54 protein-coding genes (1 of these 54 running past the window's edge) are annotated in these 57,671 nt (G+C 51.2%); 17 read left to right on the forward strand and 37 right to left on the reverse strand.

The genetic code is table 11. From position 1 onward, the window contains the following. Window positions 1-208: 208 nt before the first annotated feature. Entirely contained in the window at window positions 209-1,039 is an 831-nt protein-coding gene (locus KNP00_RS11835) for a DegV family protein (protein ID WP_215145514.1), read from the reverse strand. Between the two features lie 161 nt (window positions 1,040-1,200). Between KNP00_RS11835 and KNP00_RS11840 the strand changes: the two genes are divergently transcribed. The 3 genes from KNP00_RS11840 to KNP00_RS11850 all read left to right on the forward strand — a co-directional run bounded on the left by KNP00_RS11840 (window position 1,201) and on the right by KNP00_RS11850 (window position 5,042). Beyond that, a complete protein-coding gene (locus tag KNP00_RS11840) occupies window positions 1,201-1,899 on the forward strand; it encodes an ABC transporter ATP-binding protein (protein ID WP_215145516.1) in 699 nt (232 codons plus the stop codon). An 11-nt stretch (window positions 1,900-1,910) separates the two neighbouring features. Then, the gene (locus tag KNP00_RS11845) at window positions 1,911-4,232 is read left to right on the forward strand and encodes an ABC transporter permease (RefSeq protein ID WP_215145518.1); all 2,322 of its coding nucleotides are present in this window, start codon (window positions 1,911-1,913) and stop codon (window positions 4,230-4,232) included. 84 nt (window positions 4,233-4,316) lie between these two features. Beyond that, on the forward strand, window positions 4,317-5,042 hold the full coding sequence (locus KNP00_RS11850) for a DUF4261 domain-containing protein (protein ID WP_215145520.1): 726 nt from the start codon (window positions 4,317-4,319) through the stop codon (window positions 5,040-5,042). 38 nt (window positions 5,043-5,080) lie between these two features. Here KNP00_RS11850 and KNP00_RS11855 read toward each other — a convergent pair whose 3' ends face one another. From KNP00_RS11855 to KNP00_RS11925, 15 genes are all read right to left on the reverse strand, one after another. Next, window positions 5,081-5,965, reverse strand: coding sequence for a DUF5996 family protein (locus KNP00_RS11855; protein ID WP_215145522.1), 885 nt, complete (start codon window positions 5,963-5,965; stop codon window positions 5,081-5,083). 162 nt (window positions 5,966-6,127) lie between these two features. Next, window positions 6,128-6,454 carry a thioredoxin family protein gene (locus KNP00_RS11860; RefSeq protein WP_215145524.1) on the reverse strand — a complete coding sequence of 109 codons (327 nt, stop codon included), beginning with the start codon at window positions 6,452-6,454 and terminating at the stop codon, window positions 6,128-6,130. Between the two features lie 19 nt (window positions 6,455-6,473). Next, a complete protein-coding gene (locus KNP00_RS11865) occupies window positions 6,474-7,325 on the reverse strand; it encodes a DegV family protein (protein WP_215145526.1) in 852 nt (283 codons plus the stop codon). 122 nt (window positions 7,326-7,447) lie between these two features. Continuing rightward, window positions 7,448-7,867, reverse strand: coding sequence for an RDD family protein (locus tag KNP00_RS11870; protein ID WP_215145528.1), 420 nt, complete (start codon window positions 7,865-7,867; stop codon window positions 7,448-7,450). Window positions 7,868-7,881: 14 nt separating this feature from the next. Beyond that, the gene (locus KNP00_RS11875) at window positions 7,882-8,958 is read right to left on the reverse strand and encodes a nitric oxide synthase oxygenase (RefSeq protein ID WP_215145530.1); all 1,077 of its coding nucleotides are present in this window, start codon (window positions 8,956-8,958) and stop codon (window positions 7,882-7,884) included. Window positions 8,959-9,163: 205 nt separating this feature from the next. After that, on the reverse strand, window positions 9,164-12,085 hold the full coding sequence (pulA, locus tag KNP00_RS11880; protein WP_215145532.1) for a type I pullulanase: 2,922 nt from the start codon (window positions 12,083-12,085) through the stop codon (window positions 9,164-9,166). Between the two features lie 215 nt (window positions 12,086-12,300). Beyond that, window positions 12,301-12,711, reverse strand: coding sequence for a hypothetical protein (locus tag KNP00_RS11885; RefSeq protein ID WP_215145534.1), 411 nt, complete (start codon window positions 12,709-12,711; stop codon window positions 12,301-12,303). Then, complete coding sequence (locus KNP00_RS11890) at window positions 12,712-13,056, reverse strand: hypothetical protein (RefSeq protein ID WP_215145536.1); 345 nt, start codon at window positions 13,054-13,056, stop codon at window positions 12,712-12,714. A 76-nt stretch (window positions 13,057-13,132) separates the two neighbouring features. After that, the gene (locus KNP00_RS11895; RefSeq protein WP_215145538.1) at window positions 13,133-13,303 is read right to left on the reverse strand and encodes a hypothetical protein; all 171 of its coding nucleotides are present in this window, start codon (window positions 13,301-13,303) and stop codon (window positions 13,133-13,135) included. A gap of 50 nt (window positions 13,304-13,353) precedes the next feature. Further along, complete coding sequence (locus KNP00_RS11900) at window positions 13,354-15,012, reverse strand: FAD-dependent oxidoreductase (RefSeq protein ID WP_215145540.1); 1,659 nt, start codon at window positions 15,010-15,012, stop codon at window positions 13,354-13,356. A gap of 12 nt (window positions 15,013-15,024) precedes the next feature. After that, the gene (locus KNP00_RS11905) at window positions 15,025-16,311 is read right to left on the reverse strand and encodes an arsenic transporter (protein WP_215145542.1); all 1,287 of its coding nucleotides are present in this window, start codon (window positions 16,309-16,311) and stop codon (window positions 15,025-15,027) included. Window positions 16,312-16,344: 33 nt separating this feature from the next. Then, window positions 16,345-16,623 carry an iron-sulfur cluster biosynthesis family protein gene (locus KNP00_RS11910; protein WP_215145544.1) on the reverse strand — a complete coding sequence of 93 codons (279 nt, stop codon included), beginning with the start codon at window positions 16,621-16,623 and terminating at the stop codon, window positions 16,345-16,347. Next, window positions 16,620-18,377, reverse strand: a complete 1,758-nt coding sequence (arsA, locus tag KNP00_RS11915; protein ID WP_215145546.1) for an arsenical pump-driving ATPase — start codon at window positions 18,375-18,377, stop codon at window positions 16,620-16,622. The genes KNP00_RS11910 and arsA overlap by 4 nt, the downstream gene beginning before the upstream one ends. A 13-nt stretch (window positions 18,378-18,390) precedes the next feature. Beyond that, a complete protein-coding gene (gene arsD, locus KNP00_RS11920; RefSeq protein WP_215145548.1) occupies window positions 18,391-18,750 on the reverse strand; it encodes an arsenite efflux transporter metallochaperone ArsD in 360 nt (119 codons plus the stop codon). A 12-nt stretch (window positions 18,751-18,762) separates the two neighbouring features. After that, window positions 18,763-19,080, reverse strand: a complete 318-nt coding sequence (locus tag KNP00_RS11925) for an ArsR/SmtB family transcription factor (protein WP_215145550.1) — start codon at window positions 19,078-19,080, stop codon at window positions 18,763-18,765. Window positions 19,081-19,262: 182 nt separating this feature from the next. Here KNP00_RS11925 and KNP00_RS11930 point away from each other — a divergent pair, with 182 nt between their 5' ends. The 7 genes from KNP00_RS11930 (at window position 19,263) to KNP00_RS11960 (ending at window position 26,025) form a co-directional block, all read left to right on the forward strand. Further along, window positions 19,263-20,762 (forward strand): SulP family inorganic anion transporter, encoded by a 1,500-nt coding sequence (locus KNP00_RS11930; protein ID WP_240542874.1) that lies wholly within the window; start codon window positions 19,263-19,265, stop codon window positions 20,760-20,762. A 69-nt stretch (window positions 20,763-20,831) separates the two neighbouring features. Beyond that, entirely contained in the window at window positions 20,832-21,245 is a 414-nt protein-coding gene (locus tag KNP00_RS11935) for a universal stress protein (protein WP_215145560.1), read from the forward strand. A gap of 115 nt (window positions 21,246-21,360) precedes the next feature. Next, a complete protein-coding gene (locus KNP00_RS11940; protein WP_215145562.1) occupies window positions 21,361-21,567 on the forward strand; it encodes a PLD nuclease N-terminal domain-containing protein in 207 nt (68 codons plus the stop codon). Further along, a complete protein-coding gene (locus KNP00_RS11945; protein WP_215145564.1) occupies window positions 21,564-22,412 on the forward strand; it encodes an ABC transporter ATP-binding protein in 849 nt (282 codons plus the stop codon). Before KNP00_RS11940 ends, KNP00_RS11945 begins: the two co-directional genes overlap by 4 nt. Beyond that, window positions 22,412-23,170, forward strand: coding sequence for an ABC transporter permease (locus tag KNP00_RS11950; protein WP_215145565.1), 759 nt, complete (start codon window positions 22,412-22,414; stop codon window positions 23,168-23,170). The genes KNP00_RS11945 and KNP00_RS11950 overlap by 1 nt, the downstream gene beginning before the upstream one ends. 92 nt (window positions 23,171-23,262) lie before the next feature. Further along, the gene (locus KNP00_RS11955) at window positions 23,263-25,020 is read left to right on the forward strand and encodes a C39 family peptidase (protein WP_215145567.1); all 1,758 of its coding nucleotides are present in this window, start codon (window positions 23,263-23,265) and stop codon (window positions 25,018-25,020) included. 105 nt (window positions 25,021-25,125) lie between these two features. Then, window positions 25,126-26,025, forward strand: a complete 900-nt coding sequence (locus tag KNP00_RS11960) for a CAP domain-containing protein (RefSeq protein WP_215145569.1) — start codon at window positions 25,126-25,128, stop codon at window positions 26,023-26,025. An 85-nt stretch (window positions 26,026-26,110) separates the two neighbouring features. On the opposite strand, the gene KNP00_RS11965 is transcribed toward KNP00_RS11960, so the two are convergent. After that, window positions 26,111-26,509 (reverse strand): hypothetical protein, encoded by a 399-nt coding sequence (locus tag KNP00_RS11965; protein WP_215145570.1) that lies wholly within the window; start codon window positions 26,507-26,509, stop codon window positions 26,111-26,113. A gap of 145 nt (window positions 26,510-26,654) precedes the next feature. Here KNP00_RS11965 and KNP00_RS11970 point away from each other — a divergent pair, with 145 nt between their 5' ends. Genes KNP00_RS11970 through KNP00_RS11980 form a run of 3 tightly spaced genes read left to right on the forward strand, consistent with a single transcriptional unit; the run spans window position 26,655 to window position 29,819 of the window. Next, on the forward strand, window positions 26,655-27,587 hold the full coding sequence (locus tag KNP00_RS11970; protein WP_215145573.1) for an ABC transporter ATP-binding protein: 933 nt from the start codon (window positions 26,655-26,657) through the stop codon (window positions 27,585-27,587). Between the two features lie 11 nt (window positions 27,588-27,598). After that, window positions 27,599-28,732, forward strand: a complete 1,134-nt coding sequence (locus KNP00_RS11975) for an ABC transporter permease (RefSeq protein ID WP_215145575.1) — start codon at window positions 27,599-27,601, stop codon at window positions 28,730-28,732. Then, window positions 28,719-29,819 (forward strand): ABC transporter permease, encoded by a 1,101-nt coding sequence (locus tag KNP00_RS11980; RefSeq protein WP_215145577.1) that lies wholly within the window; start codon window positions 28,719-28,721, stop codon window positions 29,817-29,819. Before KNP00_RS11975 ends, KNP00_RS11980 begins: the two co-directional genes overlap by 14 nt. A 38-nt stretch (window positions 29,820-29,857) precedes the next feature. Here KNP00_RS11980 and KNP00_RS11985 read toward each other — a convergent pair whose 3' ends face one another. Then, window positions 29,858-32,542 carry an HD domain-containing phosphohydrolase gene (locus KNP00_RS11985; protein ID WP_338082281.1) on the reverse strand — a complete coding sequence of 895 codons (2,685 nt, stop codon included), beginning with the start codon at window positions 32,540-32,542 and terminating at the stop codon, window positions 29,858-29,860. 200 nt (window positions 32,543-32,742) lie between these two features. On the opposite strand from KNP00_RS11985, the gene KNP00_RS11990 reads away from it, so the two are divergent. Beyond that, window positions 32,743-33,051 carry a PadR family transcriptional regulator gene (locus KNP00_RS11990; RefSeq protein WP_215145579.1) on the forward strand — a complete coding sequence of 103 codons (309 nt, stop codon included), beginning with the start codon at window positions 32,743-32,745 and terminating at the stop codon, window positions 33,049-33,051. A 4-nt stretch (window positions 33,052-33,055) separates the two neighbouring features. Further along, the gene (chrA, locus tag KNP00_RS11995) at window positions 33,056-34,240 is read left to right on the forward strand and encodes a chromate efflux transporter (protein ID WP_215145580.1); all 1,185 of its coding nucleotides are present in this window, start codon (window positions 33,056-33,058) and stop codon (window positions 34,238-34,240) included. Window positions 34,241-34,283: 43 nt separating this feature from the next. Here chrA and KNP00_RS12000 read toward each other — a convergent pair whose 3' ends face one another. From KNP00_RS12000 to KNP00_RS12035, 8 genes are all read right to left on the reverse strand, one after another. Beyond that, entirely contained in the window at window positions 34,284-35,207 is a 924-nt protein-coding gene (locus tag KNP00_RS12000; RefSeq protein WP_215145582.1) for a 1-phosphofructokinase family hexose kinase, read from the reverse strand. A 9-nt stretch (window positions 35,208-35,216) separates the two neighbouring features. Continuing rightward, window positions 35,217-36,086: a tagatose bisphosphate family class II aldolase gene (locus KNP00_RS12005; protein ID WP_215145590.1), complete on the reverse strand. Its 870-nt coding sequence runs from the start codon at window positions 36,084-36,086 to the stop codon at window positions 35,217-35,219. A 26-nt stretch (window positions 36,087-36,112) separates the two neighbouring features. Next, window positions 36,113-36,628, reverse strand: a complete 516-nt coding sequence (gene lacB / locus KNP00_RS12010; RefSeq protein ID WP_215145592.1) for a galactose-6-phosphate isomerase subunit LacB — start codon at window positions 36,626-36,628, stop codon at window positions 36,113-36,115. Between the two features lie 13 nt (window positions 36,629-36,641). After that, window positions 36,642-37,061 (reverse strand): RpiB/LacA/LacB family sugar-phosphate isomerase, encoded by a 420-nt coding sequence (locus KNP00_RS12015; RefSeq protein ID WP_215145599.1) that lies wholly within the window; start codon window positions 37,059-37,061, stop codon window positions 36,642-36,644. Between the two features lie 166 nt (window positions 37,062-37,227). Beyond that, the gene (locus tag KNP00_RS12020; RefSeq protein WP_338082282.1) at window positions 37,228-38,022 is read right to left on the reverse strand and encodes a DeoR/GlpR family DNA-binding transcription regulator; all 795 of its coding nucleotides are present in this window, start codon (window positions 38,020-38,022) and stop codon (window positions 37,228-37,230) included. 99 nt (window positions 38,023-38,121) lie between these two features. After that, complete coding sequence (lacG, locus tag KNP00_RS12025; protein ID WP_215145602.1) at window positions 38,122-39,546, reverse strand: 6-phospho-beta-galactosidase; 1,425 nt, start codon at window positions 39,544-39,546, stop codon at window positions 38,122-38,124. A gap of 65 nt (window positions 39,547-39,611) precedes the next feature. Next, window positions 39,612-41,282 (reverse strand): PTS transporter subunit EIIC, encoded by a 1,671-nt coding sequence (locus KNP00_RS12030; RefSeq protein WP_215145604.1) that lies wholly within the window; start codon window positions 41,280-41,282, stop codon window positions 39,612-39,614. A 58-nt stretch (window positions 41,283-41,340) separates the two neighbouring features. Then, entirely contained in the window at window positions 41,341-41,655 is a 315-nt protein-coding gene (locus KNP00_RS12035) for a PTS sugar transporter subunit IIA (RefSeq protein WP_215145606.1), read from the reverse strand. Window positions 41,656-41,961: 306 nt separating this feature from the next. On the opposite strand from KNP00_RS12035, the gene KNP00_RS12040 reads away from it, so the two are divergent. After that, window positions 41,962-43,785: an acyltransferase family protein gene (locus KNP00_RS12040; RefSeq protein WP_215145608.1), complete on the forward strand. Its 1,824-nt coding sequence runs from the start codon at window positions 41,962-41,964 to the stop codon at window positions 43,783-43,785. 20 nt (window positions 43,786-43,805) lie between these two features. Here the strand turns inward: KNP00_RS12040 and KNP00_RS12045 are convergent, their stop codons facing one another. Beyond that, window positions 43,806-44,294 (reverse strand): YdcF family protein, encoded by a 489-nt coding sequence (locus tag KNP00_RS12045; protein WP_215145610.1) that lies wholly within the window; start codon window positions 44,292-44,294, stop codon window positions 43,806-43,808. Between the two features lie 186 nt (window positions 44,295-44,480). Between KNP00_RS12045 and KNP00_RS12050 the strand changes: the two genes are divergently transcribed. Continuing rightward, window positions 44,481-44,774 (forward strand): hypothetical protein, encoded by a 294-nt coding sequence (locus tag KNP00_RS12050; protein ID WP_215145612.1) that lies wholly within the window; start codon window positions 44,481-44,483, stop codon window positions 44,772-44,774. 112 nt (window positions 44,775-44,886) lie between these two features. Here KNP00_RS12050 and KNP00_RS12055 read toward each other — a convergent pair whose 3' ends face one another. The 10 genes from KNP00_RS12055 to KNP00_RS12100 form a co-directional block, all read right to left on the reverse strand. Beyond that, the gene (locus KNP00_RS12055; RefSeq protein WP_215145614.1) at window positions 44,887-46,203 is read right to left on the reverse strand and encodes a glycosyltransferase family 4 protein; all 1,317 of its coding nucleotides are present in this window, start codon (window positions 46,201-46,203) and stop codon (window positions 44,887-44,889) included. Window positions 46,204-46,237: 34 nt separating this feature from the next. After that, on the reverse strand, window positions 46,238-47,458 hold the full coding sequence (locus KNP00_RS12060) for a DHHW family protein (RefSeq protein ID WP_215145616.1): 1,221 nt from the start codon (window positions 47,456-47,458) through the stop codon (window positions 46,238-46,240). A gap of 12 nt (window positions 47,459-47,470) precedes the next feature. Further along, complete coding sequence (locus KNP00_RS12065; RefSeq protein ID WP_215145618.1) at window positions 47,471-48,901, reverse strand: MBOAT family O-acyltransferase; 1,431 nt, start codon at window positions 48,899-48,901, stop codon at window positions 47,471-47,473. 36 nt (window positions 48,902-48,937) lie between these two features. Then, window positions 48,938-49,414, reverse strand: a complete 477-nt coding sequence (locus KNP00_RS12070; protein ID WP_215145620.1) for a hypothetical protein — start codon at window positions 49,412-49,414, stop codon at window positions 48,938-48,940. An 81-nt stretch (window positions 49,415-49,495) separates the two neighbouring features. Then, window positions 49,496-50,596 (reverse strand): non-hydrolyzing UDP-N-acetylglucosamine 2-epimerase, encoded by a 1,101-nt coding sequence (gene wecB / locus KNP00_RS12075; protein WP_215145628.1) that lies wholly within the window; start codon window positions 50,594-50,596, stop codon window positions 49,496-49,498. 49 nt (window positions 50,597-50,645) lie between these two features. Next, window positions 50,646-51,533, reverse strand: a complete 888-nt coding sequence (tagH, locus tag KNP00_RS12080) for a teichoic acids export ABC transporter ATP-binding subunit TagH (RefSeq protein WP_215145630.1) — start codon at window positions 51,531-51,533, stop codon at window positions 50,646-50,648. Between the two features lie 10 nt (window positions 51,534-51,543). Further along, a complete protein-coding gene (locus KNP00_RS12085) occupies window positions 51,544-52,341 on the reverse strand; it encodes an ABC transporter permease (RefSeq protein ID WP_240542875.1) in 798 nt (265 codons plus the stop codon). Window positions 52,342-52,356: 15 nt separating this feature from the next. Then, a complete protein-coding gene (locus KNP00_RS12090) occupies window positions 52,357-53,646 on the reverse strand; it encodes a nucleotide sugar dehydrogenase (RefSeq protein ID WP_215145640.1) in 1,290 nt (429 codons plus the stop codon). A gap of 127 nt (window positions 53,647-53,773) precedes the next feature. Then, a complete protein-coding gene (locus KNP00_RS12095) occupies window positions 53,774-55,957 on the reverse strand; it encodes a glycosyltransferase (RefSeq protein WP_215145642.1) in 2,184 nt (727 codons plus the stop codon). After that, on the reverse strand, window positions 55,954-57,671 hold the 3' portion of the coding sequence (locus KNP00_RS12100; protein ID WP_215145644.1) for a CgeB family protein. 1,345 nt of this gene lie beyond the right edge of the window; only the last 1,718 of its 3,063 coding nucleotides appear in the window; the start codon falls outside the window, past its right edge; its stop codon occupies window positions 55,954-55,956. The genes KNP00_RS12095 and KNP00_RS12100 overlap by 4 nt, the downstream gene beginning before the upstream one ends.

Here is a 57,671-nt window from a genome sequence, read left to right on the forward strand (position 1 = left end):
CAGGGCAGGGACTGCCCGACGAGCTTGGTCCATAACCGTGGCTGGTAAGAGCACGGTCTTCCCAAGAAGCTCCCCCTTCAATTTGCGAAACAAATAAGTGGTGAGTAGTTCACAAGTTAAGACAATAGGATAACGGGAAAATCATGACATCTCCATTTCCCATGCTAATCGTCAAAAGGCGGTCCTCACATGAGCACCGCCTTCCCCACTATTTCGTTTTGAGATATGAGATCCCGAGCGATCCGGAACCGGTATGGGCACCTAAAAGTGGCGCGAGCGTATCAATTCGAATCGGAACCGTGTCACCGAGCTTCGTTTTCCACTCTTCAGCAAGCTCTGGTACGTTCCCGTGGAAGATTGAGACGTCCTGACACTCTCCTGACTCAATCGCTGTCCGCAACACTTCAAACAGCTCGGCCTGTGCTTTTTTATACGTCCGAACAGTTTGATGAGGGACAATCAAACCGTCCTCAAATCGAAGTACCGGCTTCAATTGAAGCATATTCCCGATGAGCGCTTTCGATTTTGAGATTCGTCCTCCTTTTTGCATTTGCGTCAAATTTTGAAGGATCAAATCGATTCGGACGTCCTCGACCCGTTCCTTCATGTATGCTTCCACATCCTCAAGCGCATCCCCGCGCTCGATCCGCGCAATCATCTCCTCGAACAGTTTCCCCATCGTATAAATGCCTGCCCGTGAATCGATGGCGAGGAGCTTGAATTCGGCAATCTCAGCACCTTGTACGGATGCCGAATACGTCCCGCTCAACTCCGAGGACAGGTGAATCGCAATCCCCATGTCATACTCTTCTTTCAACTTCTCGTAAAGTTCAACGAAGTCCCCGATTGCCGGCTGGCTCGTCGATACGCGTTCCCCCGCGTCAATCCATTCATAAACCGTTTTCGCATCGACTTCGATTCCGTCTTTATAGGGCTGTTCTCCTTTGACGACATAGAGTGGCACGATGTGAATATCAGGGTGTCCGACCAAAGCATCTGGTAACACAATCGTGCTATCCGTAATATAGGCAATCTTCATAAAAATTTCTCCTTTAAAAAAGTTTTTTAGTACCTGGTTATATTATTTTATCACAGGTGCTCCGGTTTCACTATTTTTTCAAAACGTTTTGCCCACATTGTGTCGCATCATTCACTCGGCAGGGTACACTATACATAACGAATAAAGGAGGCATGAAACGTATGATTCAATTACAGAACGTCAATAAGATATACAAATCCGGCGATGTGGAGACGGCCGCTTTGAAAGACATCGACCTTACCATTCAGGATGGTGCGTTCGTCGTCATCCTCGGACCGAGCGGAAGTGGCAAAAGTACATTACTGAATGTCATCAGCGGGCTCGATACCGTCACCTCCGGCAAGATCACATTCAAGGACACGGTGCTCACCGACCTCTCCCCTGAACAAATGACGACTTTTCGACGAGATCATCTCGGCTTCATTTTCCAACAATACAACCTGCTCCAAAATTTGACCGTCTATGAAAACGTCCAAATCGGTTCCGACTTGACGAAAGACCCGCTGTCGATTGACGAACTACTCGAACAAGTAGGACTCGCGGCCGCACGTGACAAATATCCATATCAATTGTCTGGCGGGGAACAACAACGCGTCTCTGTCGCGAGAAGCCTTGCCAAAAATCCAGACATCGTCTTTTGTGACGAACCAACAGGATCGCTTGACGAGGAAAGTTCGAAGAAAGTGCTCGAGCTGTTGGAACGTTTGAGCGAGACGTATGAAAAGACGATTGTCGTCATCACGCATAACAATGGAATCAGTGAGATGGCGGATGATGTCATCAAGATGAACTCCGGTCGCATCACGGAAGTGACCCATCATGACACCCGGGTCGCGGCACGCGACATTCATTGGGGATAAGGAGGTGCGACATGCTGTTTAAAAACGTGTGGAAAACTCTCGGTAAGAAGTGGATGCAACTGCTTGCCATCGCCGTCATCATCGTCATGAGTTCACTCACGTACACGATGATGTTCTACGGCATCAGCGGAATCGAGGTCCCGACCGAGGAATATTTAGAAGGGGCGAATCAGGAAGACTTTGCGGTCGAGATGCTCAACCGGGTGACCGAAGAAGAAATGCGTGACCCCGATGTCGCCGCTTTAGCCGGTTCAGGAATATTCACCTTGGCCGACATCAAACCGGCCGATGAAAGTGTGTTTGACCGTTTGATTGCTTCGCGTATCGAAGCGGTCGAAGAAGAGATGCCAGACGCAACGATCGAACTCCGCGACCTGAAGGCTATCACCTATACATTAGGGGATGCCGAACATCGTGGACTGCTCGTCAAAGAATCGGACACGATCAATCGCTCCTACCTTGAAGCAGGAGCAAGACCGAGTACGGACGAAGAGGTCGCCCTCAACAAAACGTACGCTGAAGAAAACGGGATTGAAATCGGCGACACGATCGATCTCGGTCAACCGTTCACGGTGAGCGGGTTCGTTCTCTTCCCTGACTACACCTTGCCGCTCTTTGACGACAACTTGTTCAATCTCGATCCCGGTTCCCAAACTCTCATGCTCATGACGGACGAATCGTTCGAATCGACGATCGGACAGGAGTCGTTCCGCTTAGCCGGAACATCGGACTCAACGATTCAGACCGACCTCGATCTACCGTTTGTCGTATCGGTCATGGAAACCGAGAACATCATTCGCAGTGGCGCCGTCTATAGTGAAATTTCTTCTGGTAAGGCGATGGCACTCGGGCTTAGCCTCTTTATCGTCTCAATCGCCGTCATCATCGTCGGTATTTTGATTTCAAACATGCTCGAGGCAGAACGAGGACAAATCGGACTTTTAAAAGCGATCGGCTACAGTCGGCGTCAAATCGCTGCGCCCTATTTGGTGCTCATCTTAATTTTCGCTTTCTTCATGCTCATCGCCGGTTATTTCCTAGGACTTTATTTTGCCAATCCATTGAAAGAGTTATATCTTGAGTTTTATCTCTTGCCGTCCATCACGATCGCCCAAAGTCCGCTCGTCTTCTTGACCGCTGTGTTTGCCCCGCTTCTTTTCTTCGCTCTCGTCGCGGGTGCGGTCATCTATAAATTGATGGGTGAGAGTGCCCTCTCCCTCTTATCACCGCGGGACAACGTCTCATTGAATCGACTCAGTCGTCTCGTCAGCCGACTGTTGAAGCGGGCGAACGGCAAGACGAAATTCAAATACTTGTATGCCGTCAAGAGTACGGGAAGCTTCCTCATTTTCTTCTTCGGTATTTTGTTCTCGACGATTCTCATCGTTTTCGCTCTCATGATGAACGGCGCCGTCGACCGGATGACCGTGGGGGGATTGAACGACGCGGAGTATGAATACGAGGCGTATACGGACGGGGCACCACCTATTGAGGAAGGTCAAGAACCGTTCCTCACCTATCCGTTCGCCTTCATCGACGACCAACTCATCACCTTGAAAGGGTTGAGTGACGACAATACGCTATTCCGACTTCAAAACGAGTCAGGCGACGAGCTGGTCCCAGAAACCGACGGACTGATCATCTCCTCATCGCTCGCTCTAAAACTCGGAATCGAGGTCGGACAGGATGTCGATATCGAGCTCGATGAAGACACCTTGACGTATCCGATCATCGGGATCGCGGACGATTTTTCCGGGGACTTCGCCTATCTGCCTCGGGCAACATTAAGTGAATTGTTGAGCGACGGAACGACGGACGAATTGTTCAACGGCGTCTATGCGCTAGAGAGACCGAACGAATCGGACTACACGACCATCTTGTCTCGCCAAGGGTTGATTGAACAGTCACAGTCCATCAATCAATATATGAACTTGATGATGAACGTCTTGATCGGCGGCGCATCATTGATTGCGTTCAGCATCCTGTTCGTCTTGACGGCGCTGACGGTCGAGAAAAATTATTACGTGATTTCCTTACTCAAAGTAATGGGGTATCAGAAACGAGAGGTTCGTTCGATGATTTTGAACAGCTACTTCGTGTATGCGCTCGGCTCCGCTCTCGTAAGTATTCCGATCGCCCTATTGACGCTTCGAATGGTCGTCGTCGTTTTTGCAGAAGACTACGGGATCGTGCTCCCGCTCGAGTTCGAGTGGTTCTATATCGTCTTTACGCTCGGCGCGGTCGTTCTCATCTTCTTCCTAAGCACGTTCATCAGCCGAAGAAAAATCGATCACATCCCGCTTCAAGAAGTATTAAAAACATATCAAGAATAATTTATGCTGAAATAGGGCATAATAAGAGATAGACTAGGCCTCTCCCGGGGAGGGGCCTAACTTTTGCAGAAAAGGATGATTGACATGAATCGTACACAAGTTATGCTCGCCATTCCAGGGAATTGGTCTTCCGCAGAGAATGTCAGCGAACAAATCAGCTTACATAGTGAAGGCTACACGATGGCCGGTCTGTTGTTGCTCGAAGATGAAACGGGTAAAGCGTTCACCGTAGAGGCCGTGGAACGGGACCCTGCCCTTGCCGAGGCCATGATTCACGCCAGTTCTGGCGGATTTACACCAAAAGTCGCGAAAGGACTCGCACGCCACACGCACATCGTCTATTTAATTGTCGATGTCAACGATTTGACGGACGTCGCTGCCGCACGTCGCGCCGCGAACGCGGTATTGAACGCAGGCGGGCTCGGTGTCATGGTCGAATCGGCCGGCGTCGCCTATTCGAAAGAGGAATGGCAAGAGTCAAAAGAGGAAGACCTTGCGCTCGACTACTCGCTGTTGACGGCGATCACGGAAGAAGAGAACGCCTATATGTCTTGGGGGATGAAAGCGTTCGGGCATGCGGATGTGGCCGTACCGATGACACTCGACATCGAAGATGCCATCCACATCATCCACTCGTTCAACTTCCACCTCATTTCAGGGGGGACGATGTTCGGAGATGGTGACCGTTTCGCGTTCGAAGACGGGCGTGCCTTTACGGTCGAGATGGGCGAAGACGAACGGACGACCATCGACAATTTGCTTCACAACCCGTTCGGTTTAATCTACCTCGTGCCACAAGCAGCTGAATAAGTAAAAATGGAGCGCCGCTGAGCGCTCCATTTTTTTACTCATTCCTTTAGTTTTAGCGGGATGAAGAAATGGTCATGTGTCGCCCAGTCCATTTCTCCCATCAAAATCTCAAATGACGTGGACAAAAATTCTTGCACTTGTCCGCTCGTCTGTTCATGAAGCGGCAAGAAAAACTCACTCTTCTCCGCGTCATAGTAAGCGGTGCTCGGTTTCAGCGTCTCCGTCGGAATCGGTCTGAACAGGAACGGGTACGGTAACACGAAATAGCTCGGTCGCTCCGTCATCTCATCTCCAATCCAAAATCCGAATTCAACCAACTGCTCGTCGAAAGCGACGCGCTCGATCACCTTGTCTTCCGGGAACGGTTGTTCAATCGGGTAGATGACGAGCGACGACACGTCAAACGTGCCCCAAAAGAGTGCTGGTTTAATCTTCCGGCACCGTAGCTTGGATAAGTACGTCAGTTGTTCATGTGCCGCCCGTTGAAACAGTCTCAACCCTTGCCGAGCATAGGCCGCTTCATAGGCGAGCGGTGTCTCGTCCGTATCGAGAAGTCCTTGGAAGGTCATCTCCTGCGGCTTTGGATTGATGCGAACCTCTACCCCATGCATCCGCAATCGAGCAAACAGATCATCATGATACGACTTAATCGTTTTCCCTGCTTCAATCGGGATGGCGTCCGTCTGATCTTCGACATGGACGACCAGGCAAGACGTCAACAAGTCCACATCAATCTGGAGTGCCCGCTCCCCTTCAAACAACAGCCCTGTCGTAAACCCATGTACCGTGAGTGGCAATGAGACATGTCCCCATTGCGGCTCGGGCGGGGCCAATTGAAGCTTGATCTTTCCAAGTAACTGCGAAATCAAATGTAAGGTCAATTTCGTATCGTGCCATTCTGAATGCAGTGGAATGTGCATCATCCATCACCCTCTCATCCTTCTCTCAGCATGCGATGTCTGGGGTTATCGGGTCACGCTCTTGATCATATCGTTCCCCCGAGGCGACTCGCCCCTTCAGTCGGGTATTTACCCGATAATCCGTGGAAAAAACCCTTCATCCGATGAAAGGATGAAGGGCTACATTCAAATTTGTCTCATTTGTTGCATGCGTTCGAGTTGATGCGTCAACTCTCCGATCGGGACGAATCGTGCCCGGCGAAGCATCTCTTTCCCGTTGATGAAAAAGAGGACGACCGGGACGGTGAAGATGGAGAATGTCCCTGCAACTTCAGGGACTTCGTCCGAATCCACTGCGACCGCCTCGATTGTTGGAAATTGTTGAAGCATTTCTTCGATTTGAGGTTTCAGCGCATGACAGACACTGCATCCCGGATGTGACACGTATACAAGCAGTTGTTCCGTGCTCATAATCCGGTCATTCAATCCAGTCAAGGTTGTCATTGCTTCCATCTTGCATTCCTCCTAATGATTAAGCGTCAAGCCACAAGACACCGACCGTCTCAAATCCGGCATGTACCGCGATGGATGGGCAGAACCTTGTCCGTACCACTTCGAGGTCCGGCAGTTTCGACTCGATGAGCGCGACAAAGTCATCTTGCATCTTTGGTGCGCGTGCCGTCTGCACGAAGACACGATTGTCCTTCACACCATTTTCCGCATGACGGCGTTCGAGTTCACCGACCATCTCCGCATAGGCCTTCTTCAACGAACGGGCCTTTTTGAACGGGATGACTTTCCCCGTCTCATCGAGCGTGATAATCGGCTTGATGTTCAAGATGTTCGCGAGGAACAGCTCACCCGAAGAAACGCGGCCACCGCGGCGCATCGTCTCCATGTTTCCGATAATCATGAAGAAGTTTTTCTTGTCGCGCCACGCCTCGAGCAGTGCGACGATTTCCTCGACCGACTTTCCTTCTTGTTCAGCGGCCTTGCCGATTCGGACGAGCTCCTGTTGCGCTTCGAGGGCGGCGTGCGAGTCGATCGCATATACTTTGAAGTCAGCCGCCTCTGCCGCTGCTTTTGAGTTCTTCACCGTGCTGCTCAATCCGTTCGAGCAGTGGACGGCGATGGCGCAGTCATATCCTTCCTCTTTCAAGCGCTCATAGCGTGCGATAAAGTCCCCGAAAATCGGTTGTGACGTCTTCGCTTCTTTCTTTTGGTCAATCATATACCGATGCAAGTCTTCAAGCGAGAGATTTGTTTCATTATAGCCGTTGCCGTCCACAATCAACTGAATCGGAACGATGTCTACCCCGAGACGTTCTGCCTCTTCTTGAGAGAAGTTGGCCATACTGTCGGTAATCCATGCGATTTTTGTCATAACTAAAGATCCTCCAATGGTCGTTCATTTTTGTCCAATCCCATTATACCTTATTTCCTTCCGCGATTCCTACCCGACGAACGAGACGTAAAAACAGGACGACACCGTCGTCCTGCCTCTCCTCACTTCGTCGAAATCAACTTCGTCTGGGCGAACTCATCGTGCGGCAACTCGAGATCTTTGTTCGACTTCATCTGTTGAAGCGCTCGAATGAGCGGGATCCCGAGTGTCGCCGGGTACACGACATCCTTGTAGAGCGTCCGTTTCATCGCTTGTTCAAAGGAGAGTGGGCGACCGTCCGCACTCACGACTTTAATTCCGACGACCCGGTCACCCAACGTCTGACCGTTTTGATACAGCATACAGTAGACTTCTCCGGCCATCGTCACAACAGTGGGCAAGTAATATCGTTTCACTTCCTTGTCCGGCCAAACCTTTTTTCGAATTGCCTTTTCAATGAGTTTGGCCGGTGTCTGAAAGACGACTTGGTCGATTTGACCGGCGACGGCTCGTTTCCAAAGTGGGACTGCCACGGCAATCATCCTTTCTCTCGGTTCTAGCCTTTCAATTCCTCTTTTATCGGCTGATGAAACCCTGAGAACGGACACCCGCTTCTCGCGGATAACTTCGGCGTCTTGATGATGTCATTATAATGCTCATGGAAGACGTGCGTCGTCGCAGGCGATAATGGCGGGATGAGCCAACTCCATTGACCGGTGACGTCACGTCCCGCTTCCCGTTCGTTCTTCTCAAACCGTTTGAACTGTTTGGCGGCGGTATGATGGTCGACAATCGTGACGCCCGCCCGTTCGAACGATTGAAGGACAGCGATGTTCAACTCGACGAGGGCACGGTCACGCCAAAGCGAGCGTTCTCTCGTCGTATCGAGCCCGAGCGATTGACCGACGAGCGGCAATAAGTTATAGCGGTCGGAGTCTGCGAGGTTACGGGCACCGATCTCCGTCTCCATATACCATCCGTTGAACGGTACCGAGGTAAAGCGGAGGCCTCCGATCTCAAGCTCCATATCGGCAATCGCGGGAACCGCATGCCATTTGATCGCTCGGCCGTCGAACAAATCGACTTCTTCATGTTCGATGTCCACCTCGAGCACTGCCTCACTCGGCAATTCATAGAGACGGACGTCTCGTCCGTCCGTAATCATGAGTGGAAGGACATCGAACGGCGTGCCCGCCCCGACCCATCCGAGACGTGCTGCCTGTTTCGTCATCGTGACAGACAACGGGTCGCCGATGATTCCGTCCGGTGTCTCATAACCTGCGTATCGAATCAGCTGTGTATTGAGCAACTTGAACTCGTTTGGCAGGACCGTCATCGTCGAACGGATTTTCCCACCGTTCGTGGCGATCTGAAGATGATCGACCAGTCGAGCGTAGACGTCGTCAAACGTCTCGGCATCCCGTGCGTCGATCACGTGGAGCGTCTGCCAAAACAAACGTCCGATGCAGCGGTTCGAGTTTCGCCAAGCCATCTTGGCCCCTTCACATAGCTCCTCGGTCGTCAACGTGTAAGTGCCCGTGCGCTCGATTTCATCTTTTATTTGTCGTAAGCGCTCGGAAGGGGCATCATGCCATTGCAAAAGCCAGTCGCTCGCTTGGTCGTATAGGTTCATCTCATATGTCTCCTCACTCATTCTCTCTTTTTCATTTTAGAGAAAAAGAGACCTCGGTTTCAACCATCTATCCTTGCACTCGACAGTCTCAATCGCCATGACCGCTGTTTTCGTTCACATTATGAAACCTCCCTCATCTCATGCCGCCCCCTTTGTGACCTTCTTTATTCAAAAACCCCACTTCGTCATGAAGTGGGGCCAACATTTAGTTGCGTTCTAAAACGAACGTTTTATAGGCAGGGACACGAATCTTCCCTGACACGCGCTTGAGCGTTTTCGTTCCGGCACGGTTGCCATCGACAATCACGTTCCACTTCCCTTTCGGAAGGGTGATTCGGACATTTGTCGGGTTGGCGTTATGTGTGATGAACAAATCGTTCTTTTGACCAGGCGCATCCTCGTCAATCGTGTACGTGATGACGTTCGCTTCGGCTTTATGGAACGTCAAGAACCGTTTCACGTCGCTCGCTTTCGTCATCCGGAGACCAGGGTTCGCCTTGCGCATCTCAATCAAGCCTTTCATGTATTGTACGTCCGCCTTGCGGTCGGCCGCACGTTTCCAGTCGAGCTGGTTGATCGAGTCCGGTGACTTGTACGAGTTATGGTCGCCTTCCTTCGTGCGCATGAACTCCTGTCCGGCATGAAGGAACGTCGTCCCCTGACTCGTCAATACGATACTCGAGGCGAGGCGGTGCATCTTCGTTTTATTGTATTCAGAAGCGATCGGGTTCGTCAGCTCCAATTTATCCCAAAGAGTGTGATTATCATGGGCTTCGACGTATGTGATCGCTTGCGTCGGTTCTTTCGTGAATCCTTTGATCGTGTCGCTATAGGCGATCTCACCGACGATTCCCGTCTTCACGCGATTCTCCATGCCCTCTTTTCCGTTGACGAATCCTTTGTCGTCATCGAAGAAGACGCTTCCTTTCAGTCCGTCACGAATGTTGTCGTTGAAGTGGGCGATGCCCGGCATGTCGTAAGCGTTCTTTTGGTTCGCCTTTAACTCGGCAGCGAGTGGCGTACCAAGATCCCATCCTTCTCCGAAGACGAGAATCGACTTGTCTACTTCGTTCAACGCCGCGCGCACCTTGTTCATCGTCTCGACATCATGGATGCCCATCAAGTCGAAACGGAACCCGTCCCAATGATACTCTTTCGCCCAGTAGACGATTGAGTCGACGATGAGTTTTTGCATCATCGCCCGTTCGGATGCCGTATCGTTCCCGACACCTGTGCCATTGGCGAAATCACCACCAGCCGTGTAACGGTAATAGTAGCCAGGTACAATTTTATGCAAGTTTGACGCCTGCGCATCGAACATGTGATTATACACAACGTCCATGACCGCACGTAGGTTGTTGTCATGTAAACCTTGAATCATCTGCTTCATTTCCATGATGCGTACTTTGGCGTCGTAAGGATCGGTTGAATACGATCCTTCTGGCGCATTATAGTTTTTCGGGTCATATCCCCAATTGTATGTCGCCATCGGGTTCGTCTCATCGACCGATGCCGTGTTGAAGTCATAGACCGGGATGAACTGTACGTGTGTGACGCCGAGGTCTTTCATGTGATCGAGTCCGGTTTTCGTCGCTGTTTTCTTCCCATTGATGAGAAGGCGCGTTCCCGGCTCGATAACACCGAGATATTTGCCTTTGTTTTTAATTCCTGAGTCATACTTGTCGGTCTTCACATCAAAGATCGAGAGGTCACGGACATGTGTCTCGTAGATGATCGCATCCGTCGATTGCTTCAACTTCGGCTTCATCGAGTTCCACCGTTTCGGGTCCGTCTCTTTCAGATCGACGACCACTCCTTGATCACCGTTCACACCGACAGCCGTCGCGTATGGGTCGACCGCACGGACCTTCCCGGTCGCATGTGTCACCTGATACGTGTAACCGATACCGTCGAGGTCGCCACGCACTTCGGTCACCCATGTGCCGCGCTCTCCACGTTTCATTTTAATGGCTTTTTTCATATCCTTTTCGTTCGTCGGTCGATTTGTCGGCATATTCCAAAGCTCGAGCTCGACTTGTTGAGCCGTCGGTGCCCAAAGAACAAACTTCGTCTTCGACTTTTCGTACGAGATCCCGAGTTTACCGTCGTATGCATATTTTGCGTCAAACTCTGGCGACCGGAGCACGGTACCGGCTTGGAGCGTCTGTTCGCCAAACTCCGGGTGCGAGGCTTTAATGACTTTCGCTAAATCGATGTCTGCTTTGAATTGAATCGTCACCGACTTGTCGCTAGCCTTTTCAATCGATTCCACCGTCGCCCCGTCTACGCTCAACTCATCGATGAACGCATCCGTGATGACACGGTTCGTCGCGAGTGTCGCTTCGCGGAACGTGTCCGCCGAGAATGAAACGAGTTTCGGAGAACGATCGATTTGTGGCTCTGAATAGTAGATTGTCGAATCCCCTTCGACGAGCCAAATTTCGTTCGCTGTACTGAGAGCGAATCGGTCTTCTCCGTCTTTCTCTGACCATTCTCCTTTTTTCGTAATCAAGCCCATGAGTTTTTTCGATTCTGGGTTGGCGAGTTTCACGCTCGTGACACCACCGAAATCATCCGTTTCATCGAATGTGATACTCTGACCGTCCCCACCGTCCGGCCAAGCCCATAGACCCCAGTCCGTATATGTATTATCGTAACGGAAATAGTGAACTGTTATATCGATTTCCGTCGAAGCCGTCTCCCCGTCCGGGTTTGACGTATAAATCGTCGGGTCGCCTGACTTGATCCACACTTCTGCGACACCGTCTTGAATCATGTCGCTCGTGATGAAGCGGTCGTTCTCTGACCCTTTATCTTTGTCCCAGTTGTCCGTTCGGACGATGAGACCGATCTTTTCAGGTGAGTCGACCGGGAATTCGTAAGCCGCCACCTTTCCAAACGTATCTTCCCCATTGAAGGCAAATCCTTTATTCGGGAAGTAATCCGGGCCATTCGCCCAAAGCCATAAGTTCCAATCCTTCTCGTTATCCGGCGCCTCTTGATAATGGACGACGACTAACGTCGACTCCCCTTTGTCCAAAGCGGACGTCGGCATCGGAAACATCGAAACAATTAGTGCAAACGTTAGCACAATTGCCCATACGGGTTTCCACTGATTTTTGACCATGAAGGTCCCTCCTTGTAGCACTGTTTTAGGAAAACGCTTACACAAAAATTGTAAACGGTTTCCTATTGCGGTGCAACGTTATTTTAGAAAAGAGTCAATTGGCATCATTCCCTTACAAATCGTCTAAGGACAAGGAACTAAAAAGACGGATGCCGCTCATCTTGGCGCAATCCGTCAAAATTTCTTCTATGGTTAATCTTTTGAATCCATCCCCATTATCGATATTTTCTAATGTCGTGTTCAGGACGTCCTGTACTTAGAAGACGAGACTTCAGCTCATTGTATACCTCATTATCTGAACGAGGACCTGCAATGAGCAGTAAGAAATGGTCAATGCTTTCCTCGACATAAGGATAGTAAATAACTCGTAGCCCGGTCTTTCTGTTCTTAATTTTGCCGTACATGTGATCTGGTGCATCCAAGTGATTGGCCGTACCGGATGGTGGAGGATACATCCCTGAAATGATGCGACCTTCAATCTCATCCGCCACCTCAAAATGACGCCTCTTTGAATAATAGTCTTTGAGGTCGCGTTTGGACTGGGCTGTGACCCTGAAATTCACAGAATGCTCTTCCATCATTTGGTCGGCAAAATCCTGCCAGAAATGATCGCTCTTCATACTCACTCAGAGAACACCCGCCTTTTGGCGTTTGCTACGTGGGATATAACGTTCTTCTTCCGAGAGTTCGGTCGTTGGATCTGGCTCAAAGTCAACTGGTTCAAATCCCAAGGCTTTGCGTTCCTCAAACTCTTGAAGAATTTGAGCATCGATCGATTGGTCTAACATCTCCTCAAGTTGAAGGAGATGTTCTGCACGTTCAACAGACATGATGGCCATCTCTTCATCAGAGCGAGAACTTCTGACGACAAAGATTTCTGCCGCATTTTTCTTGATGCTGGCGATAACTTTGGAAATCCCACCTTTTGATAGTTCGGTTGGGGTGTAAATGTTACGATGATCGATTTTCATTGCATGACCCCCTTTAAAGTCGTCTCTTAAAGTATATTTAAAGTATATCTTTAAAGTTGATATTTGTAAACGAAAATTAAAGAAATCGGTCACGTACTCCCGATTCATCGATGATCAACTGGTTGTAAAGTTGATGTGCCTCGTCTTTGTGCTTGTATTTCATCCCGCGTCTCGCATTGTCATCAATCTCCCACTGATGGTCTTTTCTCTTTCTCCGTGAAGGTTGTCTCGAGTATGTTTGAATCATTAATCGTTACGCATAACAAAAAACGACGCCCGCAATGGACGTCGTCTTGTTCAGTTCCCGTATTTTTTGAACAACTGATAGTTCTTGTTCCCGCCTGACAAGTTGTACACGTCGGTGAAACCGAGGTTACGGAGCACGTTTTGTGCCGCGTTCCCCGTCACCCCGCCGTTACAATAGACGACGGTCGGCTTGTCCTTGTCCATGTCTTTCGCCGCTTCGCGGAGGTTACCTAGCGGGACGTTGACCGCACAATCGACACACGCCTTCTCGAACTGTGAAGCTTTCCGTGTATCGATGATTTGCATGTCTTCCCCGGCATCGATTCGTGACTGCAGCTCGGCCGGTGTGATGAGTCGTGCCGCCTTGTCGATACTGTTCGACAGGACCATCCCTGTATACATGACCGGGTCTTTCGTTGTCGAGAACGGCGGCGCGTACGCGAGGTCGAGGTGGAACAGGTCGTCCACTTTCGCTTTGAGCGTGATGGCCGTGACGAAGACGTCGATTCGTTTGTCGACTCCTTCGAAGCCGACGATTTGGACACCGAGCAGTTGACGCGTCGCACGATCCGCGACCGCCTTGATCGTCATATCCTTCCCGCCCATGTAGGCTGGTTTGTCTGGCTTTGTATTATGAAGCACCTCGATATCATATCCGAGTTCACGTGCTTCTTTTTCGGCAAGTCCGGTCTGTGCCACGGCGAGCCCGAACACTTTGAAAATACCCGTCCCGAGAATCCCACGATGTTCGAGATGACCACCCGTGATGACGTCGCCGGCGGTCCGCCCCATCTTGTTCGCTGTCGAACCGAGCGGGCGCCAGATCGGCTTTCCTGTCACGATCAAGAAGCTCTCCGCGACGTCTCCTGCCGCATACACGTCTGGGACGTTCGTCTCCATCCGCTCATTGACGGCAATCGCACCCGTCTCGCCTAACTCAACACCCATCGCCATGGCAAGCTCGACGTTCGGACGAACCCCGACCGACAAGATGACGAGATCGGTCTCGATCGTCTTCCCGCTCTCCGTGACGACCCGTTCCACATGTCCGTCACCGACAAGTTCCGTCACGGTCTCACCGAGCATGAGCTCGATTCCATTCTTCTCGAGATGCTCCTCGGCGCGGCACGCCATGTCCTTGTCGAGTGGTGGCATCACTTGCGGCACGCGCTCGATGATGGTGACGTCGACGCCACGTAGCTTCAACTGTTCTGCCATCTCAAGACCGATGAAGCCTGCCCCGATGATCGTCGCATGTTTCGGGTCTGTCGAATCGACGAATGAACGCGTCGCCTCCGCATGTTGAATGTTTCGAATCGGGAAAACATTGTCTGACTTCACGCCCGGGAGCGGTGGGATGATGCTCGTCGCACCGGTCGCGAGGACGAGGACATCATAGGAGTCTGTGAACGTGTCACCTGTCTCTAAGTTTTCCACTGTCACTGTCTTCTCATCCTTGTCGACCCCAGTCACGTTATGGCGTGTCAAGACGTCGATATTGTAGCGTTTCTTGAAGAACGCCGCGTCACGTGGTGTCAAATCGTCACGCGATTCAACTTCCCCGCCGACATAATACGGAATGCCGCAACCTGAATACGAGATATCGTAATCTCGGTCATAAATCGTAATCTGAGCGTCCTCGTTATTCCGACGCGCTTTTGCCGCGACCGATGTCCCGGCAGCAACTGATCCAATGATGACTAATTTCATATATTCCACTCCTCAATAAAGTAATAAGCTGATATATAGGCCGAGCAACGTGATGGCGAGTGTCGGAATCGTCAAGATGATCCCGATTTTGAAATATTCCCCCCAACCGATCTTAAGACCTTTCGTGCGGAGCACGTGGAGCCAAAGAAGCGTCGCGAGTGACCCGATCGGGGTGATCTTCGGTCCAAGGTCGGACCCGATGACGTTCGCATAGATTAACGCTTCCCGAATCTGACCGGTCGTACGCGTCAAGTCGATGGCGAGCGCGTCAATCATGACGGTCGGCATGTTGTTCATGACCGATGACAAGATGGCAGCCAAGAAGCCCATCCCGAACGTGGCACTGAACGTGTTCACCGCGAACCAGTCGATGAAGTTGGCGAGCACTTGTGTGAGACCCGCGTTTTGTAATCCGTAGACGACGATATACATCCCGAGCGAGAAGAAGACGATCGCCCACGGTGCGCCTTTGACGACTTGTGCCGTCTCTACCGCAGACGAGCGGTTCGCCATCACGAGGAAGAACAGGGCGATGACACCTGCGACGAGGGAGACCGGAACTCCGATCACATCGCTCGTGAAGTAACCGATGACCAGTAACCCGAGCACGACCCATGATAAACGGAACATCGTATGGTCTTTGATGACGGACGCCGGCTCAGCCAGCTGTGATGCGTCATATCGTTTCGGGATATCCTTTTTGAAATACAGATACAAGACGAGCAGGCTACCTGCGACAGCGAACACGTTGACGAATACCATTCGTGCCGCATATTCGGCGAATCCGATGCCAAAGAAATCAGCTGAGACGATATTGACGAGGTTCGAGACGATGAACGGGAGACTCGCCGTATCGGCGATGAATCCGGAAGCCATGACGTATGCCAACACGACCGCGTCCGGCAGTTTGAGCGCCCGGACCATGGCGAGGACGATCGGCGTCAAGATGAGCGCCGCCCCGTCGTTCGCAAACAATGCCGCGACGAGCGCACCGAGTAGCGTGATGTATACGAAGAGCTTCACTCCTCCACCTTTGGCGATTCGAGCCATATGTAGAGCGGCCCATTCGAAAAATCCGATCTCATCCAAAATGAGCGAGATGATGATCACCGCGATGAACGTGAACGTCGCGTTCCAGATAATCCCCCATACCGTGCCGACGTCATCCAAATTGACGACGCCCGAGATGAGGGCGATGACAGCCATCCCCATCGCCGAGTAACCGATACCAAGTCCTTTCGGTTGCTTGATGATGAGAAAAAGTGTCACGAGAAAAATAAGACTAGCAATCCACTGCACAATGAGTTCCTCCAATATAATCTATTTGTCTGTTTAGCAAGATGGTTGCAATCCGTGCAAGACGAGCGTAAGACCGTCTTCCGTCGACTCGACGTCGAGCGTGACGTTTTCTGAAAGTGATCGCGCGTCGTTCGCGACGGCAAACGTGAGTCCGTCGAACTCGCTGACCTCGTCCGTCTCTTCCGGTGTTGCGACCGCTAGACCGAGCGTCGGGCCACAGCAGCCCGCCTCTGTCACGATTCGGATAGATTGTGTCTGTTCTTCTTCAAGTGCCGTCTTTAGAAAGGCGACCGCTTCGTTTGTGATTTTCATTTCATTTCCTCCTTTATTAATTGAGACAAAGACGCATATCCGACCGGCAGTCGCTCCTGCCATGCGAGAAGTGTCGGACGCGGATACGTGTTCACTCGCTCGAGCCATGGGACTTCACTTGCAACTTTCGCAGTCAATAGCTTGCTCGTGACGTCAAGCGGTGTGAACGATTGATTGACGACCCAGGCGAACGGCTGAATCGAGGCCCGGGCCAAATCGGCCGCGAGACGTTCCGCCTCATACACCGGTGTCGCTTCGGGGAGCGTTGTAATGATGACATGCGTCTGTTTCGGGTCGCGCAGTTTCGGTAGTAACGTGCGGACCGATTCCGGGACGATTCCGGTCGAGCGCTCGAGTTCCCGATGATAGCTTTCGGTCGCATCTAACAGAAGTAGCGTGTGACCGGTCGGTGCCGTATCGATGACGACAAAGCGATCCGTTGATTTGGCGACTTGTGCAGCGAAGGCACGGAATACAGCAATCTCTTCCGTACAAGGCGACCTAAGGTCCTCTTCGAGCATCGCACGTTGCTCATCGGTCACTTCCCCTGCCTGGAGAAATACGTCCTGTCGATACGTCTCGACTTCGACGATCGGGTCAATCGAGTCGACGGTGAACGTCTCCGGTTTGTCTGCACCGATCGAGAGTGCGACATGTGCGGCCGGGTCAGTCGTCGTCAAGTGGACGTGATGCCCTCGTTCGTGAAGAGCGACGGCAATGAGTGAGGCGAGCGTTGTCTTGCCGACACCGCCTTTCCCCATCGTCATGACGACACTTGGTCCGTCTTTCTCAATCGCATCGACAAGTTGATCGACCTCATCGTATGCCCCCGTTTCGTACGAGTCATGCGTGACATCAACATCCTCCCCGCTTACCCAGCGTCGAAGTGCCGGGATCCCGACCAAGTTTTCGTAGGCATAAGGTAGCGTGAACGTCGGAAGCGAGACGAGTTCCTTTGGGATTGAACGAAACGTGGCTTGTTGTCGTTCGATGACCGCTCTCGAGAAGCGGTCCGTCGCTTCATTCGACGGGATGACACCGTTGATGACGAGTTGCATCCGCTCGATGCCGATCGCCTTCAGTTCGATAGCGGCACGTTCCGCCTCAAGGAGTGTCGACAAATCCGGTCTTGCGACGAGAAGAAGTGTCGTCTCACTCCCGTTAGCTAACGTATCGACCGCTTGTTTGTATTGTTGTTGCTTCTCCGAGAGGCCGGCGAGCGGACCGAGGCATGACACACCGGTCGTGTTCGTCTCCAAAAACTCGTTCCATGCGCTCGGTAACGTCAACAACCGAAGCGTGTGTCCGGTCGGTGCCGTGTCGAAGACGACATGATCGTATTGCTCGCGGGCCGTCCCCGACGTTAACAGCTCGGTGAACTGATCGAACGCCGCAATTTCGACCGTACAGGCACCGGATAGTTGCTCTTCCATCGATTGGATGGCCACGTCCGGCAACACGCCACGATAAGGTCCGACCATACGTTCCATATATTGTTTCGCTGCCTGTTCCGGGTCAAAGTTGGCAATCGAGAGTGTCGTACTCGATATGAGACGGGGCGTCTCGTCAAGTTCCGTTTCAAATACGTCCTGTAAGTTACTCGCCGGGTCGGTCGAGACGAGCAGGACGCGTTTGCCGCGATCGGCGAGAGTCAATGCAAGACTCGATGCCGTTGATGTCTTCCCGACGCCGCCTTTCCCGGTCAAGAAGACGTAACGGGTCGGTTCAATCGTCTGAAAATTAAATGGCTTCACTGTGAGCAGCTCCTTATTTTTTGAGTGAGATTCGAACTTTTGGTTTTTCTCCACCCTGTTTGGCAAACGAGGCGATCGGTAACCCCGTCAATTCTGCCATCTCCTCATTTGTCAAATAGGCCCCACGCTTCTTGACTTCGCCGTCAACTAGCGTCAACGGGAGCGAATCGAGTCCGTTTGTGATTTCAGCTTTAACGACATCATTCTCGACGAAGCGATTCGGCTCAGACGTAAGGTTATAGCGTGACACATCAAACCCACGTTGTTGTAACACATAGTGAATGGTCGCCACTCGTGTCAATTCTGGGTCAATCGACGGTCCGCACAACCCCGTCGGACAGCACATCGCTCCTTCAAACACTTCAAGTTTCATCTTTTTCTCTCCTTATATGGCACAGTTTGGTTCGCAGTCACAGCTCGGTTCGTCTGTTTCTAGGTTCGCCACCAAATCAATGACGAGTGGATAGAACGGACTCGTGTCGTTCAGTCGATAATGAATCCACTGTTTATCCCGGCGCTCCAATAACAGTCCGGCTTGACGCAACATCTTCAAGTGACGACTGATTGCAGGTTGCGAGATGTCAAAGCAATCGACGAAGCTACAGGCGCACTGTTCGCCCGCTTCCATCTGTTTCAACATCGTCAATCGTGTCGGATCACCGAGCACCTTGAGCACTTGACTCAATTCATTTACAGCGTACATATTCAATCCCCTCCACATAATATAACTACTACGTTATATAACATTTACGTTATGAAAATAACATAGTTTTTCTCTCGAAGCAATTGTCATTTTGGATTGAATTCGGTATGATGGAACACGTTGAAAATGAACGGAGTTTTTCTTTTTGGTTTTCGTGAGACTCGAAAATCAAATCATTCACTATGGAAAGGTGTGTTCTTTTGGAAAGATTGGATACGTTAAAACACGAATGGCTCGGTAATATCCGAGCCGATATTTTGGCCGGAATCGTCGTCGCCTTGGCGCTCATCCCGGAAGCCATCGCCTTCTCCCTCATCGCGGGAGTCAACCCGATGGTAGGACTTTATGCTTCATTCATCATCGCGATGGTCATCTCGATTGCCGGAGGACGCCCTGCGATGATTTCGGCTGCGACCGGCGCGATGGCGCTCGTCGTCGTCTCGCTCGTCGCCGATCACGGTCTACAGTACTTGCTGGCCGCCGGGATTTTGACGGGGATCATTCAAATCGTGCTCGGCTATCTCGGAATCGCACGGTTGATGAAGTTCATCCCACGTGCCGTCATGGTCGGTTTCGTCAACGCGCTCGCCATTTTGATTTTCCAAGCGCAGTTGTCAAGTTTTGAGGGCGAGAGCTGGATCATTTGGGCGATCGTCGCCGCTTCACTCGCCATCATCTTCTTGTTCCCTCGTGTCACGAAAGCCATCCCGGCTCCACTCGTCGCCATCGTCGTCATGACGATTCTCGCGATCACGTTAGGACTCGAGACGAAAAATATCGGTGACATGGGAACGATTTCCGCGACGCTTCCGGACTTCTTGTTCCCGGATGTACCGTTCACGCTTGAGACACTTATGATTATTTTGCCGTACTCGATTTCGCTCGCTTTTGTCGGATTGATTGAATCTCTCTTGACGGCCCAAATCGTCGATGACATGACCGGTACGGACTCAAACAAAAACCGTGAATCTCGCGGTCAAGGGATTTCGAACATCATCGCCGGATTCTTCGGCGGGATGCCTGGTTGCGCGATGATCGGTCAATCGGTCATCAACGTCTCGTCCGGTGCTCGCGGTCGTCTCTCGACGTTCACGGCCGGACTCGCCTTGTTCATCATGATCATGACGGTCAGCGACGTGCTCATGCTCATCCCGGTCGGCGCGCTCGTCGGCGTCATGTTCTTCGTCTCGTATGCGACGTTTGACTGGGGCTCACTCAAAGCGATGCGTACCGCTCAAAAGTCGGATACGGTCGTCATGCTCGTCACGGTCCTCGTCACCGTCTTCACGCATGACTTGTCCCTCGGGGTGCTCGGTGGAATTTTGACGGCTGCTATTTTGTTCGCCGCCAAGATCTCAAAAGTCGACCTTGGCCGTCACGTCTCGTCGGATCGCGTCGACTACACGGTCAACGGGCAACTCTTCTTCGCCTCGACGTCTGAATTTGTCAATCAGTTCGATGTGACAGAAGACGTCGACGCAGGAGTCAACACAGTCACAATCGATTTCGCGAACACGCACCTTTGGGACGATTCGGCCATCGGCGCAATCGATAAGGTCGTCTTTAAATATCGTGAAGTCGGAATCGAGCCGGAACTTCTCAACTTGAACAAAGACTCTGAAAAACTGCTCAACACGCTCGCGCTTCACTTGAAGCAACAGGATGCGAACGCGGGACACTGATTCATCATTTCCCCGATTCGTCAAATCGCCTATACTAAAAGTAGAACGTGCGAAAGAGGAGGAGTTTTCATGGGAAAGGTATTTTTAGCGGCAGACGGTTCTGCCCATTCAAAACGTGCGCTTGAAAAAGCGATTCAACTCGCGAAGGCGTCGAAAGCGTCGATTGATATCGTGCACGTCATCAGTGCGAAAGAATCAAAAGAGGCCGCCCTCAATTCGACAGGTAAAATCGACTTGGAGACGAAGCGAAAACAGATGCTCAAACCGTTATTCGATTTGGCAGAGGCAGAAGAGGTCGCTTACGAGTACATCGAACTACGCGGTGAACCAGACGTCGAACTTGTCAAATATGCGAACCATGAGCCGTATGACTATGTCGTCGTCGGGTCGCGCGGATTGAACACGTTCCAAGAGTTCGTTCTCGGCAGCGTAAGCCATAAACTCGCCAAACGCGCACTCGCTCCTGTCATCATCGTCAAATGATTCATCTCCCCCATCTCGAATGTGAGATGGGGATTTTTTGTGTCACATACAGGGGTCGTGCCACTATTGTAGAATGTGTATAAAGTAATCTATTCCGTGATAGGAGGTTCTCACTATGGAGATCGCAAACGACCCGAACACACTCTTCCTCATTTTATTGCCTATCTTGGTGTTGCAACTCGTCCTGCTCGTCGTCGCCTTGATTGACTTGTTTAAACGCGACGTGACGAACGGACCGAAATGGGTATGGCTCCTCGTCATCGTCTTCATCAACATTCTCGGACCGATTATTTACTTCTTGTGGGGGCGGACACCGCGATGAACGTCACACAACTCACGAAGCGATTCGGAACCTTCACCGCACTCGACGATGTCAGTTTCGACTTACGCCCAGGATGCACGTCCCTCCTTGGGGAAAACGGGGCCGGTAAGACGACGCTCTTGAACCTGCTCGCCCGTGTCACAGAACCGACGACCGGCGAGATGCGTGGGCATGAGAGGATTCGGATCGGCTATTTGCCGCAACGCCCGGCCCTCTATCCTTCTTTGACCCCTGTCGAGACGATTCAATACGCAGCCGAGTTGACCGGCACGAAACACGTCGACCCGATTCAGCTACTCAAACGTGTCGGTCTCGAACCGATCGATCGCCCTGCCTCGAATTTATCCGGCGGAATGCGACAACGTCTCGGGATCGCGCAAGCACTCGTTCATGACCCGGAATTATTGTTACTCGATGAACCGGTCTCTGCGCTCGACCCTAGAGGACGCAGGGAGGTGCTCGATTTACTGAGCGATCTGAAGCGAGAGCGGATGATTCTTTATTCGACACATGTCCTCCCGGATGCCGAAGAGGCGAGCGATTGGGTGCTCTTGCTACGGAAAGGTAAACTGCTCATGCAAGGAACCGTGACCGACCTGCTCGGTTCGAAGTCGACCCTCGAATTGCGGCTTTTTGATGACGAGACGAACGAGTCGGACTGGGCCCAGTTAGAAGGTGTGACCCGAGCGACCAAGCTCGGGGCGACGTGGACGTTTGAATCATCAGACCGGGACCTTGCCGAACGGGCGATTTTGCGACGTGTCCTTGAGCTGAACGTCACCATCCAATCGCTACACGTCGGGCATCCATCGCTTGAATCATTATTTTTGGAGGTGAACGGCTAATGCGTACCGCAATCTTCAAACAGGAATGGCGCGAGTCGTGGTCGAACAAACGGCTCATCTGGATCCCGGTCGCCCTCATGCTCCTCGCCTCGATGCAGCCGCTCACGCTCTATTTCTTACCGGACATCCTCGCTTCTGGCGGGAACTTGCCGGACGGTGCCGTCATCGAGATTCCGACGCCGACGCCACAGGAAGTGTTGGTCTCCGTCAGTGAACAGCTCCGGCAAATCGGACAACTCATCATCTTGCTGTCGGCGATGCACACATTTAGTCACGAGCGGACGAACGGGACGCTCGTCTGGCTCAAATCGTTACAGATTCCAACGTCACGGATCGTCATCAGCAAATGGGGGCATTATGCCTTGCTGACGGTCGGTGGTCTCTTGCTTGCACAAGGGGCAGCCGCGTACTACACGGTGATTCTGTTTGATTCATTTGACTGGTTCGATTTTCTCATGTCGACAGCGTTACTCATGTGTCATTTCATCGTGCAGCTATCGATCTTCTTTTTCATCGCAGCACTTCTTGAGAGCGGCGTCGTCGCGGTCGTGTTGACGCTCGGGCTCCACTTCGTCATATCGCTCGTGATCGGTTGGGTCGATCTCGACTGGATGCCATGGATGCTCGGTCCTTTGTCAGGAGACGTGCTACTCACAGACGTACACCTCGTCTGGCCAATCGTGACCGGACTCATCGTCGTCATCACATCGTTATATTTCGCATCGAAGCATCTTCGATTCATGAGCTATTCGGCATAAACGTCTGACCTTTCAAATGATTCATTTGCCATAGGCTAACATTGGATAAATATGGGTATCTCTTCTGTATGTATTCAAAGGAGGTCCAAAACATGGCATGGAACAGAACTGTCTACGTCGGACTGGTGATCGGTACAATGTGGGTCGGTCCACAAGTCGTTTCTGTTGAAGGGTCTTTTCAACAGACGGCCGATGGGATTGTCTACACATCAAGTGACGGGACGACATTGATCGGTTGGCAAGAAATTGAAGGGAACCTGTATTATTTGAACGAGGATGGGACGCCCCTCACCGGTTGGCAAGAAATTGAAGGCGCTACATATTATTTTGAAGCGGACGGTCGACTCGTCACCGGTCTTTATACAATCGACGGCACGACATACACGTTTGATGAGAACGGAAAACTGTTTAGCGGATGGCAGGAACGAGACGGGCTCGTCTATTATTTCGACGAAACTGGCCAGCCCCTCACCGGTTTCCAGACGATTGCTGGAAAGCGCTACTACTTCAACGAGGACGGGGTCCGTCTCTCCGGTTGGCAACAGCTCGGGGACGAAAAACATTATTTCTTCCCTGACGGCACCATCCGTACGGGCATGTATACGATTGACGGGAACAAGTACTATTTGATGGCGCAAGGGAAGATGGCGACCGGTTGGAAGACGGTCGGCACGCGCCGCTATTACTTCGGGGATGACGGGGTACGTCGACAAGGGCTCGCCCGGGTCGGCGAAACAATGTATGGCTTCCATCCGTATTATGGATATCGCCTCGAGGGGCTCTATCGTATCAACAACCGTCACTATCTGTTCGGAAAATACGGCGACCGCAAATACGGTCTCCAACGCATCGACGGGGTCATGTACGGTTTTCACCCGACCTACGGCTATCGTCTTGAAGGAATCCATAAACTGAACTCACGTTATTATTCGTTTGACTACTACGGTCGTCGCGAGTATGGTTTTCAAATGATTGACGGAAAGAAGGTCGGATTCCATCCGACCTACGGTTATCGGCTTCAAGGGAAGCATCGGTTGAATGGAAAGACGTATCATTTCCATTCGACCGGCGTCCCTGAAAAAGGCTGGAAATACACGACGCAGTACGAGTATTTCGCTCCGGTCCTGACGAAGAAGACGGACTGGCAAGCAATCGGTGGGAAATGGTACTACTTTGACCAAAACGGAAAGATGTATCAAAACCGCCACGTCGGGAACGCCTCGTTCGATGCGCGAGGAGCCTACTCTCAATCCCTTTCCGTCTATAAGATGAGCGTGCCGCTCTATCGGCAGTTCCCGATGGGGTATCCGTCCGGCTGCGAGTTCTTTTCGCTCAAAATGGCGCTCGAAGAGAAGGGACGTGCCGTCAGTGCCTCGACACTTTATCGCGAGATGCCAAAGAGCATGTGGAACGCACGCTACGAAAATCGTTCGTATCGTTGGGTCGACCCGAACGTCATGTTCACCGGTGACCCGAAACGGACGCTCGGCAAATATAAGAATTATGGGATTTATCCGAAAGGGATGATCGGATTCGCCAGCAAGTATCGTCCGGTGAAGGATTTGTCCAACCAGGGACTCGGCTCGATTGAACGGGAACTGTCGATGGGTAACCCGGTCATCGTCTGGGCGAGCGTCGACTTCAATAAACCGTACGGCTATTTCAACTGGTACACCGCCTCGAACAAGAAGTTCACCGGCTACGTCAACTATCACGTCATGTTGGCGACCGGCTATGACAAGTCGAATTTGTACATTAACGACCCGTATCGCGGTCGCTTGGTCATCCCGAAATCAAAAGTGAGTGCCGTCATGGGCGCGACGGGATGGAAGGCGCTTGCGGTCAGATAGAGGGTGGGCTGATCAACAGTCCTCTTTTTTGTAATGAAATGGTAAAACCAAAAATCGACCAGCTAATATAGAATAAAGGGAGCCTCAAAAAAGGAGTCGATCCATTTGAAAAAAAACCTATCTTTCCTGCTCACGATCATTCTCACCCTAGGCATCATCAGTTCACCCTTCTCTGTGAATCGTGTCCATGCTTATTATGAGACGTCGGTCAACACGACGGGGTACGTGACAAAGATCAGTCAACTCAACGTACGGCAATCCCCCTCAATGAGCGCGAAACGACTTGCGCTCATCCCTAGAGACGGCTCGATGCGCGTCCGGACATCGTTCCAGTTGGACGGGATGCGTTGGTATAAAATCCAGTGGGGCAACGGTTATGCTTATTTGCCGGCCAAATATGTCCGACTTTCAACCGCTGAGGTGAAGTTCACGAAAACGACGTACGTCAAACCGTCGAGCGTCTATTTGAAATCACGTCCACTGACGACGTCATCAGGTGTCAAGTTCGTCCGTCAAGGCGCGGTACTCGATACGATTTCATATCGATACACCGGCACGACGCGCTGGTATAAAGTCCGCTACGGGACGCATACCGGGTACATCCTTGCCAAGCACGTCCGTTTCACATCGCCGGTCAACGTGTTGACCGAGACGAATGTGGAGCGAAAAGCAGTCGGGTTATCCCTACTCGACGCTTCTAGTGAGGCGAATCGCGTCGCCCAAGTCCGGGCGGATGAGATGGCACGCACCGGCCAATTCTCGCACACGCTCAAAGAAAACGGCACCCCGGGTGATACGTTGGACGCTTACGGCGTGTCATATCGTGGTTGGGGTGAAAACATCTATAAGGGATCAAGCGACCCGGTACGGGCAGTCGATGCGTGGATGAACAGTAGTGGTCATCGCGCGAACATCTTGAAGGCGCATTACACCCATCTAGGGATCGGCAAGGCGACCGACAAAAAAGGTTCGACCATCCACGTCCAAATCTTTTTGACGAAATGACCGAGGAAAGAACAGTCACATTGTGGCTGTTTTTTCGTTCCAAACTAAAAAGAACGGATTCGCATCCGCCCCTTGTGTGAATATATTATATTTCATGTTCTTTCACGAGCACACGGAAACGCGGCCGAACGGTCAATTCAATCGACGTCACGGTCCGCTTCCTGTCTTCTCCGAGCACGATCAATAACTCCGCATGATCCCGTCGGTCTTCTAACACCTCGACTTTCGTGACGGTCCGAAGCAATTGATAATACACGAGCTCCCCGTCCTCGTTTTTCACGTTAATCTCAAATTCGTGATAGCTCGGTGATATTTTAAAGTAAAACGTCTCCCCTTGTTTATTCTTAAAACGGAAAACCGATTCATCGTAGTAAAACGGTAATGTTGAATCCATCCGTTTCGGCTCGACCGTACAAAATGCGGAGAGCACGATTTCGTCTGGGAACAACGCCCCTTCTTGCTTATTGAACTTCCACCCTTTCATCCAAATCCCTCATTTCGACACAAATAATTATCTGAATAATTAGATTATTACATAATTTCATCTGTCTGGACAGGGATATTCATGACAATACTCGAACACCTTTGTGTAAAAGAATGTGATTTTCATATGAGAAAGGGGCACACCTATGTCGATCATCTCGCTCGAACATGTCACGAAGCGTTTCGGGGACACCATCGCCTTGAACGACCTCAGCCTGAACGTCGAGGAAGGCGAACTGTTCGGTCTACTCGGTCCGAACGGTGCCGGCAAGACGACCGCCATCTCGGTCATGTTGAACTTGTACGAAGCGGATGCCGGATCGATCCGTATTTTTGGACAATCGATGCCAAAAGACGAGCTACCGATTAAACGTCGCGTCGGGATCGTACCGCAACACGTCTCTGTCTATGACCAGCTGACTGTCTATGAAAACATCCAATTCTTTGCCGAACTGTACGGGTTCAGTCCGAAGGAAGCGAAACAAAAGACCGAGGCCGCCGTTGCCTTCGTCGAACTCGATGCTCACCAAAAGAAACGCCCACCTGAACTTTCCGGTGGCCTTCTCCGTCGACTAAATATCGCCTGTGGCATCGTGCATGAGCCCGAGCTCATCTTTATGGACGAACCGACCGTCGCCATCGACCCACAGTCGCGTAACACCATTCTCGAGAACATCCGTGAACTGAACCGTCGTGGTGCCACGATTATCTATACGTCACATTACATGGAGGAAGTCGAGCTCCTATGCGACCGAATCGCCATCGTCGATGAGGGGAAGATCATCGCCGAAGGGACCCAGGATGAACTAAAGGACCGCGTCATGACGCTCGAGACGGCCCGGATCAAAGTCGACACCCTTCCCCCACATGCGCTCGAACGACTCGAAGCACTCGAGCACGTCCAAAAAGTGGAGTATGAGGAACCGTATATCGAGGTGTCGTTGAATAAAAACACACCGCTCGCCCCACTTCTTGAGACGCTACATCAGGAACATGTTCATTTCACATCCATCACGGTCGACCGTCCTTCCCTCAATACCGTCTTTTTGGCATTGACCGGGAAGACGCTCCGGGAATAGGGGGTACTTTCATGTGGACCTTCATCAAATATGATGTGAAGCAACGGCTTCGTGACCGCGCCACCATCTTTTGGATGCTAATTTTCCCACTCATCCTCATTTTCGGTCTCGGAACGATGCTGTCGGCCGTCTTCAGTGACACGTTCAAACTGCCGGTCACGAATGTTGCCTACGTCGAATCCTCGACCGACCAGTACCGTGAGCCGCTCGAGACCTTTTTGGACGACGAAGACATTCAAGCGTTCATCCGACTGATACCGTATGAAGACATCGCATCCGCCGAGGCCGGCGTGAATGACGGTGATGCGGACGTCATCTTACAGCTCGATGACAGTATGATCACGCTCTTATATGAAGAACCGACGACCGTCGAGTTCGATGTCCTCGAATCCATCCTCACCCAATACACGGCGATTGCCAATCAACAAATCATGCTCACAGAGGCAGGCGAATCGGCCCCATATGAGAATGAGGAATGGCTTGATACGGAAAGTGTCGACTTGGCGGGCCGCACCCCGACCTCGCTCGAATATTTTACCGTCACCATCTCGATCATGACCGCCCTCTTCGGTTCGTTTTACATCACTTCGATGGCACGAGAGGAACAACCGAATGTCGGGAGCTATCTACGTATTCAAGCAGCCCCTGTCAGGACGATCCAATATCGGATCGCGCGGACGTTCAGTCGGTACGTCATCATCTTGCTTCAAATCATCTTACTCTTTTGGTTCAGTCATTTCGTCTATCGGACATTTGATTTGTCGAACGTTCAGTTTGGTCATTTGATTTTATCTTGGCTTGCCTTGACCGCTTATGGGGTCGCGGTCGGCTTCGTCATCGTCCAATTGCCGAAGTTGAGCATGACGACGAAAGATGCAATCGTCAACGGATTCGTCGCCATTCTCATGATCTTATCTGGAGGCTACGTGCCCGGCTTTGACGAAGTGACACTATACTATGCACCGTGGGCGGCCTATGTGTTCATGCCGATCTTTATGCGGGACGGCATGCTTGCCGTCATGCTCCGCGAAGGCGACATGAGTCTGTATTGGCAAAGTCTCGGATTGCTCGGGATTCATCTACTCATCTTGATCGCATTCAGCTACATTCTCTCGAAAGGGGTGAAGCGTCATGGTACTCATTAGACACGTGGCCAAACGGATGCTCAGAAAGAAAGGGCTATGGGTGTTCACGTTCGTTTCGTTGTTCGGGTTCGCGCTCATCCTGTCATTCGTCGGAGGAACGTCTAGCTTGAGCGCGTCGGTCGGAGTCGTCGACCGGGACGGCGGAATTCTCGCCGAACGCTTGATTGAGGAGGCCGATCGTTTCGGCCGTGTCACTCTGCTTGAAGCAAGTGATGAAGAGGTCTTGTTAGAGGGGGAGGACATCATCCTTGTCATTCCTGAAAATTTCACGGCACAAGCGTTCACGGGAGATATGCCTCGCCTCTCCTTCTCCGCGATTGCCGGAAGTGACGCCTCCTTGATTGAACAGGCGTTGAACGGACATTTATCCCGGGAGCGTCAACTCCTTGAGGCGAGCGGATACGATGAAGCCGCCTTCGAACGACTTGCGTCTGAAGAGGCGATGAATGGCTATACGCTCTCAAGTGAGCCGTTTCAAGAAAGTGTCGCCACGACCGCACGTACACAAGCCTTTTTCGGTCTGTTGTCGTTCATCATGATGTCGACGTTCCTCCAGTTCATCCCGATGTTCGTCGCAGACGACCGGGACGAGAAGATTTATGCACGCCTGTTCGCCTCACCGGTTACTCCAAGACGTTATTTCGCTTCTCTCTTATTTGCTTTTTATCTCGTCGGATTCATTTACGTGGTCTTGTTGATTGGTGTGAGTCTCGTTCTTCACGGTCAAGACGTCTGGGCGTACCTTCCGACCGTATTCGCCTTGTTCTCCTCCTATCTGCTCGTCTGCCTTGCGCTCGGTGGTCTCATCGCCGTCGCCGCGACGAATCGGGAAAAGGCGAACATCTTTCAAATATCGGTCACGATGGCTTCTGCCATAACAGGTGGCGCCTTCATCAGTCTCTTATGGCTGCCAGATTCATTAAAATTCGTCGGCCGCTTCTTACCGACTTATTGGTTGAACGATGGAGTCATCACGATGTACGAGGGACAGTTCCCACTCTTCTCAATTTTGATGATGGGAATCATGACCGCCATCGTCTTCTTATTGACCGTCTTCGTCGTAAAAAGACGACCGCTCACCATCTAAAAAGCGAGTCCTCCTATGTCGTGGGGGACTCGCTTCTTTCATTGTTGTAACGTTGGGACGACTTTTTCAAAGAAGACGTCCACGAGCGATGGATCGAACTGTTTTCCTGCTTCTTGCTTGATGATAGCGAGCGCTTCATCAATCGTCTTCGCCTGACGATACGGTCTCCCTGTCACCATGACATCAAACGTATCGGCAATCGAGATGATGCGGGAAGCGAGCGGGATGTCGTATTCACTGATTCCTTTCGGATACCCTTGCCCGTCCCATCGTTCATGGTGTGCCAACACGATTTCGGACAAGGCAACGTATTCAGGGACCGTGCTCAAAATATTGTAACTGACCTCGGGATGCCGCTTGATTTCTCGCCATTCGGATTCAGTCAACGCACCCGGTTTGTCTAAAATATCGTTACTGATCGCCACTTTTCCGATATCGTGCAAAATGGCGGCCGTCCGAATTTCATTCACTTCGGCACTCGTGAAGCCCATCGCTTCCGCGAGTTGACCGGACAAGTTGGCGACACGGTGAGAATGTTCCTCTTCACGTGGGATTTTCTCATAAAGCGTGCGCATGATCAATTGAATCGAATGATGGCGGCGACTCTGTTTCTCGGACACCTTATGGTGATACATCCGGTCTTCCGCCAAGTTGAACACATCGGTCAAATCGACTGTCGTATCATGTTTGACGGCCTCACCGAACGATGCGGAAATCGGTAAGCCCTCCACTGTCTTCTCGAGGAAGAGCCGGCTCAGACGTTCCGACAGTTGCTTCGCCTCATCGAGCGTCGTGTTCGGGGAGATGACGACGAATTCGTCCCCACCGACACGCGCCACTTCATCTTTCGCGCGCAATTCATTTCGTAAAATATTTGCCGCCTCGACGAGCAGCTGATCCCCGACCAAGTGACCGAACGCATCGTTCGTCAGTTTGAGACCATTGATGTCGATGACGAGGAGCGTTAGTGGATAGTAGCTCTCCTCATCAAAACGTGTCAACGCCTCCTCAAAATATCGCCGATTCTTGGCGCCGGTCAGCTGGTCGTGATAACTCAAATATTCAATCTCTTTCTCGTACTTTTTCTTCTCGGTGACATCGCCGATATAACCGTGCCACAGCACATGACCTTCCGCAATCTTTTCTGGTCGTGAAGAACCTAGTATCCAAATGGTTCGTCCGTCCTCGGTCAACACACGAAACTCTGCGTCCCAAATCGTCAAATTCCGATACGATTCATCGATCGACTGCATGACGTGAGGATAGTCATCGGGATGCATCCGCTTGAAGACGAGCGTTGCATCTCGTTGAACATCTTCAGATGAAATCCCAAGGATCTCTTCGAACCCCCGACTAAAGAACGGAAAATTGAAACTACCATCAGGGAACAGTTCGAACTGATAGATGGCACCCGGTACCTGATCCGACAATTTTGTCAAAAGACGGTCTCGTTCGGCCAGTTTTTCCTCCAACTGCACCCGGTCCGTCACATCTTTAGCGACCGCATAAATATAGTTCCCTTGCAGCTTACAATGCCATTCAATCGAGCGATACGTGTCATCGATCGTTCGGAAGCGATTGACGAAACGGAACAGCTCCCCTCGCTCTTCAAGTTCTGCGAAGGCAGACTCTGTAATCGTCTCGTCATCTGGGTGAATCAGGCTGAGGAAGTCGATGTTCTCTAAATCCTCTAGTGAATACCCTAAAACACGCTCCCACGTATCGTTCAAATGCAGCACTTGTCTCGTGCCGAATGCCATGATGCATTCCAAGTCGAGTGTCGCAAACCCATCGAACATCGATTTTTTCGTCTCACCTACCTGATGATCGGCTTTCATCAACTGCTCGAGTATGTGGACGAGATACAATTCTACAAGCCCTAGACGGTTCGCCGCCTGGCCCTCTTGCATCACAATCGTCAAATCCCCGTATAGCACGCCGTCTTTCTCGATTTTGAAAAGGACGACTTCTCCGAGTGAAAAAATACGTAGTAAGTTTTTGACGAGCCGTTTCGGCAGTGCGCCGTCAATCAAGGGGATGATCCCATCAAACACAATCGGATTCGGTCGGCTGAACAGGTCACGTCGCTGGTCGGTCATCGCCCATTTTTTCCCGACTGGGTGGAACCCCAATACGTCGAGACTTCTTTCTAACATGTCGTCCATTCCGGACAAGGCGACCGTCGTGTACGACTCTCCGTCACTCTCCATCAAATTGAGGGCGACCGCCTTCGCACCGGTAAAATCTCGAATTTGGTCGAGAAATTGTTGATTGATCAGTAAATCACTCCCGGATGAGACGAATCGATGGGAGACGTTGACGAGTTGGTTGAGGGCATTATTCTCTTGAATGTGTCGAGTGATGTCATGAAACATCGTCGTGACGAATCCAGGTCGTTCGCTGAACACGGACATCTCGAACCATGATTTATTTCGACGTGAAAAGTGCTCGAATGTCACCGTCCCGCCTTCACTGACGACACGCGCCACTTGAATCATCCATTCACGATCACTGTATTCAAACCCTTTTAAAATAGTCGTGACGCGTTCTCCGATAAAATGTTTACGTTTCCCTTTCATCATTCTCTCGAAAGCGGGATTCACTTCAAAGAATTCATAGTCAATCGGCTCCGAAGCGTCGTCGTAAATCACCTTGAATTCGACGTAACCTTGGGGCATATGGCGCAACAATGTATCGTTTGAAGATTGGGATGGTTTTGTCACGTCACTTCCTCCTCAGTAATGAAATTATTACTTAGTTTACCTCATTTATGATAGATTCCCTATTTTTTCCGAACTCATTCCCATCTAGTCCATAATAAGTTTTTGTAAACTGTATCCTTGTCCCTTGTGTCCTCCTCACTCGTTTGGTAGACTGATTTCGAAACTCGATATCGGATTTCGATAACAAGGAGATGACACGTATGGAAGACCGCGTCTTGCGGAAGTTATTTCTCGGTTTCATCCATATCCACATTTTACACCATGCTGCGGAGCACCCTGTATACGGGGCATGGATGGTCGATGAACTACGGGAGCATGGCTATGAAATCAGTGCCGGAACACTCTATCCGATCCTACATGGGATGGAAAAGGACGGTCTGCTCGTTCGCCATAATGAGACGGTCGATGGGCATGTCCGTAAAAATTACGTAACGACGGAGAAAGGGCTCTCCGTACTTAAGGAAGCCCGCCAAAAAGCATACGAGTTATTCAAAGAAATCAAGGAGTGAAGATATGTTCACACAACGCGTGACGTTCAAGACGTTACTAGAGATCTTATTCGTTTCAACGAGGCTCGGCCTCACCTCGTTCGGTGGGCCGGTCGCCCACCTCGGTTACTTCCACGAGGAGTATGTGAGACGACGCAAATGGATGGATGAGAAAGCATATGCCGACCTCGTCGCGCTATGCCAATTCTTGCCCGGCCCGGCAAGTTCACAAGTCGGCATCGGCATCGGCATCGTCCGGGGCGGCATCTTAGGTGGGATCACTTCCTTTATCGGATTCACGACCCCGTCGGTCATCGCCCTCATCCTGTTCGCTTTGTTGTTGTCGGGACTTGACGTCTCGGACGCGGGCTGGCTATACGGATTGAAAGTCGTCGCCGTCGCCATCGTCGCCCATGCCATTTTAGGGATGGCGAGTAAACTCACGCCCAATACGAAGACGCGGACGATCGCCTTTTTCGCTTTGGCCGGCGTCCTGCTTTGGCAGACGACGTTCAGTCAGGTACTCGTCATTCTCGTCGCGGCGCTCGCAGGTTTCCTATTGTTCAAACCGGACCGCCTCGAGGAAAAATCGAGTGCCTTTCCCATCTCAAAACGACTCGGGGCCGTCTTGTTGTCAGTCTTCGGCGCACTTCTCGTCATCTTACCGATTTTACGGGAGACGTTTGAGAGTCAGGCGATTGCTTTATTCGACAGTTTCTACCGGGCCGGTGCCCTCGTCTTCGGCGGCGGACATGTCGTCTTGCCACTACTTGAACGAGAGCTCGTACCCGCCGGCTTCTTGAGTGAAGAGGCTTTCCTTGCAGGATATGGTGCCGCCCAGGCCGTCCCTGGACCGCTATTTACGTTCGCTTCGTATCTAGGGACAGCCATCGATGGTGTACCGGGCGGATTGCTCGCGACGGTCGCCATCTTCTTGCCGGCATTCTTACTCATCCTCGGGGCACTCCCGTATTGGGACGCCCTACGCCACAACCCAAAAGTTGCCGGCGCCCTCATCGGCGTCAATGCGGCCGTTGTCGGGATTTTGATCGCGGCATTCTACAGCCCGATCTTCACGAGCACCGTCAACGATGCGGTCGATTTCGTGTTCGCCGCCTTCCTGTTCGTGATGATTGCCTATTGGAAACTGCCCCCATGGGCACTCGTCATCGCCGGGGTGATTGGCGGGACGTTGATTAATATGATGTAACTAGAAAGAAGCGACCTGTCCATAAGACGACAGGTCGCTTCTTTCATGATGAGGAGATGGGGGACATCCGTGTCACCCGAATCTGATTGAGCATGTCTTCAAGATGTGCACAATTGATACTTCCCGTGCCTTCTTCAAGGGCATTGAGCGTGCCGGTCGCACTACCGAGACGAAGCGCCTCTTCTACGGATTGTCGTCTCACCATTCCGACGGCGAGACCAGCAATCATCGCATCGCCAGACCCGACGGCGTTCACGGCCGCCACGTTCGGTACGTCGATGACATAGCGTTGTCCATGAACGATTGCATCCGCCCCTCGCTTCCCTTTTGAATGAACGACCCAGTCACTCATATATCCGATCCGGTTGAGCGTGTGCTCGATTGGAGCGACGGGATCCAAACTGTTCAATTCTTCTTCATTCGGTTTCACTAACAAAGGATGAGCCGACAACCCTTCACGAAGAGCCTCTCCGCTTGTATCGAGGATTACTTTCTTCCCATATTGCCCTGCTAGCTCGATCAATTCGCGATAGGCACTCACCGGCACACCTTTCGGCAAACTACCGGACGCCACGATGAGTGAGACTTCAGGCAAGAGCGTAGCCACATGTTGCTTGAACCCTTCCCATTCTTCTGTCGAGATGGTCGGTCCATTTTCAAGTACTTCGGTTTGATTTCCATCGTGTAAAAAAGCCAAACACGTTCGTGTGTTACCAGACACCTGATAAAACTCATGGCGAATTCCTTGATCGGTGAGCGTAGTGGTGACCCACTCTCCCGACTCACCCCCGACTATTCCAGTAGCAACAACCGATTCTTTTAATTGATGGATGACTCGGGTAACATTCAGTCCTTTCCCTCCCGCGGTACGGTGAGGGGCATCCGTTCGATTTGTTCCTTTCAACTGAAACTGCGACATGTCATAACGGACATCGATTGCAGGATTTAACGTGATGGTCAAAATCATACCCGAACCTCAATAACGTCCATCACTCATGCACATTCGAATCTTCTCTTCTACGACCGTCTTCATCGCAGCTTTGGCCGGTCCGAAATATTTGCGCGGATCGCTCTCTTCCTGATTTTCGGTCAAGACGCTTCGAAGTGTCGCGGCGAATGGCATTTTTAACTCTGTGGCGATGTTGACCTTACAGCAACCTCGACGAATACATTCGCGCACCGTATCAAACGGTACACCAGATGCGCCATGGAGAACGAGAGGAATGTCGACGACTGCTCGGATTTCAGACAACCGCTCCAAATCAAGTTTCGGTTCTGCTTTATATAAGCCATGGGCCGTTCCGATCGCGACGGCAAGCGAGTCGATTCCTGTTCTCTCGACAAATTCTGCTGCCGCGGAAGGATCGGTGTAGAAGGAGTCGGCCTCATCCACCACAAGGTCATCTTCTTGCCCACCTAAGCGACCAAGCTCGGCTTCAACCGATGCACCGTATTCATGAGCCATCGCGACGACTTGACGCACTGTCTCAACGTTCTCTTCGAATGCATGGTGTGAAGCATCGATCATGACCGATTTTGTACCAAGTTCAAGCGAGTCGCGAATGTCTTCAATCGTCTCATGATGATCCAAATGAAGCGCAATCGGGATGTCATAGCGGCGTGCAGCTGTATCCGCAATCGCTTGAATGTAATCACGCCCAGCGTATGTGAACGTTCCAGGGGTCGCAGCCAAAATGACTGGAGACCGAAGTTCCGCTGCCGTGTCCACCACGACTTGTGCCGTCTCCAAGTTATGAATGTTAAAGGCTGGGACAGCATATCCGTTCATTTGTGCATCGCGTAGCATCTCTTTCGTATTGATGACACCTGTTTTTGTCATTTCCATGTTCATTCACCTCATTAGATTATTTGTCAATCGACGTAACAGCCCGTTTCCCACTTCTCTAAAAATTCATCGAATATCTCGTCGCCATCTAGTCCCCGACTCGTTGACGCCAACGCATCGACCGAGGCGATGAGTTGTTTCGATTCGTCTGTTTCGACAAATGGCGTATTCAAAAAGACATCTACAATCTCTTGCATCAAACCGAGACCGGTAATTCGTCCCCCGATTCCAATCACATTCGCATCGAGTTGCTCCCGTGCCATCCTAGCAGTGGTCACATCTCGCACGAGTGGCGCACGCACACCTTGAACTTTATTGGCCGACGTCGTGATCCCTACTCCCGTACCACAAATGACAACCCCACGTTCCGCTTCATTCGTGACGACTTGTTCCGCGACACGACGCCCATAGATCGGGTAATGCGTTCGTTCAAGATCGTATGTCCCACAATCAATGACTTCATGGCCTTGCGCTTCAAGGTATCGCACCATCTCATCTTTAATATCTGTCACAATATGGTCGCAGCCGATTGCAATCTTCATTTTTTCGTCCTCCTTAAGCCAATTTGTTCAGCATGTCTACACGGATTTGATGACGCCCACCTGAGTACTCCGCCCCAAGGAATGCGCTTACAATTTCACGAGCTAACGTGTCTCCGATGACTTCTGTCCCCATCGCAATAATCGTCGAGTTGTTATGGTCCCTTGTCATTTTCGCAGAATGTTCATCTGATACTTGTGCGCAAACAATCCCTGATTGCTTTGCAGCGACCATGTATGACAATGACCCAAATGAATCGAGCAAGATGCCACGTGCCACCTCTTCATCACGAACCGCATTCGTCACTCGAACAATTGCAGCCACGATATCATCACCCGAATAATCTACGATTTCATGTCCTAGCCCCTTCACGTGGTCAATGATCACTTGTTTACGCCCTTCACTTGCTTTGTCTGCCGAAAGTGCTACTTTCACAATAATCCCTTCTTCCCTTTTGTTCTTTTTTGTTCGTTATTTACACTTTTATAATAGCACATGTTCGTTTAATTTCAATCATTTTCGAACATTTATTGTTTGTTTATTATCAAAAAAAAGCCTGAATCGTCACATTTCGTAACAATTCAGACTTTTATTTAATCTGTCATACAAGTTGTTGTTCATTTTTTCCTACAATGATTTCCGTATAAGAAGAATAATGATGCAATGTCGCTTCGTCAACATTCTCATCAGTAATCAAACCATCTACGTGATCTAATCCATAAAAGTCGAATAGGTCGGCGCGACCGATTTTGCTTGAATCGCACAAAATATATTTCATCTGTGCATTATCTAGGACGATTTTTTGACAAGCGCCCTCTTCTTCGTTCGCCGTCGTAATCCGTTCGTTGTGTACCCCGTTCGTACCGATAAAAGCGAGGGAAACGTTGATACGAGACATGATATCATTCGTAAAGCTCCCCACAAAAGCACCCGTCCGTTCACGATAGCGCCCACCGATCAGCATGAGTTCAAATCGCGTATCGTTTTTAAAGCGTTCGAACACTTGAAAAGAGTTTGTAAAAATACGTGCATTCACATCGATGTATTCATAAATGAGTTCATTGGTCGTCCCGGGACCGATGAACACGGTCGCATTTTCTTCAATGAGTTCCGCCGCCTTCCTCGCGATACTCCGCTTCTCTTCCGAACGAAGTTGTTTCTTCTCGACATGAGACAGTTCTTCGTATGACAGGGGACGGTCCATGTTCAAAGACTTCGCACCACCGTGAATACGTTCAAGACGCCCCAACTCTTCAAGCATCTGCAAATCACGACGTGCTGTCATCGGTGTGACGCCAAGCAATTCTGTCACTTCCGTCGTTTTGACGACCCCTTTCGTGTCCACCAGTTCCAAGATGCGATCCCATCGCTGCTCTTTCAACATTTTTCCGATCACCCTCCTTCTTTCTATCAGTATACTCAACTTGAACACCCCTTGACTATCATTTTAGAACATAAACAAACAAAAGCCGGTTCAAAAGAACCGACTTTTTGTTCATTTTACAGTTTCTGATTGAATGACTTGACGTCGGCTCGCCACTTCTCTCATCCAACGTGCACTTTTTTTCGGTAATCGTTCCTGCGTCTCGAAATCCACATAGAACAACCCGTATCGTTTGTTGAATCCGTTCGTCCAAGACAAGACATCCATGAGAGACCAAAGGAAGTAACCACGAACCGACACACCCTGTTCAATCGCATCTAGAATAGCATTCAAGTGTTGGGCGATGTAGTCAATCCGAGGAGTGTCATCGATAGAACCGTCGATGAGATCGTCTTTGTACCCCATTCCATTCTCCGTCACGTAAATCGCGTTGTAATTCGGATATTGCTGATGAACTCGAACGAGCATGTCCGTCAACCCGGCAGGATAAATCGGCCAGTCCCAGTCCGTCGTGGGCACATCCGGATTGGACACACGTTTTCCGACTCCTTTTAAGCCAAACACGCTCGTCCCCTTCTCTCCCGTTCCATTATGATGAATCCCGCTTTCTCCATCATGAGCAGCAAGGAAGTGACTCGCATAGTAATTGACTCCGAGAAAATCGTTCTCTGCGCTCGCGCGCTCCAACCATTCCATGTCCCCTTCTTCAATCACAAGCGTCGTTTGTTGAATCGACATCAATCGTTCGATAACAGTCAACGTTTCCGTTGTATAACGTCCTTTCAAACAGGCGTCCAACATGAACTGGTTTGCCAAAACATCTTCCACATACGCCGCTTCCCGGTCTTCTTTTGAATCTGTGATCGGATACTTCGATTCGAGAATGTGGATGATCCCAACCTCTCCGTCTAGCCCCATTCGTTTATAGGCGTCCACGACTTTCGCATGGGCGACCATCATATGATGCATGGCTTGAATCGCCTTGGCGACATCATAACGAATGTTGGGAGGGAAATGACCGATGATGTACTGTCCTGCGACGACAGACCAAGGTTCATTAATGGAAACCCACTTCTTCACACGGTCCCCGAAGCGCTTGAAACATACTTCTGCAAATCGGACGAAGTGATCGATGTTATCACGATTCAACCAGTCCCCTTGATGGAATAGTGGGAGGGGCGTGTCGAAATGATGGAGCGTGACGACAGGTTCTACACCGTTCGCCAAACATTCATCGATTAACCGATCGTAAAATGCGAGCCCGTCCTCATTCACCTTCCCGGTCCCATCCGGAATGACGCGGCTCCAGGCAATTGAGATACGGATCCCGTTCAACCCGTACTCATTGGATAATTTCAAGTCAGTCGGATACTGATGATAAAAATCACTAGCTATATCTCCATTGAAACGGCTCTCGGGGCGATGCAAAAACTCATCCCAGTAACACGGACCGCGTCCCCCTTCGTTCACAGCACCTTCTGCTTGATAAGCTGCTGTTGCCGCACCAAAAATAAACTCTTCCGGAAATTGTCTCATTTCGATTCCACCTCTTTGTCTAGATTGAAAAGATTAGAGGGGCTGAGAATTGCCAGCCCCTTCCTTTAAATATGCTTCATCGCAAAGGCGAGCGCGCCTTTTGGATCACGACAAAGTGCTACATATTCCCCTCCCGATGTCGAGACGGCTTTCGTGTCACTCGATGCTGAATCTTTTTCCAACTCCCCAAGCATCGATGCCATTTGTGGAGCGAGAATAATCAAATCGAACTCTGAAATGACAGCCTTATGTTGACCGTACGCCATCGCAGTGGATTCAAGTTGTAACCCTTCTTCTTTCGCGCCTTTGGCGATCGCATTGGCAAGCATGCCGCTCGTTGCACCGTTCGCACAAAGGACGAGGACGTTATACGTTTTTGATGCATCTACCGGCTTCACGACACGTGCCTCTGTCGCGCTTGTCGCGATCTCAGCACCTGTGTCTGGGGTTTGTTCTTCTTCAAGTACGGCCAAACGCTCTTGTTCGACCAACTGTTTGTCGTACACTTTGAAGAACGGATAGTAAATTAACAAATCGATAATGATCAACGTCGGTGCGAGGATGAAGGCGAGCGGTGCGAATCCAGTACCGAGAATCAAACCGATTGGTCCAGGCGTCGTCCAAGGTAAGTTGTAGATGAACCCGTTCATTCCACCGATATCGATGAACGCCTTTAACAACCAAACGTTGACGATTGGTGCCGCGATAAACGGAATAAAGAAGACCGGGTTCAAGACGATCGGTGCACCGAATAGGATCGGCTCGTTAATTCCAAAGAGAACCGGAACAGAAGAAGCGCGACCGACCGACTTCAGCTGTTTTGATTTCGCCATGAATGCCATCATGAACGTGATGACGAGCGTGGCTCCGGTACCACCTAATGTGGCGATGAAGTATTGAGACCCCTGCGAGAGGACGTTCGTCGCCTGTTCCCCCGCTTGGAACAACTGTAAGTTTTGTTCGACGTTCGTGATATAAATCGCTGACACGGCTGGTTCCACAATCGATGGTCCGTGAATTCCGACGAACCAGAAGAAGGCCATCGCACCGAAGATTAAAGCAAGTCCCGGATAGCCGTCCGCTGCTGAGAAGAGGGGTTGGAAAATATCGATAATCCAAGCACTAAATCCCTCTGACGCAAAGCTTCGGAATACCATATCAAACACCCAGAAGAAGATGATTGACGTGGCAAGCGGAATCAAGTCAGCAAATGTTTGCGCGATGTTCCCTGGCACTTCTTTTGGCATCTTGATTGTAATATTACGCTTCACACAGAACTTATAGATGTTCGGAACGATAAAGGCGACCACAAAAGCTGTCAATAGCCCTTTCGTACCCATGAAACCGTTCGATAGACCTCCCTCGATTTGATCGACCCCAATCAACGCGAAGCCGATGATTGACACGACCATCGTCGAAACAGGGTTAATCTGTCTCGTCTTAGGAAGTTGACCATTGAACGTCTCTGTCAACGACTTTGCAATCGTCGCCGACATGAGAAGTCCGACTAACCCCATTGAGTATCCGTATGCTTTCATGAGTCGGTTGACCCATTCCTCACTTAAGTACACACCAAAAATGTTTGGGACAAATGCGATTAATAGGAAAATACTTGAGAATAAAATGACTGGAATCAAACTGATAAACCCGTCACGAATTGCCCGTAAGTATGGGTTATTCGAGATTTTTTCAAACGCTGGTTTCATTTTTTCAATGTTAGCGATTAAACCGTTCATGCCATTTCCTCCTTTACCGGTGAATGATCAAAGGGTCACTCGACCCATTCGTCTAAAATTAGTTTGATCGGCGGTATAGCTCGATCATATGTTGCATCATGTCTCTTAAAAGCATCGTCGTCATCAAGTGATCCTGACCATGGACCATGATGAAACCAAATTCAGCACCTTCGCCACGAGCTTCCGCCTGAATCATGCCCGTCTGTGTCGCATGCGCTTGCGAAATGGACTCGTCTGCTTGATTCACAAGCATTTCAGCTCGGTCATAGTCCCCTTCCTTCGCCGCCTCAAGCGCACGCATTAAATTCGATCGTGCGTCTCCTGCGTGAGCGACAATTTCCAAACCTACCAATGCTGACTCTTCTTTCGTCATGTTAAACTCTCCTTTTTGTTTGTTTTTTTTCGATATGTCATATCCACATCCATATAGTAGCACCACAAAGAACTCCTGTAAACGTTTTCAACCAAAATAATTATTATTTTTTATCTTTTTTGTTTTAAAATGTTCTATTTTATTTTTTTGGATTCTTTTCCTCTTCAAATACTCTCTTAATAAGTTATTCTGCCTTGGCGGACTGTTAATCTTTTGAAACCATTGCCCCGCTTTCCCTCGTTATACTGAAGAATGGATTCTAAAAAAAGGGAAATGTCCGCTTTAATTCAGAAAGGAAGTGGGGACATGCAACCACTCAAACGTACGACGTATATGCCCGGTCTTGACGGCTTACGCACGTTCGCTGTTTTGGCTGTGATGTTATATCATTTGAACGCACCTTACATATCCGGAGGATTCCTCGGGGTCGATGTCTTTTTCGTCCTGTCTGGCTATCTGATTACCGGAATTTTGATTCGTGAATGGACGAAGACCGGCACGATCAACTTGAAATCATTTTATTTGGCACGCTTCCGCCGGTTGTTGCCGGCCCTTCTGTTGATGTTGTCGCTCGTGATGACGTACGTCACGCTCTTTGATCGTTCCTTGCTCGATACGGTACGACAAGATTCGTTGGCCGCTCTCGCTTATGTGAACAACTGGTGGTACATCTTCCATGACGTCTCATATTTCGAAAGTTTCGGGAAGCCGTCACCGCTCCAAAACTTATGGTCGCTCTCCATCGAGGAACAATTCTATGCAGTGTGGCCTCTGATTTTACTCGCTGGACTCGCGTTCCGGAAACGGTTGCTTCAATTGGTTGCCGCGCTCCTCCTCGCCTCAGCTGCGTGGATGGCGTTCCGATATGTTCCGGAAGCCGACCCGAGCCGCGTCTACTACGGGACGGATACGCGCTTGTTCGGTCTGCTCATGGGAGCCCTTCTCGCGTTCGGCTGGCGCCCGGACACGTTCAAAGAAGCGATTCCCCGTATCGGCCGTCATATCTTGAATGGAACGGGCGCCATCGCGCTCGTTGCCGTGGTCGGAATCATCGTCAACGTGAACGCTTACGACACGTTCCTCTATTACGGGGGGTTCTTGCTCGTCGCCTTCTTGTCCGCCCTACTGATTGCCGCGGTGGCCCATCCAGCAACCGTTTGGTCACGTCTTTTTGGAAGCGCTTGGCTTCGTGTGATCGGCACGCGTACGTACGGCATTTATTTATGGCACTATCCCGTGATTATCTTGTCCACCCCGCTCGAGCGACTCGGCACGTTTTCACCACCACTCGCCGTCGGACAAGTCGCACTCACACTCGTCATTGCCGAATTGTCGTACCGCTTCATCGAGACACCGATTCGGCGGAATGGATTCACACAAGCGTTCCGTCAACTCGTATCGACGCCGACGCATCCGAGTGCACGCATTATGGCAACAGCTTGTGCGACCGCGCTCTCACTTGTACTTGTCGGGAATTTGACCATCCTGGCGTTCTCTGAATCAAAACAAGTACAAGAGGAGATTCCGGTCGTAAAAGTGCCGGGACCAAAAGATGAGTCCGACTCTTCGAAAGAACCGGAATCCGAAGAGACGGAAGAAGCCGAGACATCGACTGAAGGGAACACCGTCCCACCTGAAGAACCGAACATCCAAACGTGTCCACCCGCCCTCGCAATCGGTGACTCGGTCATGCTCGGATTGAACGAATATTTGGCAGATGCTTTCCCAAATCTGAAAATCGATGCCGAAATCGGACGTCAAGTCCGTGATGCGATCCCGGTCGCATCCGAGTATCAATCGTATAACGCCCCCGGTCACGTCGTGTTCCTTCATCTCGGGACGAACGGGGCATTCAAAATGGAGCAACTTGAGACATTGCTCAAGCAGTTCGAACGAGCAGATGAGATCTATTTGATCAACACACGTGTCCCCCGTCCTTGGGAGAGTGAGGTCAATGAAAAACTCGCACGGGCAAGTGAACTTCACGAGAACGTGTCCCTCATCGATTGGCATAAGCAATCAATCGGAAAGGAAGCATATTTCGAAAGTGATGGCGTCCATTTGAACGTGGAAGGAGCCGAGGCGTTCGGTCTCGTGATGAACGAAGAAATCGGCTGTCAACTAAACTAGGCTCTTGCGGGTGCAAGAGCCTAGTTTTTTAGATACATCGCCAGTAGTTTCACATACGCCAACACTTCACGAATCATGTACTTCCCTTTCGCAAGTGGCGGGGTCGGTGCATATAAGGCATCACTCTCGAGCTGAAAGTAAAGTTTTGCGATCAGACGGGCGCGCGGCACATGAAAATCGTTCGTCACGATCGTCACGCCTCGTTCTCCGTGCCAATAGGAACGACTCTGTTGAAAGTTTTCGATTGTCGACGTTGACGTCTCCTCAACATGTATGCGTGTAGCGTCAATCCCTTGCGCCATCAGTTCTCGTTTGATGACGCGTGCCTCTGCCATCCCCTCATCCGGTCCTTGTCCACCTGTTGCGATCAACTCGACGTGAGGATGCGCTTTCGCATACGAGGCGGCCACGTCAATTCGATGTTGGAGGGCTCGGGACGGACGGATCCCGTTCACCTTCGCCCCGAGGATCAAGACGAATCGGTATGTTCCAGTCGCATTCGTTCTCAATGAAGTCACCCCATACAAATATAATCTCCTTCAACGATACGTTAAGAAAGCAAGAAATGCACGAGTCCGTTCTTTTTCCAAATTAAAGTCATTATTTTGTCATATATATGAAAAAGTCATATCAAATAGCCAAATAATGTTTTATGATAAGAGAGGCAAGATTTCCTCAAGGAGGACTGGTGACCTATGAACGATTCAGATAAATGGTTATCCACCCGCTTCTTGTATACACGCGATGCCCGACTGTTTGCAGAGATTGAAGTCATCGAGCTCGACCCGTTCCACTATAAGTTCGTGATCCATCCGACGCCTCTCGGTGCCGGGGAATCTCCTTATATGCGACAAGGTCCCCTCGACTCAGATCATCTTCCCTCTGCATTTGCCGATGTGAGCCGTGTCTATACGAGACAGCTCGATTGTTTACGTGCCGCGACACGTCTCGTCTCGTCGATTGGACCGGCTCGCTTCACAACCCATTAATCTAAAAGAACGGAGTCGCATGAATAGCGACTCCGTTCTTTTTATCTTGCAGATAGTTTGACGATGATATACAAAAAGAGAACTTCAAAAAAAGAAGTTCTCTTTGAACACGTCATGATTCCGTTTCGTCCGATAGTCGCTGAATTTCGATTCGTAACCTGTTGATTTCAGCGGATTGTTTCTCATGCGTCTCTCGAAAGTGATTGAGCCGTTGCTTCGTCGTCTCCAGTTCGTCACGAATCTGTTCTAGCCGTCGTTCACGGTCTGCTAACTTCCAACTACAGATCCGATTCGAACGGCGAGAATGGAGTTGATCGTAACGAATGAATGGATAGCGGTCAGCCAAATCCATCTCTGACATGCCCTCTTCCACCACTTGTTCGAGCACGTCGAGAAGACGTCGTTGCGACTGTTCGTCCCGAAAATGTTCATCGACGAGCGCGGCCGAGAACCGAGCGAGGTCTTGTCTCGTCGCCTCATCCATCAGCTCGAGAATCGCATCCCCGATTTGTCCCGATGTATACCCGTCATATTTCGTCCCGATCCCGCCAAAGTTTGTGCTCGCAATATCTTGCCACGTCGAAGGCGTGACCAGACCTTGATAGCTTTTGCTCCCGACAGCGATGGTCGGTTTGCCGACCGCCATCCCTTCCAGCGCAGAACGCCCCGGGGCGATGACGAAGTCAGCATGATGCATCGCCTCGGGAAGGTCGCCTTGGCCTAGCCAACCGAGCCACTTGATTGTCTGACCCGTCCCTTCGAGCGCTTCGTGATATCGCGATTCATATTTTTCTCGTTGCGTCCCGTCTCCGACAATGAGCCAATCGATTGGTAAACGTTGAACTCGCCCGTCTTCCAGCGCGTCAAGAAACACATCTAGGATAAACAATTTGTCGGCATCCAGTCGCGAGGTGAACAAGCCCGTGACACGTTCTGACGAAGGACGCGTCGCAGTCGGTACGAACGCGGCATCGACACCGTTCGGAATGACGAGGAGTTTTGACTCGAGTGCCGGACAATGGTCAGTGAGATGGGTCGCGATCCGTTCCGAGACGGCAATCACACGTGTGACGCTCGGATGGTACTGCTCAATCTCATCATGATACATCCCGTGGATGACGAGGACGAACGGGATTCCGTTCGCCTCCGCAACCGCGATGCCGAGTTGACGCGAATCGAACGGGTGCGCATACACGACATCGAACGCTTGCGTCCGCACCTCAGCAATCACACGGTTGACGTCCTCATTTGAATAATCTGTATGGATGACCTGACCGCCAAGCGCCTCTACTTCCTCTGCAAACGGACCGGGCTTACTGACGACGGCCACCTCATGTCCCTCGCGAATGAGCGTCTTCACAGAAGATAAGACGTGTCGATGAAGCCCACCCATCGCGGAATGAAAAAATACCGGTAACAATATGTTCACTACGAGCACCTGCCTTTTCTAAAGGTCGGTTCTATCATAGACCTTCTTGATACATCGAACCGAGCCCTGTGATTCGGTCGTTGTGTAGGAACAGAACCGCATCGACCTCGTTCTCTCTCGCGTATTCGGCGATGCTCACATCGTAGTCATCAAAATAGCGGACATCGAGTGCCGATACCGTTCCGAATGACTCACCGAGATAGCCGAGCAGCGGGTTCGCGTAAGAATCTTTCAACACGAGAAGATGATCGTCATTCTCGGGACTCTCTTGCGTGATTTTCGCAAGGGCATAGTTGTCACCCATAAACAAGTTGTAGTAGTTCGTGAAGTCGTCTGTGTTTGTTAAGACGTCTTTGTCGAGGACGCCATGTCCACAGTCGTCCCCGTTCCGGCAGACCGTTGTCGTGAACCCGTCTTTCGGTTCAAGATACGTGAACGTGTCCGCCGATTCGACGTACGGCATCGAGATTTCACGGGCATGTGACCCATAAAACGTCCCATCGACCGTTTTCACGTCCATGTCTTCAGCCGTCAACACCGGTGCGTCCGGGAACTGTTCGCCTAAACGGTTCATAATTTGACCGTATGCGAGAAATGCCCCTTCCGCTCGCCAGTGGTGATCGGTTTTGAAGTAGACGTCCTCTTTCGGCTCGTCCCCGAGCGTGTCCTCTAGGTCGATGAGTGGAATGCCGTTCTCCTCCACACGGGCGTGTAACTCGTCACGATTCTCCGCATCCGCCGACTCGACATAATCCGGGAAGACATGCTGCCGCTCCGCATAGACCGGTTTACTCGGTGCCGATGCAAAATAGGACGGGATTCCCGCGTCATCCATCTCTTGCTTGAACTCCTTGAAGAATGCGCCGAGTGAAGAATATTGACTTTCATTCGCATCCGGTGCATATAAAAATTCATCGATGCTGATGACACCGTTATTCATCTGTTGTTGCAAGACGTTCCGTTGAACCCATGCTTGCGTCTCAATCCACAAGTTCCGCTCGAACACTTGATCGTTCGCCGCGGTCTCGAACTCTTCCATATACGACCCGTCTAATACCGTTTCGACAGACGGCTCGGGACGTTGTGCCAACATCCGTCCCTCACTGTCAGAGCGTTCCTGCTCCGTTCCGAAGGCGTAGACGGTGAGCCCATAAAACAGGGTGCCGAGGAAGCCGAGCAAGAGGATGCTGTTGACCACCCAAGAGATGCGCCGTCCTTTCGACCGGACCTGTTCGCTTTTCGTTTGATGTTCCATCGTCAGCCCTCCTTAGAACCGGAAATAAATAAACGGGTTGAACGTGCTCGACACGACATATGAAATCGAGATCCCGAAAATGAGCAAGATATAGGCTGCTCGTGCAAGACCCGCACTCGCGGCAAGAATCGGGCGTTCCGTGTTCACCTCGTGACGCAAGAAATGAGCGACCACTCGTTTCGGAAGCGGTGTCGCAGCAATCACTGCCAACAACAGCACCGTTCCATACTGCACGAGATAGAAGTATGCCGTTTGGTCGAACAGTTCGCCACCGTGTAAACCGAACATGACTTGGAGATAGGCAATCGCGTATGGGAAATCATCGGCACGGAAGAATACCCAACCGATGACGACGACGAAAAGTGTGAACGCATGCGCGAGCCATGCCGGCCACGATGCAATCCATTTCCCGAGAAATGCCCGCTCAAACATGATGAAGACCCCATAATAGAGACCCCAAGCGATGAACGTCCAGCTCGCACCGTGCCATACCCCGGTCAACAGCCAGACGATCGTCAAGTTGCGATACGTCTTCCACGGCCCTTGACGGTTTCCGCCGAGCGGGATGTACACGTAGTCGCGGAACCAGCTACCGAGCGAGATGTGCCAGCGACGCCAAAACTCAGACACCGACTTCGAAATGTACGGATAATTGAAGTTCTCGAGGAAATGGAACCCAAACATCCGTCCGAGACCGATGGCCATGTCCGAATAACCGGAGAAGTCGAAGTAGATTTGTAACGAGTAGGCGATGATCCCGATCCAGGCGAGTGTCGTCGACAGGTCCCCGGCCGATTGACTGAACACTTGGTCGGCCACGTACCCGCAACTGTTCGCCAAAATCATCTTCTTCCCTAAACCGATGACGAATCGTTGGATTCCCGAGACGAAGTCATCGACCGTCTCACGGCGGTCCACGATTTCATCCGCGACCGTCTGATAGCGGACGATCGGTCCGGCAATGAGTTGTGGGAAGAACGAAACGTAGAGCGCCAAGTCGAATAAGTTCTTTTGGAGCCGTCCGTCGTTCCGATACACGTCGATGACGTAACTCATCGCCTGGAACGTGAAGAATGAGATCCCAAGCGGAAGCGGGATGTCCGGGTCGTTCAGCGAGAAGCCGAACACCGAATTGACATTCTCGACGAAGAAGCTTGCATACTTGAAGACGCCGAGCATCCCGAGGTTCCCGAGAAGCATGAGCGTCATCGTCCATTTAATTTTCTTTGCGTCATTCCGATACTTATCGACCATAAAGCCGAACGTATAGTTCATGACGATGGACGCGAGCATGATGAGGACGAAACGCGGTTCGCCCCATGCGTAGAAGAATAAACTCGCGATGAGTAAGATCGTATTCTTCAGCCAGCGCGGTGATACGAAATACAGCAACAATACAGCCGGCAAGAAATAAAATAGAAATACCGTGGAACTAAATAACATACCGAATGGTCCCTTTCTCCCTTAAGACTTGCTTCCTTAGCGGAACGTCACATAGAGGTCATCGAAGCGTACCGTGGTCGGTTCGAGCGTCTCGACGATGTATTTGTAAGACATCTTGAAATACGTGGCCCCTTCCATCTGCTTCACGACTTCTTCAATCGGATTGTTCCCCGGATTCAACGTGAGTGCGAAACGCTTGTTCGACAGGCGTTCCTCTTCTGAATACTGCATGACGTATAGTTCGAATCGAACGCTGCGATCACCCTCGACATAAACCGATGTCTTCACTTCCATCGTCTCCCCTTCATCCATCTTGGCATCGGCCAAGAAAATTTTAGACGGTGGAATTTCAAACTTTAAATCAAACAATTGGACATAGATGGAGTCCGTCAGCGCTTCTGGTGAAAACGTGACCTCTGTCTTAAATTCTTCTTCGCGCATCGTCAAATGATTCTTATGCGTCCCGCGTGGATAATAGTGATAGATTGCGGGACGGATTCGCTTCGTTGACATACAAGCACCTCCGAGTAAATAGGATGATGGTATAGAAAAGAGTTGCTGTGCCGGGCACAAAACAACTCTATTCGCTTTCATTTAGTTGGCAAGGATGGCATCGACGATTCGACGTGACGCCTCACCATCACCGTATGGGTTCGATGCTTGTGACATCGCTTTATAAGCTGTTTCGTCAGACAAGAGCTCATCAGCAAGCGAGAAGATGTTCTCTTCTTCGATTCCTGCGAGTTTGAGCGTTCCTGCCGCCACACCTTCCGGACGTTCTGTCGTGTCACGAAGGACGAGGACCGGCACTCCGAGAGACGGTGCCTCTTCTTGTACGCCGCCTGAATCCGTTAAGATCAAGTGTGACGTCGCCGCATAGTTGTGGAAGTCGAAGACATCGAGTGGTTCGATCAAGTGGACACGATCGACATCGTGAAGGATCTCGTTCGCGAGTTCACGGACGACCGGGTTCATATGGACCGGATACACGACTTCAATGTCGTCATACTTCTCGATCAAACGACGGACCGCGCGGAACATGTTACGCATCGGCTCGCCAAGGTTTTCACGACGGTGCGCCGTCAACATGACGAGACGACGGCCTTGCGAACGGATGCTGTCGAGCAACTCGCTCGCATAGTCGTCACGGACCGTCGTCTTGAGCGCATCGATGGCCGTGTTCCCTGTGACGAAGATCATCTCTTCATTCTTGCCTTCGCGAAGGAGGTTGTCACGCGATGTGTCCGTCGGTGCGAAGTGAAGGTCAGCCATGACACCCGTCAACTGGCGGTTCATCTCTTCTGGGAATGGTGAATATTTGTTATGTGTGCGCAGGCCAGCCTCAACGTGACCGACCGCGACTTGATTGTAAAAGGCTGCAAGTGATGCCGCGAACGTCGTCGTCGTGTCCCCATGGACCAAGACGATGTCTGGCTTCGTTTCGGCGATGACTTCGCCCATTCCTTTCAATACGCGTGACGTGACATCGTAAAGCGTCTGCTTGTCTTTCATGATGTCGAGGTCGTAGTCCGGTTTGATCTCGAACAGCTCGAGCACTTGGTCAAGCATTTGACGGTGCTGCGCTGTCACAACGACAATCGGTTCTACCCCTTCACGTTTTTTCAACTCAAGTACGAGTGGTGCCATCTTGATGGCTTCTGGTCGCGTCCCAAAGACGGTCATGACTTTTTTCATAGGTCGTTTCGCACGGTCTGACTTCGCCGTGCTTCCTCCTCCCGATTGCTCACGCCTCGCTCGATACAGCGACCGACGAGTGACGTGTTTGTAGTTGTTCTTCTGTCAGCGGTGGCAAGATGTACGTCTCCCCGAGCTCCGTCGCGTCGACGACCGTCGTACGACGTTTGAGCTTATCGGTTTTGAACGCGTCTTGTTGCTCTTTTGACAAGTTGCGGAACCATTTCAAAAACTTGTTGTACTCCCGGACGACTTCATCGACCGGTCCATACTCGCGCACTTCTCCGAACTCGAGCCAAAGACCGAGCGTACAGAATTGACGGACTTGTGAGACCGAGTGACTGATGAAGAAGATCGTCTTACCTTGATCTTTGAATTCGTTCATCTTGGCGAGACATCTGTCGGTGAACGTCTGGTCTCCGACAGATAGCGCTTCGTCGATGACGAGGATGTCCGGGTCGACATTGATTGAGATGGCGAATCCGAGACGGGACTTCATCCCACTCGAATACGTTTTGACCGGCTGATGGATAAAGTCGCCGATATCAGCGAACTCGATGATCGCAGGAGTCAAATCGATGATCTCCTGTTTCGTCATCCCGAGCATCAAGCCTTTGAGCTCGATGTTCTCCAGTCCCGTCAAGTTGCCGTTCAACCCGGAAGAAATCGCGATCAACGCCGTCTTCCCGTGGAGTTCAATCTTTCCGTGGGTCGGTGGCATCACGTCAGCCAACAAGTTCGACATCGTCGACTTCCCTGACCCGTTGATCCCGATGATCCCGACCACTTCCCCGGGCGGAACTTCAAACGAGACGTTCCGGAGTGCGTAAAACTGTTTGCCGCCTGCTTTACTGAAGAAGATTTCCTTCAGTTTGTCAGATGGCTTGTTGTAGAGCGTATATCGTTTCGATACGTTTTCAAATTTAACCTGATACATATGGTCCTCCTCAAATGTAGTCGATGAAGTGTCGACGGAAACGCAAATGAATCATCGACCCGGCGAAGAAGAGAACGAAGACGATGGCCCAGTAATAGAGACCGTACGCCCAGTTAGTCGCCAACCAGTCGCTTCCGAGGAACATCGACCGATACCCTTCGACTAAATAATAGAGCGGATTGATTTGTAGGATACTCGCGAGATTCGCCGGCGGTACCCAAAAAATTGGTGTCAAGTACATCAACATCCGCATCATCGATTGAAGAAGGTTTTGAATATCGCGCACGATCGTCGTGAGCGCGGACGTAATCAAGGCGAGCGAATAAAGTAGCGCAAGTGCGCTGAACGCCAAGTAGATAAACCAAAGAGAATGCAGCCCCATCGGGAATCCGAATGCCCACATTAAGATGAACGATACACCGACTAACGCCACGTGGCGATAGAAGAGTGCGAGCAAGACGTATGCCGGAATCGTCGAGATTGGGAAGCTCATTTTGGAGACCATGCCGATTTTTGAATAGACGGACCGGGCCGTCGAGGTGATTGCCGAGGCGATAAAGAACCAGACGACGATCCCTGCGACCAACCATGGCAGAAACGGCACGCCATCAATCGGCCTGCCGCTTCGAATACCAAATCCAAATACGAACCAGTAAACTCCAATCTGCAATAACGGTGTCACGAACTCCCATAAAAATCCGAGGTACTGCATCGAGTTGTTGCTTCGCGTCTCATATGTCGCGAGACGGAAAATCAAGTACAAGCTCGATTTTAGCTCTGAAAGAATAGCTTTCGCGGATTTAAACATGTTCATTCACCTGAATCAAAGAACGAGATTCGTTTCCTTTGTATATTTATAGAGGTTGCCGTAGTTGACGACCGCTACGTCATCACCTTCTGCCTTCACGATGTTACGTGTGTCGAAGATCATCGGGCGGCGCATCGATGCGTTGAGTTCTGCGAAGTCGAGAACTTTAAACTCGTTGTGGTCAACCAATACGAGGACGAGGTCCGCGTCTTTAAGTGCTTCTTCTTTTGAGACGAGCTCGAAACGGCTCGATGTTGATTTTTCAACGTGTGAATCGTGAACCGAGATGTTCACGCCACGGTCGAGCAACAATTCAGCGATCTCAACCGCCGGGCTCTCACGCATGTCGTCGACGTTCCCTTTGTATGTCACACCAAAGACAGCGACTTTCGCGTCTTCGATTCCAGCGATCAACTTTTGAACGTTGTCTGCGACGTAGTGTGGCATCGAGACGTTCGTCTCACGTGACAAGTTGATGATTTTCGCAAGGTCAGGTGACTTCGCGACGATGAAGTACGGGTCGACCGCGAGACAATGTCCGCCGACGCCAGGACCTGGGCTGTGCAAGTTGACGCGTGGGTGCTTGTTCGCCATCTCGATGACGTCAAGGACGTTGATGTCCAAGTCGTTACATACTTTCGCGAGTTCGTTCGCGAGGGCGATGTTGACGTCACGGAACGTGTTTTCCATGAGTTTCGACATCTCTGCCGTCTTCGCATCCGTCTTCACGATTTCACCTTCAACGAACGTACCGTAGACGCGTGCGCCCGCTTCTGCACATTCTGTCGTGATTCCACCGACGATGCGGTTGTTGTACACGAGTTCATGAAGGATTTGTCCAGGCAAGACACGCTCTGGGCAGTGTACGAGGTAGATGTCTTCACCGACAGTGAATCCAGCCTCTTCGACGAGCGGCTTCACGAAGTCGTCCATCGTACGTGGCGCGATCGTAGACTCGACGATGATGACGTTGCCTTTTTCAACGAATGGCAACACTTTGCGTGTCGCATCCAAGACGTACGTCAAATCGCACGATTTGTGCTCGTCGTCGTTGTTTGGTGTCGGGACCGCGATGATGAAGGCATCCGCTTTCTCTGGTGAGAGTGATGCACGGAACTTCCCTTTTGCCACGACATCTGCGACCATTTCGCCGAGACCTGGCTCTTCAATGTGGATCTCTCCACGGTTCAATTTATCAACAACGTGTTGTGAAATATCGACTCCGACGACGTCGATGCCATAGTTTGCAAAGACAGCCGATGTCGGTAATCCGATATATCCAAGACCTACTGTACATACTTTCATTGTGTCGTAACCTCCAAATGTTTTCATGCGCTTTTTTGACAGCACATTGTCCATCATTTTATTTCACATTCGATAATAAAACAATACTCATTATACTCTTGAACAATTCTTTGGTGCAATTACATTTTCATGACAATGTCGTCGCAAATTGTTCGTGCGTTTTACCTGAAATGATTTGTTCCATCTCTCGATAGAGACGATCGAGCGCAAAATGTTTACGGGCGTATGCCTGATAGGCTTTTGCGTCCGTCATCAGCTTCTCGGTCTCTTCTTTATAAGACAAGATCGTATCGACAAATGTTGTCGTGTCCGTGACGAGCAGCTCGTCCGGGTAAATCGTCTCCGCTCCCGTCCAGTGGCGAATGAGCGGGTATGAGCCTGCTGCCATCGCCTCGGCCGGAGCGAGGTGGAAACTCTCTAGATCGCTCGTCGAGAAGACGAAGCCGATCGATTGGAGCCATGTGTCGACGTCACTCCCGTGTCCGTCGAAGTGGACGTGGTCGCGAAGACCCGACTCGTCGATCCGTTTCAATAACGCCTCGTAGTACGCACTCTCTTCTTCCCGTTTGCCAATCCAATAGACGTCTTTAGGGTGATGCCCTTTGAAATGGAGCTCGTACCGTTTATCCGTCTTCAATAGCTCTTCAAGGACATCGAGCGCGAGGTCCGGACGCTTCAGTTTCGGGTTCATCCCGATCATACCGAGACGGAACGTCAAGTCGTCCGCTCGTTTCGGCTTGTCGAGCTTGTCCGCATCGACGGCGTTGTAGATGACCGTCATCTGATGACGCGGGATACTGAAGAGACGATGCATCTCTTCTAACATATACGGCGAGACGAGGATGATGCGGTCGATGTTGTCGAGCGCATATTCCCGTGGAAATGGTGTCTCTTTTTCCTGACGATGGATCCGGACGATGAGACGCTGATGCGGCAGTTTATGTTGCGAGTACCAGACGGCGTTGCCGAGGCCCCACTCACAGAAAATGACGTCTGCCTGCGCGAGACATGCCTTACTGTGATTCACATCATGAATCTTGTGTCCGTCCCACTCGTCGACAAGGATCCGATAGTTCGGGTCGGCCTCGAAACGCTCCATGAACATGCGGATGAATTTCAAGTCGTGACCGGCGAAGAGGATCGTCGTCTTCTGCATCTCCCAAATCGCGTCGCGGAGACGCTCGAACGTGCTGGCGAACGTATAGTTCTTCGCCATGCTGTAAAGGCGTTCCGCCGCATCCTTATAGATGGCCGGATGGGTGAAGGCGAGCTCGACTTTCTCGATGAACTCGTCTTCCGAGTTGACGAAGAGCGGGTAGCTCGACCCGAGCAACATCTCGTGCATCTTGTTGCGGTTGAGGAGGACCGGCTTGCCGAGCGCCCCATATTCGAGAAGTTTCGTCGACAATTCGAGGCTGTCGTCAAGGTCCGGGTGGCGCCACGAGATACCGATATCGCTCTCTTCGATGAGCGTCTCGACGTCCGCACGCGGAATCCCTTTCAACCAGTGCACCCCCGCATCCTTCTGGAGGCGATGGGTCACTTCTTTACGGAAGTCCGGGTTGTTCGGGTCTTGGTTGAACTTGTCCCCCGCCACTTTCAATTCGACGTCCGGCATCCGGACTCGTACCTTCTCGAGCGCGTCGAGAATCTCGGCCGAGTACCAGAGCGGCGCGAATTTACCCGTATAGACGAGACGTTTCGCCTGACGTTTGAGCGTCGGTGTCGTCTCGCGCATGTTCGGGATCATCGGGTTCAAGATGAGGAACGGCTTCGGCGTCTGTAAAAACGTCTCGAAGTACGCCTTCATCTCCGCTGTCTGACAGAGCATGCGAGCCGAGCGGTCCGCAATCTTCTTCAGACGCGCCAACTCTTCTTGTGACGCGGCCGACGAGTCGTGCGTGAAGTCCGTGAGGTATGTCCACGTCTTTTTCATCGTATGCTCATATTCAGAGAGCGCATAGGCGAGCTGGAACCCACGGATGAACGTCATGTCATACTGTTTCGTCTCGACGAGCTCGTGGATGAGTTGGGCCGCCTCTTCCGGCTGGAGCACCTTCTTCTCATAGTACGGCTCGTCTTTCTTTGTCGAGTCTTCCGTGAAGACGTCGATGAAGCGGACGCGGTCGAGCTGTTTGATCGACGCCGTCACTTCCGGTTTCACGATCGAGCGCTTCAAGAGCACGTCGACCTCGATGTTCGGGTCCTGGTTCAACATATGCACGACCGACGTGAGCCAGATGGCCGAGCCGTCGATCAAGTTCAAATTGACGTCCCCGTATACGAGGATCCGTAGCGGCTTTTTCGTCATAACGTTACCTCCTGACGGTCCGCTTCATCCATGGCGGCACCGGCTTTCACATATTGATACGGGTCGACACTGAAGATGCGCTTCCCGGAGCGGGCGAGTTCGTTCAAGCTCTCGTCCGCTTCAAAGATGTGAAGCGCCTCCTCGACTGTATAGAAGCGGAGTGCCGACGGCTGCACGATCGAGCGGGACGGTGTCGCGTCAAACACATAACGATACGACTCGTCATGGTCCTGTTTGACGAGCTTGCCGTCGTACGCATAGTAATCCTCTTTCGTGAGGACATCCGCTTCCGCATAGCGTGCCGCGAGCAGATAATCGCTCAAGTAGTTCGGACCGTAATAATCGTCCGACTTCAAGTGGGCGACCCAATCGTACGACTCGACCATCTCGGTGAACGACGTGTAGTGCGTCAAGTAGCTGCGCATATACGTCGAGATCGACGGCGTGTTGTACGTGTTGTATACGTCGATGTGATCCTCGAACTTATCGAGGAACATCATGAGGTGTTTATGCTCGTAGTTCTGTGCCTCGAACTGACTGACGACACGCTCCGCTTCTTCGCGTGACTTGATGAAGGCGACGACGGCAATCTTCTCGTGGTCGACGCGGTATGGGATGCCGATGTCTTGGACGATTTTCGCCAGACGCTGCGTATACGTGTGGTATGTCAATACGTGACGCATCCCGCGCATCGCGATATCCTCATAGAACGAATCATCCGTCATCAAGCGACGGAATGTCTCGTCTAGGTCAGACTCACCGTCGTCGAGGAAGACGTAATCGCCGAGCATGGCGTCGACACCGACAGAGCGTGTGCTGACGACCGGGGTCGCACAGGCGAGCCCCTCGAAGACGCGACGTGAGAACATCGTCGGAGAGTCGTTGACCGAGTTGACGTTCAACATCACTTTATACCCTTTATACGCCTTGGCAATCTGGTTATATTTCAAACTGCCGCGAATCGAGTGACGGAACTGTTCCGGGAACTGGAGCTGGTCGCTCTCTCCGCGTTGGTTGATCGCATAGTTGCGGTCGTAAATCGCCAGACCGTACTTGTCCGCCGCCGCGAACAGGCGGTCCATGTCGGCTTTTCGTGACTCGTGGCGGTTCGCGTAATACGAACCGGCGAAACAAGCGTACGGCTCGCGCGTCCCCGGTAGGCGGATCGGGTTATGTTCTTTCGGCTGGGCCGCGAACGGTAACGCGTCGACGCGATCATGACCACAGTCCTCTTTATAGTCCGGGACACGGTTCATGTCGGTCGTATACACATAGTCGAACCGCTTCGCCGTCTCGATAAAACGGTCGTAGTGGATCGGGTCCTCTTTGTTCCAGAAGACGGTCGGGATGTTGTGATAACGGCACCAGGCGAGGAGCGCGTCGAGCTCTTCCCACGTGTTCGTGCCGTATTTGACGATTTTCTTCTCCCACGCGCCGGCATTCCCTTTCCACGCCGACTCGACGACGAGAAGGTCCGGTTGCTCATCGAGGAGCACCGTCTTCCAGTTGTCCGGTGTGAACGTGATGAGTTGACATTCCGGCTTGTAGGACGCCATCGTGAACTCATCGAAGATGGCCGCGACCTTCAGTTCATGAAGCTCACGCGGGGTAGGTGCGAAGAAGCGTGCCTCGCGCACGTCCATCCACGTCGGGTTTTCCGTACCGTCGCTGACGAGCTCCTCGGCGACACGGATGCGGTCGACACGTGCCTCAC

It is taken from the genome of Exiguobacterium qingdaonense, assembly GCF_018617855.1.
Taxonomy (GTDB): Bacteria; Bacillota; Bacilli; order Exiguobacteriales; family Exiguobacteriaceae; genus Exiguobacterium; species Exiguobacterium qingdaonense.

What these genes read in the sequence shown, in the direction of transcription:
- KNP00_RS12065 (WP_215145618.1), bottom strand. Translation starts at nt 48,901, where the DNA reads ATGTTATTTAGTTCCACGGTATTTCTATTTTATTTCTTGCCGGCTGTA.
- KNP00_RS11935 (WP_215145560.1), top strand. Translation starts at nt 20,832, where the DNA reads ATGGGAAAGGTATTTTTAGCGGCAGACGGTTCTGCCCATTCAAAACGT.
- KNP00_RS11900 (WP_215145540.1), bottom strand. Translation starts at nt 15,012, where the DNA reads ATGAAATTAGTCATCATTGGATCAGTTGCTGCCGGGACATCGGTCGCG.
- KNP00_RS11870 (WP_215145528.1), bottom strand. Translation starts at nt 7,867, where the DNA reads ATGATTGCCGTGGCAGTCCCACTTTGGAAACGAGCCGTCGCCGGTCAA.
- KNP00_RS11990 (WP_215145579.1), top strand. Translation starts at nt 32,743, where the DNA reads ATGGAAGACCGCGTCTTGCGGAAGTTATTTCTCGGTTTCATCCATATC.
- KNP00_RS12060 (WP_215145616.1), bottom strand. Translation starts at nt 47,458, where the DNA reads ATGGAACATCAAACGAAAAGCGAACAGGTCCGGTCGAAAGGACGGCGC.
- KNP00_RS12095 (WP_215145642.1), bottom strand. Translation starts at nt 55,957, where the DNA reads ATGACGAAAAAGCCGCTACGGATCCTCGTATACGGGGACGTCAATTTG.
- KNP00_RS12070 (WP_215145620.1), bottom strand. Translation starts at nt 49,414, where the DNA reads ATGTCAACGAAGCGAATCCGTCCCGCAATCTATCACTATTATCCACGC.
- KNP00_RS11975 (WP_215145575.1), top strand. Translation starts at nt 27,599, where the DNA reads ATGTGGACCTTCATCAAATATGATGTGAAGCAACGGCTTCGTGACCGC.
- KNP00_RS11950 (WP_215145565.1), top strand. Translation starts at nt 22,412, where the DNA reads ATGCGTACCGCAATCTTCAAACAGGAATGGCGCGAGTCGTGGTCGAAC.
- pulA (WP_215145532.1), bottom strand. Translation starts at nt 12,085, where the DNA reads ATGGTCAAAAATCAGTGGAAACCCGTATGGGCAATTGTGCTAACGTTT.
- KNP00_RS12085 (WP_240542875.1), bottom strand. Translation starts at nt 52,341, where the DNA reads ATGTTTAAATCCGCGAAAGCTATTCTTTCAGAGCTAAAATCGAGCTTG.
- KNP00_RS11850 (WP_215145520.1), top strand. Translation starts at nt 4,317, where the DNA reads ATGAATCGTACACAAGTTATGCTCGCCATTCCAGGGAATTGGTCTTCC.
- KNP00_RS11980 (WP_215145577.1), top strand. Translation starts at nt 28,719, where the DNA reads ATGGTACTCATTAGACACGTGGCCAAACGGATGCTCAGAAAGAAAGGG.
- KNP00_RS11955 (WP_215145567.1), top strand. Translation starts at nt 23,263, where the DNA reads ATGGCATGGAACAGAACTGTCTACGTCGGACTGGTGATCGGTACAATG.
- KNP00_RS12090 (WP_215145640.1), bottom strand. Translation starts at nt 53,646, where the DNA reads ATGAAAGTATGTACAGTAGGTCTTGGATATATCGGATTACCGACATCG.
- KNP00_RS11875 (WP_215145530.1), bottom strand. Translation starts at nt 8,958, where the DNA reads ATGAACCTATACGACCAAGCGAGCGACTGGCTTTTGCAATGGCATGAT.
- KNP00_RS11890 (WP_215145536.1), bottom strand. Translation starts at nt 13,056, where the DNA reads ATGAAAATCGATCATCGTAACATTTACACCCCAACCGAACTATCAAAA.
- KNP00_RS11840 (WP_215145516.1), top strand. Translation starts at nt 1,201, where the DNA reads ATGATTCAATTACAGAACGTCAATAAGATATACAAATCCGGCGATGTG.
- KNP00_RS11865 (WP_215145526.1), bottom strand. Translation starts at nt 7,325, where the DNA reads ATGACAAAAATCGCATGGATTACCGACAGTATGGCCAACTTCTCTCAA.
- KNP00_RS11860 (WP_215145524.1), bottom strand. Translation starts at nt 6,454, where the DNA reads ATGGAAGCAATGACAACCTTGACTGGATTGAATGACCGGATTATGAGC.
- lacB (WP_215145592.1), bottom strand. Translation starts at nt 36,628, where the DNA reads ATGAAGATTGCAATCGGCTGCGACCATATTGTGACAGATATTAAAGAT.
- KNP00_RS12050 (WP_215145612.1), top strand. Translation starts at nt 44,481, where the DNA reads ATGAACGATTCAGATAAATGGTTATCCACCCGCTTCTTGTATACACGC.
- KNP00_RS12035 (WP_215145606.1), bottom strand. Translation starts at nt 41,655, where the DNA reads ATGACGAAAGAAGAGTCAGCATTGGTAGGTTTGGAAATTGTCGCTCAC.
- KNP00_RS11930 (WP_240542874.1), top strand. Translation starts at nt 19,263, where the DNA reads ATGGAAAGGTGTGTTCTTTTGGAAAGATTGGATACGTTAAAACACGAA.
- KNP00_RS11845 (WP_215145518.1), top strand. Translation starts at nt 1,911, where the DNA reads ATGCTGTTTAAAAACGTGTGGAAAACTCTCGGTAAGAAGTGGATGCAA.
- KNP00_RS12040 (WP_215145608.1), top strand. Translation starts at nt 41,962, where the DNA reads ATGCAACCACTCAAACGTACGACGTATATGCCCGGTCTTGACGGCTTA.
- KNP00_RS11945 (WP_215145564.1), top strand. Translation starts at nt 21,564, where the DNA reads ATGAACGTCACACAACTCACGAAGCGATTCGGAACCTTCACCGCACTC.
- wecB (WP_215145628.1), bottom strand. Translation starts at nt 50,596, where the DNA reads ATGAAAAAAGTCATGACCGTCTTTGGGACGCGACCAGAAGCCATCAAG.
- lacG (WP_215145602.1), bottom strand. Translation starts at nt 39,546, where the DNA reads ATGAGACAATTTCCGGAAGAGTTTATTTTTGGTGCGGCAACAGCAGCT.
- KNP00_RS11855 (WP_215145522.1), bottom strand. Translation starts at nt 5,965, where the DNA reads ATGATGCACATTCCACTGCATTCAGAATGGCACGATACGAAATTGACC.
- chrA (WP_215145580.1), top strand. Translation starts at nt 33,056, where the DNA reads ATGTTCACACAACGCGTGACGTTCAAGACGTTACTAGAGATCTTATTC.
- KNP00_RS11895 (WP_215145538.1), bottom strand. Translation starts at nt 13,303, where the DNA reads ATGATTCAAACATACTCGAGACAACCTTCACGGAGAAAGAGAAAAGAC.
- KNP00_RS11970 (WP_215145573.1), top strand. Translation starts at nt 26,655, where the DNA reads ATGTCGATCATCTCGCTCGAACATGTCACGAAGCGTTTCGGGGACACC.
- KNP00_RS11925 (WP_215145550.1), bottom strand. Translation starts at nt 19,080, where the DNA reads ATGTACGCTGTAAATGAATTGAGTCAAGTGCTCAAGGTGCTCGGTGAT.
- tagH (WP_215145630.1), bottom strand. Translation starts at nt 51,533, where the DNA reads ATGTATCAGGTTAAATTTGAAAACGTATCGAAACGATATACGCTCTAC.
- arsD (WP_215145548.1), bottom strand. Translation starts at nt 18,750, where the DNA reads ATGAAACTTGAAGTGTTTGAAGGAGCGATGTGCTGTCCGACGGGGTTG.
- KNP00_RS11965 (WP_215145570.1), bottom strand. Translation starts at nt 26,509, where the DNA reads ATGAAAGGGTGGAAGTTCAATAAGCAAGAAGGGGCGTTGTTCCCAGAC.
- KNP00_RS12030 (WP_215145604.1), bottom strand. Translation starts at nt 41,282, where the DNA reads ATGAACGGTTTAATCGCTAACATTGAAAAAATGAAACCAGCGTTTGAA.
- KNP00_RS11835 (WP_215145514.1), bottom strand. Translation starts at nt 1,039, where the DNA reads ATGAAGATTGCCTATATTACGGATAGCACGATTGTGTTACCAGATGCT.
- KNP00_RS11940 (WP_215145562.1), top strand. Translation starts at nt 21,361, where the DNA reads ATGGAGATCGCAAACGACCCGAACACACTCTTCCTCATTTTATTGCCT.
- KNP00_RS11910 (WP_215145544.1), bottom strand. Translation starts at nt 16,623, where the DNA reads ATGAAAATCACAAACGAAGCGGTCGCCTTTCTAAAGACGGCACTTGAA.
- KNP00_RS12005 (WP_215145590.1), bottom strand. Translation starts at nt 36,086, where the DNA reads ATGGAAATGACAAAAACAGGTGTCATCAATACGAAAGAGATGCTACGC.
- KNP00_RS12000 (WP_215145582.1), bottom strand. Translation starts at nt 35,207, where the DNA reads ATGATTTTGACCATCACGTTAAATCCTGCAATCGATGTCCGTTATGAC.